This is a genomic window from Janthinobacterium salmonicoloratum (genome assembly GCF_051380845.1).
Lineage (GTDB): Bacteria > Pseudomonadota > Gammaproteobacteria > Burkholderiales > Burkholderiaceae_D > Janthinobacterium > Janthinobacterium lividum_F.
Genome location: NZ_JBNYXV010000003.1, coordinates 228945 through 286266, shown reverse-complemented (window position 1 = coordinate 286266; position 57322 = coordinate 228945). Strand labels below are relative to the sequence as shown.

Here is a 57322-nt window from a genome sequence, read left to right as displayed (position 1 = left end):
TTGCGCGCCATGGTCGCCACGCCGGACGGCGCGCGCATGGCCAGCGCCGACGTCAGTGGCCCGTCTAGCGCGCCGGAACAGCTGGGCGAACAGGTGGCCGAACTGCTGCGCGGCCAGGACGCCGCCGGCATCCTCGCCTCGTGCGCCGTTACGCCCGACAACCATGAAGGCCTGGCGCCGCATGCCTGACACCGTGGTGATCACGCGGCCCGCGGCGCAAGCGGGGCCGCTGGCCGCCAGAATCGCGGCGCTGGGCTGGCCCGTGACCTTGCTGCCGCTGCTGGAAATCCACGCGCTTGACGGCGAGGAGGAATGCGCACAGCTGCAAGCCGTGCTGGCGCGCCTGGCCGATTACGACCTGGTGGCGTTCGTCTCGCCCAACGCCATCGACTGCGTCTTTGCGCACTTGCCCGCCTGGCCGTCCGGCTTGCCGCTGGCCGTGGTGGGCGAGGGCAGCCGCCAGGCATTGGGGGCGCACGGCGTGACGGAGGCCAATGCGACCATCACCAGTCCGCTCGATACGGCGCGCAGCGATTCCGAACATCTGTTGCTGGCGCTGGACTTGCCGGCCCTGCGCGGCAAGCGCGTGCTGATCGTGCGCGGCGATGGCGGACGCGACTACCTGGCCGACGGCTTGCGCGCGGCAGGCGCCGAAGTCGAGTTCGTCACGGCCTACCGCCGCAAGGTACCAAAGCTGACGCCGGCCTTGCGGGCGACCCTGGAAAAGCTGTTGCAGCATAATAATGACTGGATCATCACCAGCTCGGAAGCGCTGCGCGGTTTGCTGGCGCTGCTCGAGGAATTGGATGCCAAAAAGACGGCTGTTGTTAAAATGCAACAGCAGCATCTGATCGTGCCGCACGCCCGCATTGCACAAACGGCGGCGGCCCTGGGTTTTGCCCGTGTCACCTTGACAGGATCAGGCGACGCAGGAGTGCTCGCCGCGTTACAATCACGACCATGAACGAAATGCCTACACTCTCCGAACCGAATGCAACGCCTGGCGGCGCCGTGAAGACGGCGCCGCAGGCGGCCGACCAACCTGCTGGCCGCGCGCCTAGCCTGCTCGAACAGCTGCAAAAGCCCATGAGCATCGCCGTCATCGTGCTGGCCGTGCTGCTGGCTGCGCAAAGCTGGTCGACCAGCAAGCAGATCCGCAACCTGCGCGAAGAGGTGGCCAAGCGCCTGCAAAAGGGCGATGTCAGCAACGCCGAAACGGGCGTGCTGGCGCGCAACGTGCAAGAAGGCACAAAAGAGCTGCAAATCAAGGTGGGCGCACTGGAAAACCGCCAGAGCGAAACGCAAAGCCAGCAGCTGGCCCTGGAACAACTGTATAACGACTTGTCGAAGAACCGCGACGAGTGGGCGCTGACGGAAATCGAGCAAGTGCTGTCGACGGCCAGCCAGCAGTTGCAACTGGCCGGCAACGTGCCCGGCGCGCTGATCGCCCTGCAAAACGCCGACCGCAGCCTGTCGCGTTCCGACAAGCCGCAATTCATCACGATCCGCCGCGCCATCGGCCGCGACATGGAAAAACTCAAGGCCCTGCCCAGCGTCGATTCGACGGGCGTGGCCCTGCGCCTCGATGCCGTGATCGCCCAGGTCGACGCCCTGCCGATGCTGTCCGACGAAACGCCGGCCTTGCCGGCCGCACCGGAAAAACCGGGCAAGGCCAAGCCCGTGCGCGATGCTAGCGGCAAGCTGGTAGGGCCGCCGGCGCCGGAACCGCTGCTGCAAAAAGTGCGCGACGGCTGGAATACCTGGAGCGGCGACATGTGGGCCGACGTGCGTCAATTGATCCGCATCCGCCGTGTCGATACGCCGGAAGCGCTGATGCTGTCACCGACGCAATCGTATTTCTTGCGTGAAAACGTCAAGCTGCGCCTGCTCAATGCCCGCATGGCCTTGTTGTCGCGTAATGAAACCGCCTTCAGGAATGATTTGATCGCCGCCCAGGATGCGCTGGCCAAGTATTTCGACACCCGCGCCAAGAGCACGCAGACGGCGCAAGCCCTGCTGCGCCAGGTGCAGGGCAGCAACCTAGCCATCGAAATGCCAACCTTGTCCGACAGCTTGGCGGCTGTGCGCAACTACAAAGCGAAGTCCTGAGCCCATGCGTCTATTTCTCTGGTTACTCGCCCTGATGGCCGCGGCGATCGGTATCGCCGTGACGGCCCGTTTCAACCCCGGCAACGTGGTGCTGTTCTATCCGCCTTACCGCATCGATTTGTCGCTGAACTTCTTCCTGCTGCTGCAGGTCGTGCTGTTCGTGCTGCTGTACCTGCTGGTGCGCGCCGTGCGCGCCACCGTGCGCATGCCGGCGCAAGTGGCGGCTTACCGCCACCGCAAGCGTGAGCGCGATGGCAACAAGGGTTTGCGTGAAGCGTTGAAAGCCCTGTTCGAAGGCCGTTTCGGTCATGCCGAGAAGGAGGCCTTGCGCGCCGCCGAGCTGGAAGAAAACGCCGGCCTGGCTGCGCTGATCGGCGCGCGCGCCGCGCACCGCATGCGCCAGTCGGAACGCCGCGACAGCTGGCTGGCCCGTGTCGAAGGCGACGCCAGCCTGAAGACGGCTCGTTTGATGACGGTGACGGAATTGCTGGTCGACGACCACCAGCCGGAAGCGGCCCTGGCCGCCGTGCGCGAACTGAACGCCAGCGGCACGCGCCATATCCACGCGCTGCAATGGTCGTTGAAGGCCGAGCAGCAGGCGAAGAACTGGCCCGAAGTGCTGCGCCTCGTGCGTTCGCTCGACAAGCACCGCGCCCTGCATCCGGCCCTGTCGTCGCGCCTGCGCGAACTGGCCTACGACCATTTGCTGTCCGATCCATCGCATGACGCGGAATCCTTGATGCGCGTGTGGTCCACCGTGCCAAGCAGCGACCGGGTCAAGCCGTATATCGCCTGCCGCGCCGCCACGGCCCTGAATGCGCGCGGCTTGCACGACGAAGCGCGCCTCGTGTGCGAAGAGTCGCTGGCCGCCGACTGGGACGAGCGCGTCGTGCGCGCCTACCGCGAAGCGGCGGCCCCGAGTGGCACGCCGGCCCTGCTGCTGCAGATCGAGCATTGCGAGCAATGGATGAAACAGCGTCCGCTGGATGCGGAACTGGCGCTGACTCTGGGTACTTTGTGCCTCAAGCAAAAACTGTGGGGCAAGGCCCAGCGTCACCTGGAGCAGGCTTTGTCCGACGCGAACGAGCCGCAAATGGTGCGCGACGCCCACCTGAAGCTGGCGCAGATGCACGATGCCTTGCAGCAGACGGAACAGGCCGCCGCGCATTACCGGCAGTGCGCGCTGGCGACCATCCTGTAAGCCTTGCAGGCCTTTTCGCCAGACGTAAAAAAGCCGTTCAGTGCAGACTGAACGGCTTTTTTTTGTGCGCGCACTCCAGGGCGGAGTGCGCTGCTGCCTTACTTCTTCGGCCTTTACTTCTTCGGTACGGCAGTGCCTTCCGGCAAGGCATACGCGACCAGAGTGTCGCTCATCTTCGTGCCCAGCGAACCGTGGCCGCCGGCCATGACGACGACGAACTGGCGTCCCGACTTGTTCGACACATAGCTCATCGGCGTAGCCTGGCCGCCGGCTGGCAGGCGGGCTTTCCAGATTACTTTACCGTTGCTGACGTCGTAGCCACGGATGTAGTAGTCGAGCGTGCTGCTGAGGAAGATCACGCCACCGCCGGTGGTGACCATGCCGCCCAGACTGGGCACGCCCAGTGGCAATGGAATCGGCACGGGACCGCTGTCGCGCGTGGTGCCGTTCTTGTGCATCCACACTTTTTTCATGGTGCGCAGGTCGACGGCGGCCACATAGCCCCATGGCGGTGCCTGGCACGGGAAGCCCAGCGGCGACAGGAAGGCTTTGATTTCTACGGCAAACGGGACGCCCGTCTGTGGCTGCAAGCCCATTTCGCCGCCGGTGCCACCCTTGGCCGTCGTTTCCGCGCGCGGCACGAGTTTTTCCAGGAAGCCCATGTAGTCAGGGTTGACGATCAACAACTGGCGCACGGGGTCGATGGCGGCGCCGCCCCATTCGAAGATGCCCAGCGGGCCCGGCGAGATGACGGCGCCCTTGCCAGCCGTTTGCGGCGTGAACGGGCCTTCATAGCGGCGTTCCTTGAAGATGATGCGGCAAGCGAGCTGGTCGAACGGCGTCGTGCCCCACATGTCCGCTTCGCTGATATTGCGCTCAGGCAAGAAGGTCAGGGCCGAGAACGGCTGCGTGGGCGACAGGGTGTCGCCAGCGGCAGGATTGCTCGTTGGCACGGGTTTTTCCGGCGCCGGCACGACCAGGCTGCCATCGCGGCGGTCGATCACGTAGATGTCACCCCGTTTCGTCGTGGCCACGACCGATGGAACTTTGCCTTTGGGCGTATCGATGTCGACCAGCGAAGGTTGTCCGCCGATATCCATGTCCCAGATATCGTGGTGCACGGTCTGGTACACCCAGCGCACTTTACCCGTCGCCAGATCCAGCGCGACGATGGCGCTGTTGAATTTCTCGCCATTCTTGTTGCGGTTGCCGCCCCAGGTATCGGGGGTTTCATTACCCATCGGAATGTAGACCATGCCCAGCTTTTCATCGATGCTGGCCACGCCCCACGAATTGGGCGAGTTGTTGGTGTAGTTCTTGCCTTCAGGGAAGGGCTTGGTATCTTCCGGCGTGGCCGGATCCCAGTTCCACATCAGCTTGCCGGTGACGGGATCGTAACCGCGGATCACGCCCGACGGCTCTTCCGTCGAATGGTTATCCGTCACACTGGCGGCAATCACGGCCATTTTCTGCGAGACGGCCGGCGGCGAGGTCGGCATCAGGAAGCCGCGCTTGATCATGGCCATGTTCTTGTACAGGTTGACGACGCCGTTGTTGCCAAAGCTCTTGCACGACTCGCCCGTATCGGCGTTGACGGCGATCATGGTGCCGTCCATGGTCGGCGCCAGGATGCGGCGCGGGCATTCCATGCTGGCAGCTTGCGGCACAGGATCATTCTTCGCACGGCCCGCGTTGACGTCCCAGTAGGCGACGCCGCGGCAGATCATGTGCTGGTAGCTGGCCGCGTCGCGGTTGATCTTCGGATCGTGGCGCCAGATTTCCTTGCCTGTGTCCGGGTTCAGGGCGATGACGATATTGTGCGGCGTGCACAGGTACAACATGTCATTGACCTTCAGCGGCGTGACTTCGTTGGCGATCTCGCCCGGGTCGTTCGGACCCTTGAAGTCGCCCGTGTGGTAGGTCCAGGCTTCTTTCAGACCAGAAATATTGGCCGGCGTGATCTGCGCGGCCGGGGCGTAGCGGTCGCCATAGCCGGAGCGGCCATACGCGGACCAGTCATTGGGCTCGACGCCGGGAGCCAGGTCGCCGGTGGCGGTGGCTGCCATGTTTGCGGCTGGCACGTCGCCATGCAGGTCATGGTAGTCCTGGAACAGGGCGATGACGCCGGCGATGACGGTCAGGGCCACGGCGGCGCTCAAGGCCGTCTTGCCCGCTTGCGGCTGTTTCTCGGCGGCAGGTGGCGCCAGGCGGCGGCTGACGAAGGGCAGCAGCAGCCAGACGGCGGCGGCAAACCAGATATCGAGGCGCGGCAGCAATTGCCACCAGTCGAATTTCACTTCAATGACGGACCAGATGAGGGTGGCGGTCAGCAGCAGCGCCATGAACGGTTGTGCGCTGCGCTTGCCCTGGAACACCAGCGCGCCGACAACGAGCATGCCGATGCCGGCCAGCAAGTAGTACCACGAGCCGCCGAGCGTGGCCAGCCAGATGCCGCCGCCCAGCAGGGCGAGGCCAAACAGAATGAAAATAACGCCGGTGACCTTTAATAAAGGACCGGGCCGAAAAGAGGGAATCATCATATTCCTTTTTGCAAGGATTTATCGGTGGCGCGTTGATGCGCCATATTGAATTCAGGGAAGGCGTCGATTGCAGAATATACAAAGTTTGGAATCACCAGAATGTGATAGTTTATCAGAATTGATGATTGTCTTCTGGTCGCGCCATTTTTTGGCAGGACTGTCATTTGAATAAAATAAAAACTTCAAATAAGAGAAAATATTATGCTGGATGAGGGCGTTGCGGGGCTGGAAGGCCGCCTGGAGGGTGGCTAACGGGAGGCGCTGAAACGGTCGCGCAATAATACAGACGCATCACGGGATGAATGATGATCAAACAGTTGTTATAAGTGGCTGCAAGAAATGCAATGCGGATTATAATAACCATGTTTGCGGTGTGGTGATATTGAAATGAAAATAAGCCGATATTCCAGCGGCATTAATTCAATATGTCGGTAATATTGCTTAAGTGTTTCTACTTATTATTGTCGACGGTCCCTTTATTTTCGTGATGGCCGGCTGCTGCGGACGGGGAAGGCGAAAGGGCGGCAGGCTGCGGGCGCCGGCGGGCCGCCCATGCCGGTGTTGTTGGCGTGAGGCGCAAAACGCCGGCGGGCCGCTGCTGCATCGCACAAGCTGCCTGTACTTCGCTATAATTGCGCGGTTAAAACACAATCCGCTAATGAGGAACCCCATGAGTTTGAATAACGTCTCTTCCGGCCGCGACCTGCCGAACGATTTCAACGTCGTCATCGAAATCCCGATGAATGCCGATCCGATCAAGTACGAAGTCGACAAGGAAAGCGGCGCGATCTTCGTCGATCGCTTCATGGGTACCGCCATGCATTACCCGTGCAACTACGGCTACGTGCCGAACACCCTGTCGCCGGATGGCGACCCGGTTGACGTGCTGGTCATCACCCCGTTCCCGCTGATCCCAGGCGTGGTCGTGCGCTGCCGTCCTATCGGCGTGCTGAAAATGACCGACGAGTCGGGCGAAGACGCGAAAGTACTGGCCGTGCCAGTCGACAAGGTCCTGTCGATCTACAGCCACTGGCAAAAGCCGGAAGACTTGAACGAACTGCGTTTGCGCCAGATCCAGCATTTCTTCGAGCACTACAAAGATCTGGAAAAAGGCAAATGGGTCAAGATCGACGGCTGGTACGGTCCTGAAGTGGCCAAGGAAGAAATCCTCGGCGGTGTTGCCGCTTACAAGGCCGATGCCGCAAAAGCGTAAGAACACCCAGTAAAAAAACGCTCCCTGCCAGTCACATGGCCGGGAGCGTTTTTTTATGCGCGAAACGGACTGTGCTCGTTCAACTCATCGAGGTAAGCATCGATGCCGCCCCGCTCGCGCTCGAGGAAGCGCTGCACGGCATCGGCAAATGCCGGGTGCGCCAGCCAGTGGGCGGACCAGGTCTTTTGCGGCAGGAAGCCCCGCGCCATCTTGTGTTCGCCTTGCGCGCCCCCTTCGAAGGTGGCGATGCCGTTGGCGATGCAAAACTCCAGCGGCTGGTAATACGCCGTTTCGAAATGCAGACAGGGCACGTGTTCGAGCGCGCCCCAGTAGCGGCCATACAGAGTGTCAGCCGTGTGGATCACCAGCGAGGCGGCAATGGCCCGGCCTTCGCGTTCGGCGATCACCAACAGGATGTTCTGCGGCATGCTGGCGCCGATGCGGCGGAAGAAATCCAGCGACAAATAGGGGGACGAGCGGTGTTCCGCATAGGTATTGCTGTAGCAGCGGTGGAACAGTTGCCAGTCGGCCTCCACAGCATCCACCCCGCACACCTGGCGCATGGTAACGCCAGCCTCCTGCACCTTGCGCCGCTCGGCGCGGATATTCTTGCGCTTCTTGTGTTCCAGGGTGGCGAGGAATTGCTCGAAATCCGTGTAGCCGGGATTGAGCCAGTGAAACTGCACGCCACTACGCATCAGGTAGCCAGCTTGCGCCAGCTGGCGCGCTTCGCTTTCCGGCGGGAACAGGATGTGGCAGGACGACACTTCGGCTGCTTGCTGCTGCGCCTGCAGGAAGGCCAGCAGGGCCGCGCGGGCCTCGCCATCGCGGGCCAGCAAGCGCGTGCCGCTGACAGGCGTAAACGGAATCGCGGACAACAGTTTCGGGTAATATTCAAGGCCATGCTGCTGATAGGCCTCGGCCCAGGCCCAGTCGAACACGTATTCGCCATACGAGTGCATCTTCAGGTACAGGGGCAGGGCGGCGGCCAGCACATCGCCTTGCCACAGCACCAGGTAATTCGGTTGCCAGCCCGTGTCCGCGCTGGCGCAGCCGGACTCGTGCAGCGCGTGCAAAAAGGCGTAGGAAAGGAAGGGAGTGGCGTCCGCCTGGCTGGCCAGCAGTTCAGACCAGGCCGCTTCGCCAATTTCAGCCAGGGTAGAGACGATAGCCGTGCGATAATTCATTGTTGTAGTGTGCATTCATCACTCTCGGGGCGCCGCCGTCGGCCTGCGCGCCCCTGTCTTGTTTAATAGAACGAAATATCCATCATCATCATGACAGTCAAAGTCGCAATTGCTCAAATGAATAGTACGGTCGGCGATCTGGCCGGCAACCGTGCCAAGATCTTCGACCTTTCCCGCCGCGCCTTTGAAGCGGGCGCCGATATCGTGCTCACGCCGGAACTGTCGCTGGTTGGCTATCCACCCGAGGACCTGTTGCTGCGCAATGCATTTTACGCAAAAACGCAGGAAGCGTTTGCGGGGCTGGCTACCGACCTGGCCCAGTTCAAGGATTTGCACGTGGTGGTGGGCTTGCCCCTGCAAGACGAGAAGGGTGTGCGGCACAATGCCGCCTCCGTGCTGCTGAACGGCGAAGTGCTGGGCACCTACCGCAAGCACGATTTGCCGAACACAACCGTGTTCGATGAAAAACGTTACTTTACGTCGTCGGACCAGGCTTTCGTGTTTGGCGTGAAGGGCGTGCGTTTCGGTATCAATATCTGCGAAGACACGTGGTTCGAGCACGCGCCGATGCGCGCCCGCGCGGCCGGTGCGCAAGTGCTGCTGGTGCCGAACGGTTCGCCGTACCACATGAACAAGCAGCATCTGCGCTATGAAACCATGCGCAAGAATGTCAGCGCGCAAGGCATGGCCCTCGTGTATGCCAACCTGGTCGGTGGCCAGGATGAACTGATTTTCGATGGCGACTCGTTTGTCATGGATGCGGCCGGCACGATTTGCGCCCAGTTGCGCCACTTCGAGGAAGACTTGCAGCTGGTCGACTTCGACGGCGCCACGCCCGTGCCGCAGCCGCTGGCTGCGCCGTTGACCACGGAGGCGCAGGTGTACCAGGCGCTGGTGCTGGGCGTGCGCGACTATATAGTCAAGAACGGCTTCCCGGGCGTGCTGATCGGCATGTCGGGCGGCGTCGATTCCGCCCTGACCCTGGCCATCGCCGTCGATGCGCTGGGCGCCGACAAGGTGCGCGCCGTCATGATGCCATCGCAATTTACGGCCGATATCTCGTGGATCGATTCGCGCGACATGGTAAAACGTCTCAATGTGCGCTACGATGAAATTCCGATCAAGCAAACTTTCGATGCCTTCCGCGCCACCCTGGCTGACGAGTTCGCCGGACTGGCGGAAGATGCGACGGAAGAAAACATCCAGGCGCGCATCCGCGGCACCTTGCTGATGGCCTTGTCGAACAAGCATGGCAGCATCGTGCTGACGACGGGCAACAAGAGCGAGATGGCTGTTGGCTATTGCACCCTGTATGGCGACATGGCGGGCGGCTTTGCCGTGATCAAGGATATCGCCAAGACCCTGGTATATCGCCTGTGCGCCTGGCGCAACAGTGTGTCGGACGTGATTCCCGAGCGCATCTTGACGCGCGGACCGTCGGCCGAATTGCGTGCCGACCAGCTGGACCAGGATTCCTTGCCGCCATACGATGTACTCGACGGCATCATGCAGCTGTACATGGAAGAAAACCGGCCGATCGCCGAGATTATCGAGGCTGGCTACCCGCCGGCCGATGTGGCCCGGGTCACGCGCCTGATCAAGATCAATGAATACAAGCGGCGCCAGTCGCCGGTGGGCATCCGCGTCACGCACCGTGGCTTCGGCCGCGACTGGCGCTACCCTATCACGTCGAAGTTTTACGAATAAGCAGCCATCTGTCCACAATCCAACAATTTTAAGGAGTAGCCATGAAACAGATTACCGCCATCATCAAACCATTCAAGCTCGACGAAGTACGCGAAGCCCTGGCCGATGTGAACGTGACGGGCTTGACCGTGACGGAAGTGAAGGGCTTTGGCCGCCAGAAGGGCCATACCGAGCTGTACCGTGGCGCCGAGTACGTGGTCGACTTCTTGCCGAAAGTCAAAGTCGAAGTGGTGGTGGACGACAGCGTGTCGGAACTGGTGGTCGACGCCATCATCAAGGCTGCCCGCACGGGCAAGATCGGCGACGGCAAGATTTTCGTGCGTGACGTGGAACAGGTTATCCGTATCCGCACGGGTGAAACCGGTCCTGACGCAGTGTAAGTGTTTCAGCTTGGGCCGCTGACCTTCAGCGCCCCAAGCGCATGTCGAATTTCCAGCATATCAGGCGCAAGATCGTGATGCCGCTGGCGCTGGTCCATAGAGCAAAGTCGTGCTCGGCGCCGAAGTGCATTTGCAGCAGGTAGGCCCAGCAGCCGAAGAACGCGCAGATGGCGTACGGTTTGCCGTCGCGAAACACCATCGGCACTTCGTTGCAGACAATGTCGCGCATCACGCCGCCAAAAATCCCCGTAATCACGCCCATCATCGAGGCAATAAAAATCGGCATGCCGGCGCGCATGGCTTCGGCCACGCCCGCGATGGCGAACATGCCCAGGCCGATGGCGTCGGCGATGACGATCAGGCGTTCCGAGACGATCTGGCGCAAATGCTGGATCAGGGGCGCGGCCGTCAGGGCCAGCACGAAGATGAGAATCGCGTATTCCTGGTGCGAGACCCAGAACAGGGGCCGCTTGTCGAGCAGGATGTCGCGCAGGGTGCCGCCGCCAAACGCCGTGATGAACGCCACGACGAACACGCCGACGAGGTCCATGCGCTTGCGGCGCGCTTCGATGAAGCCGGAAAACGCGCCCACCAGGATGGCGATGACCTCGATGATCTTGATCAGCGAGCCAGGCGGCAATTGGGGTGGCATCATGGGCGGAGCGCTAGGACAGGAAATAATTGTCACAGGTTAACATGACACGGCCCCGAATGGTGACAAACGGGGCCGGGTGTGAGGGCTAACTTGTTACTGAATTGAAATATCTTGCTGTCAAGGCTAGCGCATGGGCTGCAGGGCCGCTGAAAGTAAAACCACCAGCGCGCCATCGCCTCCCTCGGAACGGCGCGCCTGGCAAAAGGCGACGACTTCATCCTTTTGCACGAGCCAGCTGTGCACCATCGATTTCAAGACCGGTTCCTGGCCTTTCGAGCCAAAACCCTTGCCGTGAATCACGCGCACGCAGCGCAGCTTGCGCCGCGTCGCCTGGTTCAAAAAGGCGCCGATGCCGTCGCGCGCCTCGTCGCGGCGCAAGCCATGCAAGTCCAGCTCATCCTGGATGGGCCAGTGGCCCTTGCGCATCTTCTTGACCACGTCCGGTCCCACGCCGGGGCGGGCGTAGTTCAGGGCCGGATCGTTTTCCAGGTAATGGTCGACCTCAAACAAGTCCGACAGCGACTCGCGCAGCACGGCCGCATGTTCCTCTTCCGGCGTCAGCTTGCGCGCCGGCTGCTGGGTCGCCATGGCCCCCGCCTTGGGCAGGCTGGGTACGTAGCGGTCCGACTCGGGCAGGCGCTTGACGCCGCCGATGCTGGCCTTGAACAGATTGCTCTCCACGGCCTGCACCTTGACCTGCTGGGCGCGCTCAGCCGCGACTTGCGCGCGCGCGTCCGCCTGCTCCTTGAGCTGCTTGCTGACCGCTTTCAGGTCGGCGAAGTCTTTCATCGACGCCATGCGACGCTTACTCCTGGCCTTCCAGGTAGCGCTGGGCGTCCAGTGCTGCCATGCAACCCGTACCGGCGCTGGTGATGGCCTGGCGGTAGATGTGGTCTTGCACGTCGCCGGCGGCAAACACGCCCGGTGCGCTGGTGGCGGTGGCCATGCCTTCCAGGCCCGTTTTCGTCTTGATGTAGCCGTTGTGCATTTCCAGCTGGCCTTCGAAGATGCCTGTGTTCGGCTTGTGGCCGATGGCGATGAACACGCCGTGCACGCTCAACGCTTCGACCTTGCCGTCGATGGTCGACTTGATGTTCAGGCCCGTCACGCCGCCTTCGTTGCCCGTCACTTCGTCCAGGGTGTGGTTATATTTCAACACAATCTTGCCTTCGGCAACCTTGGCGTTCAGGCGGTCGATCAGGATGGCTTCCGCGCGGAACTTGTCGCGGCGGTGGATCAGCGTGACTTTATTGGCGATGTTCGACAGGTACAGCGCTTCTTCGACGGCCGTATTGCCGCCGCCGACGACGGCCACTTCCTGGTTGCGGTAGAAGAAACCATCGCAGGTGGCGCAGGCGGACACGCCCTTGCCCATGAATTCCGATTCCGATGGCAGGCCCAGGTATTGCGCGGACGCGCCCGTGGCGATGATCAGCGTATCGCACGTGTATTCGTGGCTGTCGCCCTTCAGGCGGATCGGTTTTTCATTCAGGAAGGTGGTGTGGATGTGGTCAAAGACGATTTCCGTATTGAAACGCTCGGCGTGCTGCAGCAAGCGCTGCATCAAGTCCGGACCTTGCACGCCCATCGGGTCGCCTGGCCAGTTTTCCACGTCGGTGGTGGTCATCAATTGACCGCCTTGTTCCACGCCGGTGACCAGCATCGGGTTCAGGTTGGCGCGGGCGGCGTAGACGGCAGCGCTGTAGCCGGCTGGGCCGGAGCCGAGGATCAAAACGCGGGCGTGTTTGGTAGTGGTCATGGGAGGCTTCTCTATGAGTGGGGTCTATCCGAATTGGGGGCGTACGCGCGAAGAACAAGGGCGTATTGCGCTTGCGCAAGCAATCCGCGATTATAGACCAAGCCGCCATTAGCGACGAATCGTGGGGCCGTCGGGGGCATATATGGCTTAGAATACTTCCTTATTATGGGAAATTCCCTTTCAGAAACACTTATCACCTTGCAGCGCTTCCCAGAATGACTAAACCAGCCCAGGCCAATCAAAATAGCTACACCCGAAAACCGGTCGAACGCCGTCCTCTGCCCAACCGGCTGGTGCGGCTGCTGTCCGAGGCGCGCTGGTTCGCGCTGGCTGCGTTCGCCCTGTATTTCGTGCTGATACTGGCCAGCTTCAACAAGCTCGACCCCGGCTGGTCGCACGCCACCAACGTCGACAAGGTGGCTAACCTGGGCGGCAAGCTCGGTGCGACCTTCTCTGATTTATTGCTGTACATCTTCGGCTTTTCCGCCTGGTGGTGGTGCGTGTGGCTGCTGCGCACGGTGTGGCATGGCTACCGCCGCCTGAGCAAGCGCTTCCTGCTGGAAGAGGAAGAGGTAGAGCGCGAGCACCATGTCGAGATGCTGATTCGCATCGTCGGCTTCTCCATCATGCTGATCGGCAGCATGGGCCTCGAATACCTGCGCATGGCGAAAAGCCTGCACGTGCAGCTGCCGCGCGAGCCGGGTGGCGTGCTGGGCCAGCTGGTGGGGCACTCGGCCCACGTGGCCTTCGGTTTCACGGGCGCCACCTTGCTGCTGCTATTGTTGTTCGGCCTGGGCTTTTCCCTGTTCTTCCATGTGTCGTGGCTGCAAGTGGCCGAGCGCATAGGCGGCGCCATCGAAGATGCGTTCAACTGGTTCGTGCTGCGCTATCAGGACCGCGAAGACCGCCGCCAGGGTGAAGTAGCCGCCGTGCGCCGCGACGAAGTGGTGGTAATCGAACGGGCCAAGCATGTGGAGAAACATGTGGCAGCGCCGCCCGTCAAGATCGAGCCGCAAGTGGTCACCGTGGTGAAATCGGAGCGCGTGGAAAAGGAGCGCCAGGCCCATCTGTTCGAGGGCTTGGGCGACGGCAAGCTGCCGCCGCTGTCCTTGCTTGACGAAGCGCCGCCCGTGGTGGAAACGGTCTCCGTGGAAACCCTGGAATTCACGAGCCGCCTGATCGAAAAGAAATTGTCCGACTTTGGCGTGGATGCCAAGGTCGTGGCTGCTTACCCCGGCCCTGTCGTGACGCGCTATGAAATCGAGCCGGCTACGGGCGTGAAGGGCAGCCAGATCGTGGGCCTGGCGCGCGACCTGGCCCGTTCGCTGTCCTTGACCTCGATCCGCGTGGTGGAAACCATCCCCGGCAAGAATTACATGGCCCTGGAGCTGCCGAACAGCAAGCGCCAGATCGTGCGCCTGACGGAAATCCTCGGCTCCAAGGTCTACAACGATGGCGTGTCCAGCCTGACGATTGCGCTGGGCAAGGATATTGCCGGCAAGCCCGTCGTGGCGGACCTGGCCAAGATGCCCCACTTGCTGGTGGCCGGTACCACCGGTTCCGGTAAATCGGTCGGCATCAATGCGACGATTCTGTCGCTGCTGTACAAATCCGACCCGCTCGACGTGCGCCTGATCCTTATCGATCCGAAGATGCTGGAAATGTCCGTCTACGAAGGCATTCCGCACTTGCTGGCGCCCGTCGTGACCGATATGCGCCAGGCGGGCCACGCGCTGAACTGGGCCGTGAACGAGATGGAACGCCGCTACAAGCTGATGAGCAAGATGGGCGTGCGTAACCTGGCCGGCTACAACGCGAAGATTGCCGACGCGAAAAAGCGCGAAGAACATATCCCGAATCCGTTCAGCCTGACGCCGGATTCGCCGGAACCGCTCGATAAATTGCCAACCATCGTCATCATCATCGACGAGCTGGCCGATTTGATGATGGTGGTGGGCAAAAAAGTCGAGGAATTGATCGCGCGTATCGCGCAAAAGGCGCGCGCCGCTGGTTTGCACTTGATTCTGGCCACGCAGCGCCCATCTGTAGACGTGATCACGGGCCTGATCAAGGCGAACATTCCGACGCGTATCGCCTTCCAGGTATCGTCGAAGATCGACTCGCGCACCATTCTAGACCAGATGGGCGCGGAAACACTGCTGGGCATGGGCGACATGCTGTACATGCCGCCCGGCACCGGCTTGCCGATGCGCGTGCACGGCGCGTTTGTTTCCGATGAAGAAGTTCACAGGGTCGTCAGCCATTTGAAGTTGCAGGGCGAACCGAATTACATCGAGGGCATCCTCGAAGGCGGCACCCTGGAAGGCGATGGCGCCGAGGGCGGCGCGCCGGGCGAGGGCGGCGGCGAGGCCGATGCTCTGTACGACCAGGCGGTGGCGGTGGTGCTGAAAAACCGCCGCGCTTCGATTTCGCTGGTGCAGCGTCATTTGCGCATCGGCTACAACCGCGCCGCCCGTCTGCTCGAGCAGATGGAGCAGAGCGGGGTGGTATCAACCATGCAATCCAATGGCAACCGGGAAATCCTGGTGCCGGCGGCAAGTAGCGAACAAGGGTAATAGAATGAAAAGCAATACTTTCGCAGCAAAAATGATGATCGGCGCGGCCAGCGTTGCCTGCAGCCTGCTGTTCGCGGCCAGCGCCTCGGCCAGCGCGCTCGAGCAATTCAAGAGCTTTGCGGCCGGCACCAAGTCGGCCAAGGGCGAGTTCGTGCAGCGGCAAGTCAAGAAGGCGGACGCCAGCGGCAAGGCGAAAGTGTCCACGCCGGCCAGCGGCACGTTTGAATTCGCCCGTCCCGGCAAGTTCATCTGGACCTATCTGAAGCCATACGAGCAGCTGCTGCAAGCGGACGGCGACAAGTTGTATATCTACGACAAGGACTTGAGCCAGGTGACGGTGAAGAAACTGGGCGACGCGCTCGGTTCCTCGCCGGCCGCCATCCTGTTCGGCAGCAATGACCTGGAAAAGAATTTCACTCTGGCCGAAGCGGGCACGCGCGATGGCCTGGAATGGCTGAAAGCGACACCGAAGGCCAAGGACACGACGTTTGATGAAATCACGATCGGCCTGCGCAATGGCGTGCCGGAAGCGATGGAATTGCGCGACTCGTTCGGTCAGACCTCGGTGCTGGCGTTCAAGAACTTCCAGAAAAATCCGGCCTTATCTGCCAATCACTTTAAATTTGTCATGCCCAAGGGCGCCGACGTGATTAACAATTGATCGCTGACGTCCTGTTGTTGACCGGCCTCGCAGCGATGCGGGGCTTTTGCATTCTTACCCGGTAAATATTATGGCGGATCTCTTTTCCACCGCACCGCGCCAGCCGCTGGCCGAGGCCTTGCGGCCTGCTACGCTCAACGAAGTCATCGGCCAGACGCATCTGCTGGGTGTCGGCAAGCCGCTGCGCCTGGCGTTCGAGGCGGGCAAGGCCCATTCGATGATCTTGTGGGGGCCGCCCGGCGTGGGCAAGACGACCCTGGCGCGCCTGATGGCCAACGCCTTCGACAGTGAATTCATTGCCCTGTCGGCCGTGTTTGCGGGTGTGAAAGATATCCGCGCAGCCATGGATCAGGCGCGTCACAGCCTGGACCAGTTCGGCAAGCACACTTTATTGTTCGTCGACGAGATCCACCGGTTCAACAAGTCGCAGCAGGATGCCTTGCTGCCTTTTGTCGAATCGGGTCTGGTGACCTTCATCGGCGCCACCACCGAAAACCCCAGCTTCGAAGTCAATTCGGCGCTGTTGTCGCGTGCGCAAGTGTATGTGTTGAAATCGCTCAACGAAGACGAGATGAAGCTGCTGCTGGCCAAGGCGCAAAGCACGGCACTGACGCACCTGACCTTCGACGAGGCGGCCGCCGATACCCTGATCGGCTACGCGGACGGCGATGCGCGCCGCTTTTTGAATTTGCTGGAGCAGGCCGAGACGGCCGCCAGCTCGACGGGCACGACGAAGATCGACGCGGCCTTTGTCGACAATGCGCTGACCCTGAACTCGCGCCGTTTCGACAAGGGGGGCGACAATTTCTATGACCAGATTTCCGCCCTGCATAAATCCGTGCGTGGTTCGAACCCGGACGCGGCCCTGTACTGGTTTTGCCGCATGATCGACGGCGGCGCCGATCCGCGTTACCTGTCGCGGCGCATCGTGCGTATGGCCTGGGAAGATATCGGCCTGGCCGACCCACGTGCCTTGACCATGGTCAACGATGCGGCGGAAACGTATGAACGCCTCGGTTCGCCCGAAGGCGAGCTGGCCTTGGGCCAGGCCGTGATCTATCTGGCGATTGCCGCGAAAAGCAATGCCGGCTACAACGCGTTCAACACGGCCATGGCGTTTGTGAAGAAGGACAAGTCGAAGGAAGTGCCCGTGCACTTGCGCAATGCGCCGACGAAACTGATGAAGGAATTGGGTTACGGCCACGCCTACCGCTACGCGCACGACGAACCCGATGCGTATGCGGCCGGCGAAACCTACTTCCCGGACGGCATGGCCGAACCGGGCTGGTACCAGCCCGTGCCGCGCGGCCTGGAAAGTAAAATTGCCGATAAGCTGGCCTGGCTGCGCGAGCTGGACAGGAAAGCCGGCAAGGGCTGAGGCTACAAGCCCAGCAAGGTAAAACCGTCATCCTGCGGCGCGTAGCCGACCAACTGGCGCGTCGCCGTGATCGACAACCGTTTATAGCGGTTGTCCGACACGCCATGCACGACGTGGTAGCCGGTCGGCACGTCGGCGGCGATGCAGCGGGCCAGCAATTGCACCACGTCGCGCTCGCTGATGAAGGCGGCAATGTCGCGCGCGCTGTGCTGTTGACCTGGCGCAAAGTTGGCCACGTTGGCGATGCGCACGGCAATCGCCGTCATGCCATGCTGGTGCGCGAACGCGGAGGCCACGCCTTCGCCGAACGCCTTGCTGGCGCCATACATGTTGGCTGGCCGGGCCGGCATGTTTTCCTGCACTTGCATATCGAGCGGATAGCCCTCGATGGCTTGCGCGCTGCTGGCAAACACGACTCTTTTCACACCTTGTGCCTGTGCCGCGCGGAAGATGTTGTGCGTGCCGATGATGTTCGGCTGCAACAATTGCGCATCGAAATCGGCGCTGGCGTGCGGCACGCCGGCCAGGTGCAGCACCACGTCGGTGTCGGCGCAGGCGGCCAGGCAGGCGGCATAGTCGCCGACATCGAGTGGCATGGATGGGCAGGGCGCTTCGGCCAGCTTGCCTGTGTGCAGGTCGGCCAGGCGCAAGGAGAATTCCCCGTGCCGGCGCTTCCAGAAAGCGGTGCCGATGATGCCGGCGGCGCCCGTGACGAGGACGCGCAGTGGTTCTTGAATCATGTATTCCTTGTATTCAGTGTGTGAGGCAGTGCCAGGTTCAGCCAGCGCAGCAGGGTGGGCCGGGGTGCGGCGGTCCCGTGCACACGGATGTGTCCGCTACCCACGGCTTCGACCAGCACCAGGCCGTCATTCGGTATCGTGTAGCGTTCGCCGCTGCGCAGTACACAATCCTCGAATTGGGCATAGGCCGTGATCCACGCCGTACCGGACAGGCATTCGATGACCCTGGCGTGCGCCTTTTCCAGGCGTAAAGGCCGTTCGCTGCGTAATTCGTGGTCGGTATGCATGGCATCGCTCCTGTTGTGCTGACAGGAACAGCTTAGGCGCTTGCGGTGAACCATGACAGATGCAGGAAAACGAAATTGTCATGAATACAGTGTCCCTTGTCGTACACTGTGCTTATCAAAAAATTCGGCAACTGTATCTGTGCCGGCCCCGCGCGGCAGCTGCATACTGAAGGGATGAACATGAGCGCGCATTTGAATCTGTACGAGCATCTGGCCAACGAGCTGGGCGCCCTGATCGACTCGCGCGTGTTTGCGCCCGGCGACCGCCTGCCGTCGATCCGCCACCTGGCGCAGCAAAAGCGCATCTCCATTAGTACCGTGATGCAAGCCTTGCGCCTGATGGAAGACCGGGGACAGGTTGATGCGCGGCCCCAGTCCGGCTATTTCGTGCGCCACCGCGCGCCGCGCCGCGCCTGCAGCTTTGATGCCCAGAACTTGAGGGAGCCGGCCTTTGTCGGCATCAATAATCTGTTGATGCGCGTGTTGAAAGACAACGAGACGGCGAATATCGTGCAACTGGGCACGGCCTGGCCGCCCGACGAGATCTTGCCCATCAAGCGCATGCAGCGCACCATCAGCGCCGTGGCGCGGCGCGAACCCGCTTTATTGAGCAAGGTTAGCTGCTACGACATCAGCGAAGGCAATTTCCTGCGCCAGGTCGCGCGCCGCGCGCTGGACTGGGGCAAGCTGGACCCGCACGAGATCGTCGTGACGAATTCCTGCACGGAGGCGATCAGCCTGTGCCTGCGCGCTGTGGCCAAGCCGGGTGACACCATCGCCATCGAGTCGGCCACGTATTTCGTGCTGCTGCAAATGATCGAAAGCCTGGGCATGAAGGCCTTGGAAATCCCCACCGACCCGAAGACGGGGCCGTTGCTCGACGCGCTGGAGCTGGCTCTGCGCGCCGGTCTCGTGCAAGCGTGTTTGTTCGTGCCGAACGCCAACAACCCGCTTGGTTGCGTCATGCCGGAAGAAAACAAGAAGCGCCTGGCGGGGTTGCTGTCGGAATTCAATATTCCGCTGGTGGAAGACGATGTCTATGGCGACCTGTGCTTTGCGCCGCAGCGACCTTGGCCCGTGAAGGCCTACGACACGAGCGGCAACGTCTTGCTGTGCTCCTCGTTTTCCAAGGCCATCACGCCGGCGTCGCGCGTGGGCTATGTGCTGGCCGGGCGTTTCGCGCAGGAAGTGGCCCTGCTGAAAACCGTGTCGAGCGGCGCCACCAGCCATTTCTTCCAGGCCGTGCTGGCCGACTTTCTGGAAGGTAGCAGCTACGACCAGCAATTGCGCAAGATGCGGCGCACCCTGGTGCAGCGCATCGCGCGCATGTCCGACGCGGTGGCGGCCCACTTTCCGGCGGACTGCATGCTGTCCGAGCCGCAAGGCGGTTTCGTGCTGTGGGTGCAGATGCCGCCGCAAATCGATGCGCTGGCCCTGCATGGCCAGGCGATTGCGGACGGCGTGGCGTATATGCCGGGCCAGCTGTTCTCGGCCTCGGGCAAGTTCGGCAATTATCTGCGCCTCAATTGCGGCAATGCCTGGACGCCGCGCATCGAGCAGGCGATCAGCCGTCTGGGGCGCCTCGTCAAGGATTCCTTGTAACTATTCTTTGCGCTTCAGTCCCCGTTTTTCACCGTTCGCTCCCTGTTTTTTGCTGCTGGTCGCAAGCCGGTGGCGTTGTTTGTCGCCGTTGGCTAAAGTACCACCATACCAACAGCAGTCAACGAAACAAACTAACCAGGAGTAACATCATGAACGCACTGAAAAACATGGAAATCACCTTTGTCGCCGCCGCCATCATCGCCATCGGCGCCAGCTTCGCCACCGCCGGTGCGAATACGGTCGAAGTGAGCGCCAGCAGCACGGTGATTGCCCAGGCTGCCGACAGCGCGATGCCTGTCGTTACCGTCAGCGCTCGCCGCCTGAGCGCTGCCGAAAAAGCCGCCTTTATTTAAGCACTAAGCTAAGCAATAAATGTAAAGCGGGCGCGAGTGCCCAGCCATGCTGCCATGACGATGGCCAGCCATGTGCAAAACTCATAAAGAACTGAACGGGTCTTGGTACAATGAGTGCTTTCGATACATCGGCACCGCCATCCACCCATGATAGATATCCAACTTCTCCGTAAAGACATCGCCACCGTCGCAGAACGCCTGGCGACGCGCAAATTCCAGCTCGACGTGGCAGGTTTTACCGCCCTCGAAGCCGAACGCAAGGCGATCCAGACGCGCACCGAAGAGCTGCAGGGCAAGCGCAATGCGCTGTCCAAGCAAATCGGCATGTTGAAAGGCAAGGGGGAAGACACCTCGGCCGTGATGGCGCAAGTGGCCGGCCTGGGCGATGAACTGAAAGCCGATGAAGCGGCGCTGACCTTGGTGCAAACCAAGCTGAGCGATTTCATCATGGCCGTGCCGAACCTGCCGCACGAGTCGTCGCCTTTGGGCACGGACGAGTCGGGCAACGTGGAAGTGCGCAAGGTCGGCACGCCGCGCACTTTTGACTTTGAAGTCAAGGATCACGTCGACGTGGGCGCCCCGCTGGGCCTGGACTTCGAAGTGGCAACCAAGCTGACCGGTTCGCGCTTCTCCGTCATGAAAGGCGGCATCGCTCGCCTGCACCGCGCGCTGGCGCAATTCATGCTCAACACGCACGTGGACGAGCACGGCTACACGGAATGCTATACGCCATACATGGTCAACGCCGATTCGCTGCGCGGCACGGGCCAGTTGCCGAAATTCGAAGCCGATTTGTTCTCGGTGAAAAAAGGCGGCGTGGAAGGCGAGGGCGAGACCTTCTACCTGATCCCTACTTCGGAAGTATCGCTGACCAACATCGCGCGCGACGAAATCCTGGCGCTCGATCAACTGCCCCTGAAAATGACGGCTCACACGCCATGCTTCCGCTCGGAAGCGGGCAGCTACGGCCGCGACACGCGCGGCATGATCCGCCAGCACCAGTTCGACAAGGTGGAAATGGTGCAAGTGGTGCATCCGGACACCTCGTACCAGGTGCTCGATGAAATGGTCGGCCACGCGGAAACGATCTTGCAACGCCTGGGCTTGCCGTACCGCGTGATGTCGCTGTGCACGGGCGACATGGGCTTTACTGCCACCAAGACCTTCGACCTGGAAGTGTGGTTGCCGGCGCAAAATACCTACCGCGAAATTTCGTCCCTGTCGAACTGCGAAGCCTTCCAGGCCCGCCGCATGCAGGCGCGCTTCCGCAACGCCGCCGGCAAGCCGGAACTGGCCCACACCCTGAACGGTTCCGGCCTGGCAGTGGGTCGCACTTTGGTGGCCGTGCTGGAAAACTACCAGCAGGCAGACGGCAGCGTCGAGATCCCGCCAGTGCTGCGTCCATACATGGGTGGCCTGACGCATCTGAAGGCATAAAATAGTCCTTTTCTTTTCGCCGCGGGCTGCTATAATCTTGCCTTCTCGCAGCAATGCGAGGAAAGACCGCAGCAAATGGAGAGGTGGCAGAGTGGTCGAATGTACTTGACTCGAAATCAAGCGTACGTTAAATCGTACCGTGGGTTCGAATCCCACCCTCTCCGCCAGAACAAATAAAAGAAGCTCCCGTAAGGGAGCTTTTTTTATTTGTGCCGGCGAAGAGGAGCAAGGCGCCTGCGCGCCTTGCGCGTGGGATTCGAAGCTCTGCGCATATTTGCGCGGAGCATTCCGAATCGTCAAATTGGTTTTGACGCGTGCGCCAAGGCGGCAGGTTCGAAGACGAGCGCGTACTCGCGCGAGGCTCCCCGAATCGCCCAAATGGGTTTTGCTTTTCAAAAGCAAGATTAGCAATAAACCCCCTACCCAACCCAACAACACCCATGCTAAAATAGCGCCTCATTCAAACCGGCACGCCAGTTTGAATGAATAGACCGCAGTAAACGGAGAGGTGGCAGAGTGGTCGAATGTACTTGACTCGAAATCAAGCGTACGTTAAATCGTACCGTGGGTTCGAATCCCACCCTCTCCGCCAGAATACATAAAAAAAGCTCCCGCAAGGGAGCTTTTTTTATATCCATCACATATACCAGCCACCAACGCATCAAGGCCAGGTAGAAAAACCGCCCAAAGCGCGCAGCGCAAGGCGTTTTTTCCTCCATTCAAGCTCTAATGACCAGCGCCCCCGCCACCTTGATCTCCCTCAGCCATGGTAATCTACCCGATCACCATCCTGCCCCCATACCAAAGTAATGAGCAAAGTAATGAGCAAAGTAATGAGCCGATTCTGGAGCAACATCGTCAGCGAGCTGACCCCCTACATCCCGGGCGAGCAACCGAAACTGCCCGACCTGGTCAAACTCAACACCAACGAAAACCCCTACGGTCCATCGCCCCAGGTGCTGGCCGCGCTGCGCGAAGCAGCCAACGACACCCTGCGCCTCTACCCTGACCCTTCAGCCAGCGAACTGAAGCAAACCCTGGCTGACTACCACGGCTTGAATAGCGCGCAAGTGTTTGTCGGCAACGGTTCCGACGAAGTGCTGGCGCTGGCCTTCATGGCCTTGCTCAAGCACGATGCGCCGCTGCTGTTTCCGGACATCAGCTACAGCTTCTATCCCGTATATTGCAAGCTGTACGGCATCGACTATCGCACGGTGGCGCTCGACGAGACCATGCGCATCCGCCCGGAGGACTACCAGGGGCCGTGCGGCGCCATCATCTTCCCGAATCCCAATGCGCCCACTGGCGTGGACTTGCCGCTGGCCGGCGTGGAAGCGCTGCTGCATGCGCATCCCGATGCCGTGGTGGTGGTCGATGAAGCGTATGTGGATTTCGGCGGGGAAAGTGCTGTGGCCCTGGTCGACCGTTATCCGAACTTGCTGGTGGTGCAGACGTTCTCGAAATCGCGCTCGCTGGCCGGCTTGCGCGTGGGCTGTGCCTTCGGGCATCCGGACCTGATCGAGGCGCTGGAAAGAGTGAAGAACAGTTTCAATTCGTATCCGCTGGACCGGCTGGCGCTGGCCGGCGCCGTGGCCTCGCTGCACGACGAAGCGTATTTCCAGCAGACGCGCCAGGCCGTCATCGCCAGCCGCGATCAGCTGACGGCAGACTTGACGGCGCTGGGCTTCGACGTGCTGCCTTCGGTGGCCAATTTCGTCTTTGCCCGCCACCCGCAGCATGACGCGGCGCAACTGGCGGCAGGCTTGCGCGCCCGTTCCGTGATCGTGCGTCATTTCAATGTACCACGCATCAGCCAGTATTTGCGCATCAGCATCGGTAACGTGGACGAATGCGCAGCCCTGATGGCGGCGTTGCGCGCAGTGCTGTGACGCCATGCTGACTTTCGTGCCTGCCAGCCTGGCCGATGGCGAAGCGCTGGCCAGCCTGCGCGTGGCCGCCATGCGTGAAAGCCTGGAGCGCATCGGCCGCTATGATCCGCAGCGTGCGCGCCAGCGTTTCCTGGCCACGTTCGACCCCGATTGCACCTGGCAGCTGCGCCATGGCGACGCGCTGGCCGGCTTCTATGTGTTGCGCCCGCAAGCGGATTATTTACTGCTCGACCACCTCTATCTGGCGCCGGCATGCCAACGGCAAGGCATGGGCGCAGCCGTGTTGGCGCGCGTGTTTGCCGAGGCCGATGCGGCCCGCAAGAGCGTGCGCGTGGGGGCCTTGCGCGGCAGCGAGGCGAACCGCTTCTACGTGCGTCACGGCTTCGTGCCGGATGGCGAGGAGGAGTTCGACCTGTATTATCGGCGCGCCCCCGCAGCTTGATGCTGCCGGCGGCGACTGTTTGTGCAACAATAATCGGATTCATTCATCGACAGGACGGACATTATGGCAAAAGTGGCATTCATCGGTTTGGGCGTCATGGGTTTCCCCATGGCAGGTCACCTGGCGGCGGGCGGGCACGACGTCACCGTGTACAACCGCAACCCGGCCCGCGCGGCCGCCTGGCTGGAGCAGCATAAAGGCAGCAGCGCCGCCACGCCGGCCGCTGCTGCTGCGGGCGCCGAGTTCGTCTTCACCTGCATCGGCAACGATAATGATTTGTACCAAGTCATCCTGGAAGAGGGCGGCTTGCTGTCCGCCATGGTGCCGGGTAGCATCCTGATCGACCACACGACGGCTTCCGCCGAAGCGGCGCGCACCATCCACGCGGCGGCGCAAAAAAAAGGCGTGTTCTTCCTCGACGCGCCCGTGTCCGGCGGCCAGGCGGGCGCGGAAAACGGCAAGCTGACGGTGATGGTGGGCGGCGATGCGGAAGCGTATGCACGCGCCGAGCCTGTCATCGCCTTGTTCTCGCGCGCCGTCACCTACATGGGGGCGTCCGGTTCCGGCCAGCTGACGAAAATGGTCAACCAGATCTGCATCGCGGGCCTGGTGCAAGCGCTCAGCGAAGGTATCGCCTTCGCGGAAAACGCGGGCCTCGATGCGGCCCTGGTGGTCGACGTGATTTCCAAGGGCGCGGCGCAGTCGTGGCAGCTGGAAAACCGGGGCAAGACCATGATCGAACGCAAGTTCGACTTCGGTTTCGCCGTCGACCTGATGCGCAAGGACCTGGGCATCTGCCTCGCCGAAGCCAAGCGCAACGGCAGCGACTTGCCCGTGACGACCTTGACGGACCAGTTCTATGGCGAAGTGCAGCAGGCGGGTGGCAACCGTTATGACACGTCCAGCCTGATTACCCGTTTGAACAAAAAGTAATCTTTCAAGTACTGGCAACGGCGGCGCGTCCCTGCAAAGGGCCGCGCCGCTTGTCGTTTACGCCAGCATTAACCTCAAAACGTCAGTTTCCGGAACATCCGGTTTCGATTTTCATGGAAAAGCATGGACTTCGCTAGCTCATCGTGTATTATTAAAAAACGAGATGAAATGTCCCAATTTTTAAAACATTATGAGCGGACCCGCATGAAAACCAACTCCTCAGCGATAACACGCGTTGTCGACAAGAACATTCCCTACCTGTCTTCCGCCGTTGCCATCTGGCGCCCCCGCGCCGTGCTGCGCAGCTGGCCCGGCGTGGCCATCGCGCTGGTGATCGCGCTGTCGGCCACCTTTATTTCCAGCAATTACGGCGGCCCCCAACTGCTGTACGCGCTGTTCTTCGGCCTGGCCTTCCACTTCCTGGCGTCCGATCCCACCTGCAAGCCCGGCATCGAATTTTGCAGCAAGGTGCTGCTGCGCACGGGCGTGGCCCTGCTGGGCGCGCGCATCACCTTCAACCAGATCGCCTCGGTCGGCGTGACGCCCCTGCTGATCGTCGTCGGCGGCCTGGTGGCGACTTTGGGCTTCGGCTACCTGCTGGCCAGGTGGCTCAAGCGTCCCATCACGGAAGGCATTTTGTCGGGCGGCTCGGTAGCCATCTGCGGCGCGTCGGCCGCGCTGGCCATCTCGGCCGTGCTGCCGCAAACCAAGGAAAACGAAAAGTTCACCCTGCTGACGGTGGTGGGCGTGACCTCGCTGTCGACCCTGGCCATGATCGTCTATCCGCTGCTGGTCAAGGTGCTGGGCTTTGACCCGACGGAAGCAGGCGTGTTCATCGGCGGCACCATCCATGACGTGGCGCAAGTGGTGGGCGCCGGCTATCTGGTCAGCAACCATACGGGCGACGTGGCCACCTTCGTCAAATTGACGCGCGTGGCTTGCCTCGTGCCTGTCGTGCTGGGCCTGTCGATCATGTTCAAGCGCAAGGATGGCAAGAGCGAGGTCGACGCGCCGCCGCTCGTGCCCTTCTTCCTGATCGGCTTTGTCTGGCTCGTCATTACCAACAGCCTGGGCCTGATTCCGCAGGAAGTGAATGGCTGGATCAACAATGCCTCGCGCGCCTGTCTCGTCATCGCCATCGCCGCGCTGGGCGTGAAAACGTCGTTCCAGTCGCTGGCCTCGCTGGGCTGGCGTCCCGTGATCATGCTGGTGATGGAAACGGTGTGGATCGCCGCCTTTGTCGCCATCGCCGTGCTGCTGACGCGCTAAGCGAGTCGAGCCCGCCATGAAGATCCTTGTCCTCGGCGCCGGCGTGGTCGGCACGGCATCGGCCTGGTACTTGCGCCAGGCGGGTCACGACGTGCGCGTGCTCGAGCGCCAGGCGGGCGCCGCGCAGGAAACGAGCTTCGGTAACGGCGGGCAGATTTCCGTTTCGCACGCCGAACCGTGGGCGAATCCCGCCACCCTGCGCAAGGTGCTCACGTGGCTGGGCAAGGACGATGCGCCGCTGCTGTTCCGTCCACGTCTCGATGCGCTGCAATGGCAGTGGGTGCTGCACTACTTGCGCGAGTGTTTGCCGTCGAGGGTGTCGCGCAATATGCGTCAGATCGTCGCCCTGGCCGAGTACAGCCGGCAGAGCCTGCAAGCCTTGCGCCGCGAGACGGGCATAGCCTACGACCACCTGGAGCGGGGCATCTTGCATTTCTATACGGACCAGCAGGAATTTGATAAATCGCAAGCGGGCGCCGCGCTCTTGCGCGAGCTGGGCTGCCCGCGCAACACCGTCAGCGCCGACGAAGTGGTTCGCATCGAGCCGGCCCTGCGTCACGCGCGCAGCCAGATCGTGGGCGGCGATTTTACGGCCAGCGACGAGTCGGGTGACGTGCATCTGTTTGCCACGGCCTTGGCTGCGCGCGCGGCCGCTGCCGGCGTGGATTTCCAGTACGGCACGACGGTGACGCGCCTGCTGACGGATGGCGAACGCCTCACGGGCGTGGAAAGCATCGACGCGCAAGGGGGCCACCGCCTGGAGCATGCGGACGCCGTGGTGGTCGCCATGGGCAGCTTTTCCGCACCGCTGCTGCAGCCGCTGGGCATCCGCCTGATGCTGTATCCGGGCAAGGGTTACTCGGCCACTTATCCGATCGTCGACCCCGTCAGCGCGCCTTCCGTGTCGCTGACGGACGACGGCCATAAACTGGTGTTTTCGCGCCTGGGCGAGCGCCTGCGCGTGGCCGGCACATGCGAGTTGAACGGCTATACGCGGGAACTGAACCCCGTGCGCTGCGCCGCTATCACGCGCCGCGTGCAGGCCCTGTTTCCCCACGCCTGCGATTACAGCGACCCCGTCTACTGGGCCGGCCTGCGCCCCCTGACACCCTCGAACGTGCCGTATATCGGCGCCACGCGCTACCGCCAGCTCTTCCTCAATACGGGCCACGGCACCCTGGGCTGGACCATGGGCTGTGGCGCGGGCAGGGCGATCGCCGACCTCGTGTCGGGACGGCGGCCCGACGTCGATTTTGCGTTCTGCGGCGTAGCCCTTCGCGAGGGACCGCAGTTACATCACGCAGTTACACCAACTTAGGAGAGCACCGCGATGAGAGACGACCTTACCCCTGCACCGACCGGCCTGACTCTGGCCGGCACCACCTATCAGTCGCGCCTGCTGGTAGGGACCGGGAAATACAAGGATTTCGAGGAAACGCGCCTGGCCATCGAAGCGAGCGGCGCCGAGATCGTCACGGTCACCATTCGCCGCGTGAATATCGGCCAGGAGAAGGGCGAACCGAACCTGCTCGATTTCATTCCGCCGTCGAAATACACGATTTTGCCCAACACGGGCGGCTGCTACAACGCGCGCGACGCCGTCTACACCCTGCAACTGGCGCGCGAGCTGCTGGGCGGGCACCAGCTATGCAAGCTGGAAGTGCTCGGCGATGAAAAGACCCTGTTCCCGAACATGCCGGAAACGTTAAAAGCGGCTGGGGAGCTGGTGCGCGACGGCTTCCAGGTGATGGTGTATTGCAGCGACGACCCGATCCAGGCGCGCATGCTGGAAGACCTCGGCTGCATCGCCGTCATGCCGCTGGCGTCCCTGATCGGCTCGGGCATGGGCATTCTGAATCCGTGGAATCTGTCGCTGATCATCGAGCAAGCCACGGTACCCGTGCTGGTCGATGCCGGTGTCGGCACGGCGTCGGACGCGGCCATCGCCATGGAGCTCGGCTGCGACGGCATCCTGATGAATACCGCCATCGCGGCGGCGCGCGAACCGATACGCATGGCGCGCGCCATGAAACTGGCAGTGCAGGGCGGACGCGAGGCTTACCTTGCCGGACGCATGCCCCGGAGAGCGGGCGCCATGAGCGCCTCGCCCTCGTCGCCGATGGCCGGGCTGATCGCCTGAGCCGCCGCATTTACCCGCAATTTGCAGCACCGTAGTTGATTATCGTTTCAAGCGTTTATAAAAACCACAATACCTGGAGATGACATGAAACACACACTCGTAGCGGCGGCCGTCCTGGCCACACTCTTCGCCGGTAGCGCCAGCGCCCAATCGTCCGTCACTGTATACGGCTTGCTCGACGCGGGCCTGACGTCCGAACACGGTGGCGCGGACGGTTCCGTCACCAAGCTGGCCACCGGAGTACAGTCGGGCAGCCGCATCGGCTTCAAGGGCACGGAAGACCTGGGCAACAACCTGAAGGCCAATTTCTTGCTGGAAAATGGCCTCGATGTGGACACGGGCGCCAACCGCCAGGGCGCCCTGTTCGGGCGCAAGGCCTACGTGGGCCTGTCGGGCGGCTTCGGCGCCGTGAACCTGGGCTTGCAACACAATCCGCTGTTCACCGCGCTGGACAATATCGACCCCTTCGAAACGGGCATGACGGGCGCCTCGATCAACCTGATGAGCGTGGCCAGCCTGCGCACGAAAAACTCCATCATGTACGAGACGCCGAAGGTGAACGGCTTGTCGGCTGCCGTCATGGTTGGCCTCGGTGAAAAGCCGGACAGCAACACCCTGGGCCGCACCATCGATTTTTCCATCGATTACGCCAACGGCCCGCTGGTGCTGACCCTGGCGCATGACAACCGCAAGGACACGCCGCTGAACACGGCGAAAGTGACCTTGCTGGGCGGCACCTACGACTTCGGCCCCGCCAAGCTGCACGCCGCCTATGAGACGGACAAGGATGATGCGGGCACGGACTTCCGCAACTACATGCTGGGTGCGTCAGCTCCCGTGGGCGCGGCCGGCAGCGTGATGGCGTCGTATATCCGCAAGGATGACCGCACGAACGCGCGCCGCGGCGGGCGCCAGCTGGCCATCGGCTACACCTATGCCTTGTCCAAGCGCACCAATCTGTACACCTCGTACGGGCGCATCAACAACGATGGCGCGGGCACCAACTTCGTCGGTGACGCTTCCAGCGGTGGCAGCGTGCCCTTGCCAGGACATAACTCGAGCGCCTTCACGGCCGGCATGCGCCTGAAGTTCTAGGACGCAGCGCAGGAGGTATCGATGGCGGGCTGTCTGTTGCGGATAGCCCGCCATTGTTGTTTCAGGAGTGGCGCAAAGTCACGGATTCCGGATTCAGGAATGAAACAGTCCGAATTTTCATGAATTTTCATTGACAGCGCATTTCGCAACCGTTAAATTGAACACGTATTTCAAATATCGGAACAAAATATACCGATTTCTCATAAAACCGTAAGGAGACTGAGCCATGACCGATTTGTCCGACCAAAAAGCCGCCGCCGCAGCTGTGATACCTGTAGGCCCGCAAAAGATGACGCCTTCCGAAGCGTTCGTGGAAACCCTGGCCGCCAATGGCGTGACCGACATGTTCGGCATCATGGGCTCGGCCTTCATGGACCCGATGGATATCTTCGCCCCCGCCGGCATCCGATTGATCCCCGTCGTGCACGAGCAGGGCGCCGGCCACATGGCTGACGGCTATGCCCGCGTCTCGGGCCGTCATGGCGTCGTTATCGGCCAGAACGGCCCCGGCATCAGCAATTGCGTCACCGCCATCGCCGCCGCCTACTGGGCGCACACCCCGGTCGTGATCATTACCCCGGAAACGGGCACGATGAGCATGGGCCTGGGCGGCTTCCAGGAAGCGAACCAGTTGCCGATGTTCGAGGAATTTACCAAATATCAAGGCCACGTGACGAACCCGGCCCGCATGGCGGAATTCACGGGCCGCTGCTTTGACCGTGCCATGTCGGAAATGGGCCCGACGCAACTGAACATCCCGCGCGACTATTTTTATGGCGAAATCAAGGCCGAGATTCCACAACCGAACCGCCTGGACCGTGGCGCCGGCGGCGAGCAAAGCCTCAATGATGCGGCGGAACTGCTGGCGAAAGCCAAGTTCCCCGTGATCATCTCGGGCGGCGGCGTCGTCATGGGCGAAGCGATTGAAGAGTGCAAGGCGCTGGCCGAGCGCCTGGGCGCGCCCGTCGTCAACAGCTATCTGCATAACGATTCCTTCCCCGCCAGCCACCCGCTGTGGTGCGGTCCGCTTGGTTATCAAGGATCAAAAGCGGCCATGAAACTGATCGCCAAGGCCGACGTTGTCGTGGCCCTCGGTTCGCGCCTGGGCCCGTTCGGCACCTTGCCGCAGCATGGCATGGATTACTGGCCAAAGAACGCCAAGATCATCCAGATCGACGCGGACAACAAGATGCTGGGCCTGGTCAAGAAAATCTCGGTGGGCATCTGCGGCGACGCCAAGGCGGCCGCGAAAGCCATCCTGGCCCACCTGGACGGCAAGAGCCTCGATTGCGACGCCACGCGCGACGAGCGCTATGCCACCGTGCAGGCGGAAAAGGCCGCGTGGGAAGAGGAATTGACCAACTGGACGCACGAGAAAGATGCGTACAGCCTGGACATGATCGAAGAGCAAAAGAAAGAGCCGGGCAATTACCTGCACCCGCGCCAGGTCTTGCGCGAGCTGGAAAAAGCCATGCCGGAAGACGTGATGGTGTCGACCGACATCGGCAACATTAACTCGGTGGCGAACAGCTATTTGCGCTTTGAAAAGCCGCGCAGCTTCTTTGCGGCGATGAGCTTTGGCAACTGCGGCTATGCGTTTCCAACCATCATCGGCGCCAAAGTTGCCGCACCGCACCGTCCGGCCGTGTCGTATGCGGGCGACGGCGCCTGGGGCATGAGCCTGATGGAAACGATGACCTGCGTGCGCCACAACATTCCCGTGACGGCCGTGGTGTTCCACAACCGCCAGTGGGGCGCGGAAAAGAAAAACCAGGTCGATTTCTACAACCGCCGTTTCGTCGCCGGTGAACTCGACAACCAGAGCTTCGCGGAAATCGCGCGGGCCATGGGCGCCGAAGGCATCACGGTCGACAAGCTGGAAGACGTGGGTCCCGCGCTGAAAAAGGCGATCGACATGCAGATGAATGAAGGCAAGACGACCATCATCGAAATCATGTGCACGCGCGAGCTGGGCGACCCGTTCCGCCGCGATGCGCTGAGCAAACCGATCCGTCACCTGGACAAGTACAAAGACTACGTCTAAGCAGTCTGCCCGATCCTTGTATGACCCCGGCAATCGCGCCGGGTTTTATGTGCCGGAACCATCTGCTTGCTTCCGTGGTTCCGGTACTTTTTTTACCGAATTGGAGTACTCATGAAAGCCCTGCACCGCATCATCGAGCAAGCCCGCGCCGTGCCGAAAAACATCGTCTTGTGCGAGGGCGACGATGCACGCGTGCTGCAGGCAGCAGCGCGGGCGGCAAGCGAAGGCCTGGCGCACATCACCATCGTCGGCAAGCCGGCCGCCATCCTGGCGCTGGCGCGCGAACATGCGCTGGACCTGGACGCCGTGCGCCTGGTCGACCCGGCAATTTCCGATGAGTCGGAACACTATGCCCAGCAATTGTTTGTGCTGCGCCAGGCCAAAGGCATGACGGTGGAGCAGGCCAGGATCGCCGTGCAAGATCCGCTGTGCTACGCCAACCTGATGGTGCGCCTGGGCGACGCCGACGGTTGCGTGGCGGGGGCCGTGCACACGACGGCCGACGTGGTGCGCAGCGCCATCCAGATCATCGGCGTCGACCCAGCCTTCAAGCTGGTGTCCAGTTTTTTCCTGATGATGCTGTGCGAACCTTTCCACAGCCTCAAGGGCGGTTTCATCTTTTCCGATTGCGCCCTCGTCGTCGATCCGAAAGCGGAGGAATTGGCCGACATTGCCATGGCCGCCGCCGACAGCGCGCAAGCGTTGCTGATGGAAGAGCCACGGGTCGCCATGCTGTCGTTTTCCACCAGCGGCAGCGCCCACCACGCGGCCGTCGACAAGGTGCATGCGGCCACGGACCGGGTCAAGGCCCAGCGTCCGCTGCTGGCCATCGATGGCGACGTGCAGCTCGATGCGGCCATCGTGGCCGAGATTTCGCAGAGAAAAGTCAAGGATTCCGTGGTGAACGGCCGCGCGAATGTGCTGGTGTTCCCGAACCTGGACGCGGGCAATATCGGCTACAAGCTGGCCGAGCGCATGGGCGGCGCCGTCGCCATCGGCCCCTTGCTGCAAGGCTTGAACAAGCCCGCCAACGATTTGTCGCGCGGTTGCAGCGCCGACGACGTCTACAACGTCATTGCGGTCACGGCCGTGCAGGCCCAGGGTGGACGCTGACTTCCTGTTCAGCCTGCCCGTGCTGGCGCTGCTGGGCGTGGTGGCGGCGGGCACGTATTTCCAGACCGTCACGGGCTTTGGCCTGGGCATGATCGTCATGGGCGTGGCCAGCGGACTGGGCCTGGCGCCCGTGCCCGCGCTGGCAGCCCTCGTCAGTTTATTGTCGCTGGCCAATTGCCTGGTGGCCTTGCCGGGCGCCTTGCATCACCTGGACTGGCGCGCCATCCGCGCCGCCAGCATCGGCTTGCTGCCGGCCATGGCGGCCGGCGTATTGTTGTTGGGATATCTGGACCAGGCATATGCGCCCTTGCTGAAGCTGCTGCTGGGCGCGGCCATCGTGTATGGCGGCGTCAGCATCTTGCTGCAGGCGCCGCCCGGACCGGGCGCGGCCGACAAGCGAAGCTTTTTCATCAGCGGTGTGTGCGGCGGCCTGTTTTCCGGCCTGTTTTCGCTGGCCGGGCCACCGCTCGTGTACCAGTTTTACCGCCAGGAAATGAGCTTGACCACCATCCGCTACAGCCTGATTTTCCTGTTCGCCATCAGCGCGGGCGGGCGCTCGCTGATGGCGGGCAGCCAGGGCCAGCTCGATGCAAAAGTACTGCTGCTGTGCGCGCTGGCCTTGCCCGTGGGCGTGCTGGCCACGATGGCCGGCAAGCGCTACCCGCCACCGATTGCCCAGCGCGGCATGCGCCGCATCGCGTTTGCCGTGCTGACCGCCATCGGTATCTCATTGATGGCGGCCGCCGTGCCGCAATTGCTGCGCTAAGCCTTGAATGTCAGCAAAGGCTTGAGGCGCGCCACCGATTGCAGCAAGCCCGCTTCCTCCTGCGCGGCGATGACGGGACCGATCTTCTTGTACGCCATCGGCGCTTCCTCGACGCGGCGTTCCTCGCGCAGGGTCACGCACTGGAAGGCCATCTCGTCGCCGCCCACCGTGGGCCGCATGGCGCGCATGGCCTGGCGGCGGATGCTGCGCCCCGCGCCATGCGAGCACGACCACAGCCAGTCGGGATTGCCCATGCCCGTTGCCACATAGGAATAGTCGCCCATGGAACCGGGGATCAGCGCCAGGTCGCCCTCGCGCGCCGGCGTGGCGCCCTTGCGGTGAATGTTCATGCCGTGCTCGCGCAAGATGACGTTGTGCGGCACGTCCACCACCAGGCGCGAGGTATCGTGCGCATACACCTGCGACAGGCTGTCGCGCACCAGCTCGGCCAGGACCATGCGGTTGACCCAGGCATAGCGCGACGCCACGCCCATGGCGTCCATGTATTCGCCAGCCAGTTCGCCCGTCAAGCCGTACAGGCCCGATTGCGGGTGGCGCACGCCTGTCGGCCACGCTTCTTTGGCGCGGTCCATCCAGCGGCTGCCGACGAAAAAGCCCACGTCGCGGCTGCCGCTGTGGATCATGACGACCACTTCGCCCGGCACCAGCCCGTGCCGGTACGCGGCGTGGCGGTCCATGACAGTATCGACCAGCTGGATTTCCACGAAATGGTTACCCGATCCCGTGGTGCCCAGGCTGGGGTCGCGTATCACTTCGCGCGTGCCCACCAGCGCTTCGGGCGCATGGCGCAAGCCGCCGCCCAGTTCGCGCAGGGCGATGCAATCGTCGAGCTCGCGCAGCAAGCGCGCCTTGTCGACCCGTGGCCACAAGCCGCACATGCCATCCTTGTGCAGGCTGTCGATGAACGCTTCCGGCCCCACGTCGAAGAGGGCGGCAAAGGCCTTCGAGCGCAGCGGCACGTTGCGGCCGTCTTCCAGCAGCACATGTTTGAGCTTGCTCAACAGCTGCGGCTTGCGCGCCTCGAACTGCGCCAAGGTCAGGCCCGTCGTGATCAGGCGCATGCCGCAGGCGATGTCCGTGCCGGGGATGGCGGGAATCACCATGTCGGGACTGGTGGCGACGATGCTGCCCACGGGCGCGATGCTGCCAGGGTGAAAGTCGGGCGTGGCGCAGGCCTTGCACACATGGCCATCCTGGCCGGGCACGGCGACGGCGGCAAACTCCATCAGTTGGCGCACGGCTTTTTCCTCGAGGGGAAAGTTGTGGGGCAGCAGCACGGACGCCTGGGCGTGCGGATTGCTGAGTGTATAAATGCCGTCGGCATAGGCGACAGCGATGCCCTGGCGGCGCAGGGCTTTTTGTAATCTGGATATGGGAAACACGATTCTGCTCCGGAAATAACGAATGCACGGCTCTTTTTAAAGGGCCATGTTTGTTTTCCACGCAGCAGCGACAGGAAGTGCCGCCAGCTTAGCAAATTTTGTGCAGATTGCAAAGTGAGGGGCGCACAAGGGTGCGCACGATACGGATGAGCCACTTGCAAAATATGCAAACAGCCTATATATTCCCCGTTCTTTCTCGAACCTCTTCCTTATTGGAGCCAAAAGTGCCTCGCTACTTCGCCATCACCTGCTAACGCTGACGAAATGCTCTCTGCAGCATCGTTCGGCGCGTTGACGCCCCCGATTGCTGCGGCACTGTTTTTGCTTCCTCCGCACACGTATCCGTGACCCTAGTCTCGATCGTCCACGCCCGAACACGTCGTCAGCACCCCTGACCCTGTATGGACACGCCCCGGTGAACGCGGCGTGGGACGCTATGTTTTTACAATCTTTACCCTTATTCAAATACCCGCGCACGCCGCATCTGGAAGGCTCGCGCCTGCAGGATGGCGACGACGGCTCCGATCAGATGCCCTTGAAAAAGCTGGCCGGCCAGTACGTCGTCATCGAGGAAAAAATCGATGGCGCCAACTCTGCCGTGTCGTTCAGCGATGCGGGCGAGGTGCTGCTGCAGTCGCGCGGCCACTACCTGGCGGGCGGCGGCAGCGAACGCCAGTTCAACCTGCTCAAACCGTGGGCCCATGTGCATGAACACGCCTTGCTGCATCTGCTGGAAGATCAATTTGTGCTGTTTGGCGAATGGTCTTACAGCAAGCATTCCGTGTTTTACGACCGCCTGCCCCATTATTTCAACGAGTTCGACGTGTATTGCCGCCGTACCCAAATGTTCCTGTCGACGGCGCGCCGCCACGCCATGCTGGCCGGCTCGCCCGTGCTGTCCGTCCCCGTGCTGTATGCGGGCAAGATGCCCACGTCGCCCAAGCAGTTGTGGCAGCTGCTGCGCCATTCGCTGGCCAAGTCCCGCCTGTGGCGCGATGCGTTTGACAACGTGGTGGCGCGCGAGCGCCTGCCGCTGGACCTGTGCTGGAAACAGACGGACAAGTCCGACCACGCGGAAGGCCTGTACCTGAAAGTGGAAGACGACGAGCAAGTGCTGGCCCGCTACAAGCTGGTGCGGCACGACTTTACGCAAACCATCCTCGACAGCGGCTCGCACCACAGCACGCGTCCCCTGATCCCGAATCTGCTGGCCGAGGGCGTGGACCTGTACGCGCCGCAGCCACTGGTGACGTGGGAGAGCCTGGGCTTGCACACCTGCCAGTCGCTAGACGAACTGGCTGCCTTCTCAAGGAGTACAAAATGATGAACTGGAAAACCCTGCAACAACTGGTGCCGGCAGCTGGCCAGTCGCCCGACTTTAGCGCCTGCCTGGCTGCTTTCCCGCAGCTGGAACTGGCGAAGACGACGCCGCAAAATCCCGTCTACCACGCGGAAGGCGACGTGTGGACGCATACCATGATGGTGGTGGAATCGCTGCTGGGCATGCTTGAATATCAGCAAGCCACGCGGGCGGAACAGGAAATCTTGTTCCTGGCCGCCTTGCTGCACGACGTGGCCAAGTGCAGCACCACGGTGATCGACCCGGCAACGGGCGCCATCGGCCAGCCCGGCCACTCGCGCAAGGGCGCCCTCGATGCGCGCATCGCCCTGTGGGACTGCGACGTGCCGTTTGCCGCGCGCGAGGAAATCTGTCGCCTGATCAATGTGCACCAGGTGCCGTTCTTCGCGCTGGAAACCTCGCGGCGCGGCGTGACGCCCGAGTTCACCGTGCGCGAACTGTCGTGGCAGGTCGATATCCGCCTGCTGGCCATGCTGGCCGAGGCGGATATTCGCGGCAGGATTTGCCCGGACCCGCAGCGCATACTCGACGCCATCGAGCTGTTCCGTGAGCTGGCGCGCGAGGAAGGCTGCTATGGCCAGCGGCGGGTCTTTGTCGATGATCACACGCGCGTCAAATATTTTCGCGGCGCCGAGGCGCATCCCGACTATTCCCTGTTCCAGGAGCCGGGTTCGCATGTGATCGTCATGTCGGGCTTGCCCGCGTCGGGCAAGAATACGTGGGTGGACAAGCACCATCCGCGCCTGCCCGTCGTGTCCTTCGATGATGCGCGCATCGCCCTGGGCTTGAAGCATGGCAAGAACGAAGGGCAGGTGGGCGATTATGCGGAAGAGCGGGCACGCGAACTGTTGCGCAAGGGCGAACCGTTCGTGTGGAACGCCACGCATCTGTCAAAACTGATGCGCGAAAAGACGCTCAACCTGCTCTATAAATACCACGCGCAGGTGGAACTCGTGTACCTGGAGCAGCCGCGCAAGGAATTACTGCGGCGCAATGGCCAGCGCGACACCTCGCTCAGTAACAAGAAGCTGCAAGCGATGCTGTGGAATTGGGAAATCCCGTTGCCGATGGAAGCGCACACGGTACGCTACGAGGTAGCTTGAGGCATTATCGCCTCATGCCCCCGAGCAACTGCGCGATCTCGCTGAACAGCGCATTGTTCAGCGAGGCGGGCAGGGTGGTGGCCAGGCTGCTGCTGTAATAGGCGCCCAGGTCCAGGCCCAGTCCCAGCCCGCATATCTCGACGGCGCCCTGCGCTTCGCGGCGCGCCACCACTTGTTTTAAATGTTGCGCCAGGTAAAACTCGTCATTGGCCAGATTCGTGGCTGTATCCATCGGGCAACCGTCAGACACGACGAGCAGGATGCGCCGCCGTTCCTGGCGCGCCAGCATGCGCTTGCACGCCCAATCCACGGCTTCGCCATCGACGCCTTCGCGGTACAAATCAGCCTTTAACAGGGCCGCGATGTCGGGCCGTGCGCGGCGCCAGCTGGTATCGCCATCCTTGAAGACCATGTGCACGAGTTCGTTCAAGCGGCCCGGGGTGGCGGGCGAGCGGGCGCGCATCCAGTCGCGTTTGACTCGTCCCCCGTTCCAGGCGCCCGTCGTAAAACCCAGCAATTCAGTGGCGACGCCGGCCTGGTCCAGTGCGCGCAGCACAATGTCGAGCAGTACGGCGACGGATTCCGCATGCGTCTTCATGGAGCCGGAGCAATCGACGAGAAAGGTGACGAGGCAATCGGCTTGCGGCAAAAATTGTTCCTTGCGGAACAAGCGGCGCTCTGAGGGCGAGCTGATCAGCTGCGCCAGGCGCCGGCCATCGATATAACCTTCCTCTTCACCGAACGACCAGCCGTCGCGCCGGGGCACGGCCAGCAATTGCGTGAAGCGCCGCGCCAGGCGGGCCGTGTTGATGCCCAGGCTGGCGATGCGCGCATCCATTCGCTCGCGGTATTCGAGCAGCAGGGCGCGGCGCACCAGTTCGCCCGCGTTTTCCTCACGGTCGTACGCCGTGGAGTAGGCGCGGTAGGCGCCATCGCCATCGCTGAAGGCGCGGCTTTCGCCCAAGGGAGCCGCATCGGGAAGGTTGTCGTTGTCGCTGTCGAAATCGAGCAGCAGCTTGAAGGCCGCCTGCGCCTTGGCGTCGCCTCCGTCGTCCTGGCTGCCATCGCGCGCCTCCTGCGCCTCTTTCAGCATGGCATCGACGGCATGGGCAATGGCCAGCGCGTGGCGGGCAAAGGCAGACTGGTCCAATCGGTGGCGGCGCAAGCCCGCCAGGTCGCCACTTAGTTGCGAAGAAACGGACCAGCGCGTGGCCTCGATGAAATCTTCCGTCTTTTCCAGCACGGGCCGGGCCGTCAGGCGCGACCAGCACATCTGGAATACCGTGTACAGCAGCAAGCCCGAAGCGCCTTCGGCCAGGCCGGAATCGTAAAACGCGTGCGACCAGGCAGTAAAACGGTGGCGCAGGTTGCTGATCACACCGGCATGTTGATCTGGCGCAAGCGTTTCCACTCTTAACTGCTCCAGCAGCTCGAACACCAGACGCGCCACGGGTTCTGGCGGGCAGAAGGACTTGTGCAAGGCCGCGTCCGTGTGCAGCAGGCGCAGGGCCACGCTGTCGGCCGCGCCGCGCAGCGAGGGAAAATCCTGCAGCGCCGCATCGGGCTGCAGATGGGCCGCATGGATGGGTAGGGGGCGGTGGCCGTCGTGCAGGCGCCGGCCCCGGTAGCGGATGGCGGAAACTCCGCTCAGCGCGCGGATGGTGCCCGCGCACAGTTCATCCGTTTCCTGCTGTTCGCGCGTGTAGGGGGCTGGTGCGGTCGCTTCCGTACTCATGCCTGGCTCGCCAGCAATTCCTCGTTGAAACAGCGCTGGTAATACTCGGCCACCATGGGCCGTTCGGCCTCGTCGCATTTGTTGAGGAAGGACAGACGGAAGGCCAGCGCCGGGTCGCGGAAGATCTGGCAATTTTCCGCCCAGGTAATGACCGTGCGCGGCGACATCAAACAGGCCAGGTCGCCCGCCGCATAACCGTGGCGCGTGAGGCTGGCCACGGCCACCATGCTGCTTGCCAGCTGGCGGCCCACCTCGTCATTCATGGCGGGGACACGCGCCAGCACGATCTCCGTTTCTTCCGCCTGCGGCAGATAGTTCAAGGTGGCAACGATGTTCCAGCGGTCGATCTGCGCGTGATTGAGCACTTGCGTGCCATGGTACATGCCGTTCAAGTTGCCGAGTCCCACCGTGTTCGAGGTGGCGAACAAACGGAAGTGGGGATGCGGCGTGATGACCCGGTTCTGGTCCAGCAGGGTGAACTTGCCGTCGCGCTCGAGGATGCGCTGGATGACGAACATCACGTCGGGGCGGCCCGCGTCGTACTCGTCGAAGATCAGTGCCACGGGGCGCTGCAATGACCAGGGCACGATGCCTTCCTGGAATTCCGTCACCTGCTGCTGCTCGCGCAGCACGATGGCGTCCTTGCCGACAAGATCCAGGCGGCTGATGTGGCCGTCGAGGTTGACGCGCACGCAAGGCCAGTTCAGGCGCGCCGCCACCTGCTCGATATGCGTGGACTTGCCCGTGCCGTGCAAGCCTTGCACCATCACGCGGCGGTTGTGGCTGAAGCCGGCCAAAATCGCCAGGGTCACATCCTTGTTGAAGCGGTAGGCGGGGTCGATGTCGGGCACGTGCGGGTCGCGCTCCGTGAAGACGGGCACGAGCAGGTCGCTGTCGATATTGAACAGGCTGCGCACGGACTGTAAGGTTTGCGCCGCTGCGGCGGGGGGATGTTGGCGTGAATCTGGCACCTTGTTCTCCTGGTCTAGCCGCAGCATGGATGCCGCAGCGGTTATGAATTGCCAGCCGAATGAGCGGCTTGTAATGCGGCGTCGTCGTCCCCGCCCGTCGTCGGCATGGTTTCCGATTCGATGGCGGCCAGGGCTTGCGCGGCGCGCTGCAATGCTGGCAAGAAATGTAAAGCCTTGTCATGCGTCAAACGGATGATGGGCGCCTGGATCGCCACGGCCAGGTTCGAGCGGCCGTTCGGGTTGGGCACCAGCACGGCCACGCACAGCAGGCCGGGCAGGAATTCCTCGTCGTCCAGCGCATAGCCGTTGCGGCGCACCAGTTCCAGTTCGCGTTCCAGTTTGACGGGGTCCGTTTCCGTCTTGTCCGTAAAGCGCGTCAATTCCATATGGCCCAGCAGGCGGCGCCGTTGCACGGGCGTCATTTGCGCCAGGAACAGCTTGCCGCTCGACGAGCAGTGGGCCGGTACCCTCGAACCGGGGTGCAGATAGAAGCGCAGCGGGGCCGCCGTTTCCACCCGGTCCAGGTAAACCACTTCGCTGCCGCTGAAGGCCGTCAGGTTGCAGCTTTCGCCCACTTCCTCGACCAGCTGGCGCAAGACCATGCGGCGGGCGCCATGGAAAGTATTGTTAATCAGCAGGTTTGAGGCCAGGCGGCGCAGGCGCACGCCCGTGCTGTAGTGGCGGCCATCGCTTTCGCGCTGCAGCACGCCTACGCTTTCCAGTTGTTGCAGCATGCGGTGCAGGGTGGGCTTCGGCAGGCCCGTTTCTTCCACCAGCGCTTGCAGCGACAGCAACTGGTCTTTCTCGGCAATCACTTCCAGCAAGGCAAACAAACGCATCGTGGGCGTGTCGCCTTCCAGTTTTTCCGGCTCAAGTTTTGGGGATGAAATCATGTCCATGGTGGCCTCGGTGTGGTATCGGTGTGTTATTTCATTTTCGAACTCAAATTGTACCGTTTCCTTGAAATTCTGTTTGACTTTTGAATGCTGAACGCTTAAATTGAATTGTATATCAAATTTCGGAACAAAAAATACCGATTTTTGATAAATTAGTTGATCATTTCAACAGCCTCAATCACTACAGACCAGGAGACACCCATGAATGACATGACCGACCAAAAAGCCGCCGCCGCTGTGATACCTGTAGGCCCGCAAAAGATGACGCCTTCCGAAGCGTTCGTGGAAACCCTGGCCGCTAATGGCGTGACCGACATGTTCGGCATCATGGGCTCGGCCTTCATGGACCCGATGGATATCTTCGCCCCCGCCGGCATCCGCTTGATTCCCGTCGTGCACGAGCAGGGCGCCGGCCACATGGCCGACGGCTATGCCCGCGTCTCGGGCCGCCACGGCGTCGTTATCGGTCAGAACGGCCCTGGCATCAGCAATTGCGTCACCGCCATCGCCGCCGCCTACTGGGCGCACACCCCGGTCGTGATCATTACCCCTGAGACGGGCACGATGAGCATGGGCCTGGGCGGTTTCCAGGAAGCGAACCAGTTGCCGATGTTCGAGGAATTCACCAAATACCAGGGCCACGTGACGAACCCGGCCCGCATGGCGGAATTCACGGGCCGCTGCTTTGACCGCGCCATGTCGGAAATGGGCCCGACGCAACTGAACATCCCGCGCGACTATTTTTATGGCGAAATCAAGGCCGAGATTCCACAACCGAACCGCCTGGACCGTGGCGCCGGCGGCGAGCAAAGCCTCAATGATGCGGCGGAGCTCCTGGCGAAAGCCAAGTTCCCCGTCATCATCTCGGGCGGCGGTGTCGTCATGGGCGAAGCGATTGAAGAGTGCAAGGCGCTGGCCGAGCGCCTCGGTGCGCCCGTCGTCAACAGCTATCTGCATAACGACTCGTTCCCCGCCAGCCACCCGCTGTGGTGCGGTCCATTGGGCTATCAAGGTTCGAAAGCGGCCATGAAACTGATCGCCAAGGCCGACGTCGTCGTGGCCCTCGGTTCGCGCCTGGGACCATTCGGCACCTTGCCGCAGCACGGCATGGATTACTGGCCGAAAAACGCCAAGATCATCCAGATCGATGCGGACAACAAGATGCTGGGTCTGGTCAAGAAAATCTCGGTGGGCATCTGCGGCGACGCCAAGGCGGCCGCGAAAGCCATCCTGGCCCGCCTGGACGGCAAGAGCCTCGATTGCGACGCGACGCGCGACGAGCGCTATGCCACCGTGCAAGCGGAAAAGGCCGCGTGGGAAGAGGAGCTGACCAACTGGACGCACGAGAAGGATGCGTACAGCCTGGACATGATCGAAGAGCAAAAGAAAGAGCCGGGCAGCTACCTGCACCCGCGCCAGGTCTTGCGCGAGCTGGAAAAAGCCATGCCGGAAGACGTAATGGTGTCGACCGACATCGGCAACATCAACTCGGTGGCGAACAGCTATCTGCGCTTTGAAAAGCCGCGCAGCTTCTTTGCGGCGATGAGCTTTGGCAACTGCGGCTATGCGTTTCCAACCATCATCGGCGCCAAGGTTGCCGCACCGCACCGTCCGGCCGTGTCGTATGCGGGCGATGGCGCCTGGGGCATGAGTTTGATGGAAACGATGACCTGCGTGCGCCACAACATTCCCGTGACGGCCGTGGTGTTCCACAACCGCCAGTGGGGCGCGGAAAAGAAAAACCAGGTCGATTTCTATAACCGCCGTTTCGTCGCCGGCGAGCTGGACAACCAGAGCTTCGCGGAAATTGCGCGGGCCATGGGCGCCGAAGGCATCACGGTCGACAAGCTGGAAGACGTGGGGCCGGCCTTGAAGAAAGCCATCGATATGCAGATGAATGAAGGCAAGACCACCATCATCGAAATCATGTGCACGCGCGAGCTGGGCGACCCGTTCCGCCGCGATGCGCTGAGCAAACCGATCCGTCACCTGGACAAGTACAAAGACTACGTATAAGTCAGCCAGCCTGTGAGGGTGGCCTGTGACCAAATTCTCACAGATTGTCACGAAAGTATCATAATTTCATTAAAGAATACGAGGCGTCCCGTTTTTTGAATTATTTGATTTGACAAGGCCATGCTTAAGGCTTAAATTCAATAAAAGACAAAAAACGGAACGTAGCGTATCAAAAACGATTTACGGAGACAACCATGAACCACCCTGTACCGCACACCGACGCCGTTACTACTGATTTCCTGCAAGCGTTCGGCGATGCCTGGAACCGCCACGATATCGAGGCCCTGATGGGCGCCATGGCGGACGACTGCGAATTCCATGCCGTGGCCGGCCCTGACTTGCTGGGCAAGAGTTTTATTGGCCGCGACGCCGTGCGCGCCGGCTTCGAGCTGGCCTGGCAAACCTTCCCCGACGCCGCCTGGCTCAACCCCGTGCATTTTGTCAGCGGCGAACGGGGCGTGACGGAGTCGACCTTTGCCGGCACCAAGGCGGATGGCACGCGCATCGAAGCGCGCATGGTCGACATCTTCACTTTCCGCGACGGCAAGATCGCCGTGAAGAATGCCTTCCGCAAGGATCGCCCACCCGTCGCTACCGCCAACAGAGCCGCCTAAGCCAGCACGTTCACCAGGAATGACCATGAACAAACCTGTCGACACCCCGCCTGGCGTAATGGGCAGCAACAGCACCGCCGCCCGCACGCCGTACGATCCCGCCTTCGATCCGCTGGTGGCCCAGCGTCCCGGCCACGGCAATGCCTACGCGCCCACCTACTGGATCGGCACGGCCGGCGAGCCGCCTGCCGACGATGGCCCCATCACGCATGACATCGACGTCGATGTGGCCATCATCGGCTCGGGTTTTACCGGTCTCTCCTGCGCCATCTTTCTGGCCCAGGAACACGGCATCAAGGCCACCGTGCTGGAAGCAAACCGCGTCAGCTGGGGCTGCAGCACGCGCAATGGCGGCCAGGCCCAATGCACGACGGGCCGCCTGAAGCGCTCGCAGTGGATAGACCGCTATGGGCTGGACACGGCCCTGAAACTGCACGCGGAAGTGTGCGACGCGATGGAAACGTTCAAGAAGATCACGGCCGACATCGATTGCGACCCGCAGCCGGGCGGCCACCTGTACATCGCCCACAAGGCGAAAGCCATGCCTGCGCTGGAAAAAGAAGCCAAGATCATGCGCGAGATCTTCAAGTACGATGCCCGCATCCTCGACGCCGACACCGTCAAGCGCGAATTCGTCGATGACAAGGAAGCGGCCGGCGCGCTGCACGAGCCGGAAGGCATCGGCATCCACGCGGGCAAGCTGGCTTTCGGCTACCTGCGCAAGGCGCGCGCGCTGGGCGCCAAGGTGCATCCATCGAGCCCCGTGATGGGCTGGGAAACGCGCAACGGCGTGCATTATCTGCAAACGCCGGGCGGCGTGGTGCGCGCCCGATCCGTGGCCGTGGCCACGGGCGGCTACACCTCGCCCCATCTGCATCCGCAAGTGAAGAACCGCCTGCTGCCGATTTTGTCGAACTCGCTCGTCACGCGTCCATTGACCACGGCGGAAATCGAGGCGTGCAACTTCCGCACCCACCAGGTGATCACCGATACGCGTATCTTGCGCCACTATTACCGCTTGATGCCGGATAACCGCGTGCAGATCGGCAGCCGCAGCGCCATCACGGGCGCCGACGCGCCGGACGACAAGTACAAACAGTTTTTGATCAACGATCTGTACCGCAAGTTCCCCGCACTGACGGGCATCGCCATCGATTATTCGTGGTGGGGCTGGGTCGACGTCAGTCACGACATGATGCCGCGCATCGTGCAACCGGACCCGAAGCAATCGATCTTCTATTCGCTCGGTTACGGCGGCAACGGCGTCATGTATTCGGCGCAGGCAGGCCGGCGTATGGCCGAACGCATCGCCGGCAAGGCCAGCGACACGGGTTTGCCGATCTTCAATTCGAAACTGCCGTATCCCAACATGATGGAACTGGTCGAGTCGCAAGCGTTCGCCCCGTTCCGCCGCCTGGGCCAGCGCTTCCTGTACCGCTGGTATCACTTGAAGGATGAAGTTTTCTAAAAGTAGCACTGTAGTTCAAGTCGCCGCATGAGCTGGCATCAGACCGGCCAGCGGTGCCTCCCGCAATGGATGAGATTGCCCGCACGTTCACACATAACAATAAATCTTGGAGTGAGACATGAACACGAATACGAGCAAAACCCCGAGCAAAAACACGGTTTTTTCAACGATGCGCCGCGCCGTCCTCGGCACCCTGGTGCTGGGCGTTACCCTTGCCTCCGGCGGTACCGCCTTTGCGCAAGGCAAGGAAGTGACGATTGCCTACCAGGAAATCAACGGTCCCTTCCTGGTGGCGATCGCCAGCGGCGAAGTGGAGAAAACCACCGGCTATAAAATCAACTGGCGCAAGTTCGACTCGGGCGCCAAGGTGGCCACCGGCATGGCTTCCGGCGACGTGCAGATCGGCGTCATCGGTTCCAGCCCCCTGACGGCGGCCGTCAGCCGCGGCGTCGATCTGCAACTGTTCTGGATCATCGACGACATCAATGAAGCCGAAGCGATGGTGGCTCGCAATGGCGCCGGCATCACCAAGCCCACGGATTTACGCGGCAAGAAGATCGCCGTGCCGTTTGTTTCCACCACGCACTTCCACACCATGTTCGCGCTGGAAACGTGGGGCATCAAGCCCACGGAAGTGAAATTGCTCAACATGCAGCCGAACCAGATCGCCGCCGCCTGGGAACGGGGCGACATCGACGCCGCCTTCGTGTGGGATCCAGCCTTGAGCAAACTCAAGCAAAACGGCAAGGTACTCGTCACGTCCGGTGAGCTGAGCAAGAAGGGCAAGGCCACGTTTGACGGCATGGCCGTCGAGCGCGCCTGGGGCGAAGCGAACGCCGATTTCATGGCCAAGTTCGTCAAGGTAATGGCCGTCGCCGACGCCGACTACCGCGCCAATCCGAAGGCGTGGACCATCGATTCGCCGCAAGTGAAAGCCAACGTCAAGCATTCTGGCGCGGCCGCCAAGGACGTAGCCGCTTCCGTGGCCCTGTACGCTTACCCATCGCTGCAGGAACAGGCTTCGCCGGCCTGGCTCGGTGGCGGCGCGAAGGGCGGCGTGGCGCAAGCCTTGCTGGCCACGGCGCAATTCCTGAAGGGCGAAGGCAAGATCGACACCCTGGCAAGCGATTACGCCAAATATGTGACACCCAAATATGCACAGGCCGCCGGCCTGCTGAAGTAAACGTTGTGCGATGGCGCGCCTGCGGGCGCGCTGACTGAACAGAATGCGTTGAACTGAAGTGAATACACCTATGCGGGGCACATGATGGAAAATCTCTACGTCAAGGATGTCAGCGTAATTTATCCGGGCAAAACGGCCGGTGAACGCGTACATGCCTTAAATAATATCAATCTCACCATCAACAGCGGCGACTTCGTCGTCGCGCTGGGCGCCTCGGGCTGCGGCAAGACGACCTTGCTGAGCCTGATGGCGGGCTTTATCGCTCCGTCCAAGGGCGAGATCATGTTGGGCGACAATAAAGTGGAAGGGCCGGGCGCCGACCGTGGCGTGGTGTTCCAGAAACATGCCTTGTTGCCGTGGCTGAACGTGATGGAAAACGTGGAATTCGGCTTGAAACTGCAAGGCGTGCCGAAAGCCGTGCGGCGCGAACAGGCAGCGAAAAACCTGGCGCTGGTCGGCTTGAAGGACTTTCACGACAATATGATTTATCAATTGTCGGGCGGCATGCAGCAGCGGGTGGGCATCGCCCGCGCCCTGACCAGCAATCCCGCCATGCTGCTGATGGATGAACCGATGGCGGCGCTCGATGCGCTGACCCGCGAAACCATCCAGGAATTGCTGCTCGATATCTGGGCCAAGTCCAGCACCATGTTCTTCTTCATTACCCATAGCGTCGACGAGGCGCTGTTCCTGGCGAACCGGCTGATCGTCATGTCGCCCCGTCCGGGCCGCATCACGCACACGTATGAACTCGATTTCAACAAGCGCTTCCTCGAGTGCCGCGATGCGCGCGCCGTGAAATCGAGCCCGGACTTCATCAAGATGCGTGAAACAGTGCTCAACATCATTTATGGTGACGAGCGCGCAGTCAATAAAGAGCTGGAGGTGTCCCATGCATAGCCCATCCGTCGTGGGATTTCCTCCCACCACCGCCAAGCGCGCCGGCTTTTTTTCGCGCCTGTTCGCTCCCCGCTGCGCCATGCCCGGCGAAGCGTTCGGCGCGCCGGGGCAGGGCAATTCCAGCCGCATCGCCACCGTCACCGTCATCGCCGTGCTGTTGCTGTGGTTCGCCGTGACGGCCAGCGGCATGGTGAAACCCCTGTTCCTGCCGTCGCCGCAAGCCGTCTACGAAAAATTCATCATGGCGGCCACCACCGGTTTCGGCGGAGCCACCCTGTGGGAACACACGGTCGCCAGCCTGGTGCGCGTGTTCGGCGCCTTTGGCCTGGCGTGCCTGTTCGCCATTCCCGTCGGCGTGATGATGGGCGTCAACCGTGTAGCGCGCGGCATCTTCGATCCCTTGATCGAGTTCTACCGTCCGCTGCCACCGCTCGCTTACTTGCCACTGGTCATCATCTGGTTCGGCATCGGCGAGTTTTCGAAGGTCTACCTGATCTTCCTGGCCATCTTTGCGCCGATGGCGATCGCGGCCCGCGCCGGCGTCAGCTCTGTGTCGCTGGAGCAAATCCACGCGGCGTACTCGATGGGCGCCACCCGCTTCCAGGTGATCGTGCACGTGATCCTGCGTGCCGCGATTCCGGAAATCCTCACCGGCATGCGCATCGGCATCGGCGTGGGCTGGACCACCCTGGTGGCTGGCGAAATGGTGGCGGCCACGCGCGGCCTCGGCTACATGGTGCTGAGCGCGTCCGAGTTCCTGGCCAGCGACGTGGTGATCATGGGCATCATCGTGATCGGTTTCTTCGCTTTCCTGTTTGATTTGATGATGCGTTACCTCGAACGTACCCTCGTGCCATGGAAGGGCAAGGTGTAAGACGTTCCCGGGAGTGGCGCTGGCGCCATAAGTGTTGCCGCCACTCTCTTTTTTAACTCGCCATACCCCGTACGTATTCTCCAGCGCGCTTGCCCCCTGGCTGCCGCGCCGGGCCGCTGCATTTCCAGATTGACTTATGGGATGCAGCCAACCAGACTGATTTGATGATGTATCGATGCTGCTTGACGGTGTTGCCTAAATAAAACAAAGCCGCGCGGCAGAAAACAGCCGCAGCAGGCCAGGGCGCACCGAGCTTCAGATATTACTAGGAGACACACATGATTAGCGACAACCACAATAATACCGGCTTGCAGCACTCGCTGAAGCAACGCCACATGAGCATGATCGCCATCGGCGGCGTGATCGGCGCCGGCCTCTTTGTCGGCAGCGGCGTCATCGCCAAGGCAGCCGGCCCGGCCGCCATCCTTTCCTTCCTGCTTACGGGCGGCCTGGTCGTCCTGATCATGCGCATGCTGGGCGAGCTGTCCTCGTCCCTGCCCGTGGTCGGCTCCTTCTACGAATACGCGCGCCTGGCCTTCGACGACAAGCCGAAAGTATCGAAATTCCTCGGCTTCATGAGCGGCTGGATGTACTGGTATTTCTGGGTCGTCGTCGTCGCCCTGGAAGCCATCGCCGGCGCCAAGCTGGTCAACTTCTGGCTGCCCGATGTGCCCTCGTGGTCGATCAGCCTGGTGCTGCTGGTATCGATGACCATCCTGAACCTGTTCTCCGTGAAGGCGTTTGGTGAATTCGAGTTCTGGTTCGCCTCGATCAAGGTGGTCGCCATCGTCGTCTTCCTGTTTGTGGGCGCCCTGTTCATCACGGGCAGCTTGCCCAACAGCATCCCGACCCTGGGCTTTTTGACCAGCAACGGCGGCTTCATGCCGCACGGCTGGGGACCGGTACTCAGTGGCGCCGTCGCGGCCACGGCCTTTTATTCGGGCGCCGAAATCGTCACCATCGCCGCCGCCGAAACGTCGGACCCGGCCAAGGCCATCGCCCGCGCCACCAACTCCGTCATCACGCGCGTGCTGATGTTTTATGTCGGTTCCATGTTTGTCGTCGTCTGCATCGTGCCCTGGGATTCGCCGGCCATCGCCACGCCTTTCGTCAGCGCCCTGACCGTGATGAACATCCCATATGCGGCCCACATCATGAACGCCATCATTTTGACGGCCGTGCTGTCGGCCTTGAATTCCAGCCTGTACGCCTCGTCGCGCATGATCTTTGCGCTGACGCGCCGCGGCGACGCCCCCACGGGCCTGGTCAAGCTGAGCAAGAACGGCGTGCCGATTCGCGCCATCCTGTTCAGCACCTTGTTCGCCTATTTCGCCATTGCCGTATCGTATGTGTCGGCCGACCTGGTATTCCCCTTCATCGTCAATTCCTACGGCATCCTGATCCTGTTTGTCTACTTGCTCATTGCGATATCTCAATTGCGTTTGCGCCGCCGCCTGGAACGCGAATGTCCGGAACGCATCAAGGTGCGCATGTGGCTGTTTCCCTACCTGACGTATTTCACCATCATCGCCATGCTGCTGATCTTGGGCGCCATGAGCGTGTCGTCCGATACGGAGCAGCGCGTGTCGTTCTGGTTCGGCCTGTTGAGCGTGGTCATCATGAGCGTCATGTACTACATCAAGAAGCTCGTCAACGATGACCGCAACGGCGGTGAAACGGCCGAGACCAAAGTGGAGCTCAAACATGTCTGACACGACCTTGTTGCCCGCCGGCCGGCGCCACTTCCTGCGCACCACGGCCGCCCTGGGGGCCGCCGCAGTGGCGGGGCCTGGGTCATCCTTGGCTGCTTCCATCACCTTGCCGTTTGAAAATGGCGAGCGCGAACTGGTGGCCTTCCCGCAAAAGCGCCCGCTGATCCTGCTGACCAGCCGCCCGCCCCAGCTGGAAACGCCGTTCAGCGTCTTCAGCGAAGGCGCGATTACCCCCAACGACGCGTTTTTCGTGCGCTACCACTGGAGCGGCTTGCCCACCAGCATAGACGGAGACAGCTACCGCCTGCATATCGGTGGCCTCGTCAACACGCCTTTGGAATTGTCGCTGGCCGAACTGAAACAGCTGGCCGAGCCCGTCGACGTCGTGGCCGTGACCCAATGCTCGGGCAACAGCCGCGGCTTCTTTGCCCCGCGCGCAAATGGCGGGCAGCTGGGCAATGGCGCCATGGGCAATGCCCACTGGACGGGGATTCCCCTGAAAACCGTGCTGGAAAAGGCCGGCATCGGGGCCAGCGCCGTGCAAGTGGCCTTCAATGGCCTGGAAACGCCGCCCGTGGGCGACGGCCCCGACTTTCAAAAAGCCTTGTCTGTCGAGCACATCATGGCCGGTGACGTCATGCTGGCCTGGGCCATGAATGGCGAGGACATCCCTTTCCTCAACGGCTATCCGCTGCGCCTGATCGTGCCCGGCTATTACGGCACCTACTGGGTCAAGCACCTGAGCGATATTACCGTGCTCGACAAGCCATTCGACGGTTTCTGGATGAGCACGGGCTACCGCATTCCCGACAATGGCTCCGGTTTCATCGAGCCGGGCGCGCCCGTGGGCAAGACGACGCCGATCAGCCGCCTCAACGTGCGCTCTTTCATTACCAGCGTGCAGGACGGCGCGCAAGTCAAGGCGGGGCGCGACCTGACCTTGCGCGGCATCGCCTTCGACAGCGGCCATGGCATCAGCGAGGTAGCCGTGTCGTCTGACGGCGGTCAGAGCTGGCAGGAAGCCACCCTGGGCAAGGACCTGGGACGCTTCTCGTTCCGCGAGTGGACGATGACCCTGAAAGCGCCGCGCAAGGGCAAGCATGTGCTGATGGTGCGTGCCGTCAACCGCATCGGCCAGAGCCAGCCGATGAAAGCCCTGTGGAATCCCATGGGTTATATGCGCAACGTGGTGGAAACCACGCGCATCCAGGCAGTCTGAGGAGATTCACATGCGAATGAAAATATTGATTGCCGCGCTGGCACTGGCGGCGGTGGGCGGTGCGTGCGCGCTGGAAATCCATTTGCCGCCGGAAACGGCGACCTATAAACCCAGCGAATTGCCCGGCTACCTGCTGGTGCAGCGCAACTGCATGACGTGCCACGCGGCCCAGTATGCATCGAGCCAGCCGCCTGCCTCGCCGCGCGCCTACTGGGAAGCGACCGTCAAGAAGATGAAAAAACCGTTCGGCGCGCAGTTTGACGACGCGGACATGCCGGCCATGGTCGATTATCTGGTGAAAACCTATGGCGTGGAGCGGGGCGCCGCAGTACCTGTCGCCGCCATCGCCAAACCCGTGGCAGCCGCTGTCCCGGCCGCCAGCGGCAAGGATGTCAAAACCTTGCTGGCGGCGAATGGCTGCATGGCATGCCACGCCCTCGACCAGAAGGTGGTCGGCCCCGGCTTTGCGGAAGTGGCAGCCAGATACAAGGGCAAGGACGGTGTCTCTGCCGTGGCGGCCAACATCCGCAGCGGCGGCGCTGGCAAATGGGGGCCCGTGCCCATGCCGCCCTACAGTCAGCTCAGTGTAGCCGAGGCGGCGAGCCTGGCGAAGTATGTGCTGAACAGATAAGTTCGTCCTTATCGCCGGTTTGCCGCGCGAAGGCGCACCTTTGCGTGACCGACGCGCGGCAAACCTGTAATACCACTTGCTGCCACGCATACTGCGCGGTATTGCCCGCTGCCCTCATGCAGCGGGCTTTTTTTTACCTTCCCCATTCGCCGCCGCATCGCTTGGCTATGTAGTGATCGCCAGCACTGGTACTGTAAAAAACACCGTTATATAAAACCACTTGACTACCAATTTTGGGCGTCGCATTCTCTGTGCAGAAAGCCGACGCTTCGCTGTGCTTTCTTTACGTACAACATAAAAAGCTACTTCGATAGTTTTCGTATAACGTTCAGGAGACATTGTGAAGACACGGCAAATTAGCCGGCTGGCCTCGCCTTTGATGGCTGGCCTGCTGGGCAGCGCGCTGCTCGCTTGCGGCGGCAACTCCACCACCGAACCCCCATCGACCCTGCTGGCCGCCTCGGCCGCCAGCGATAATTGCGCGGCCTGGAGCGCCGCTGCCGTCTACACGGCGGGGCAGTGCGCCGTGTATGACGGCAAGGTGTATCGGGCCAAATGGTGGGTGCAGGGCACGGCGCCGAACAACGACCAGTGGGGACCGTGGAGCCTCGATACGACCACGCCCACTCCAACGCCGACACCGACACCCACGCCAACGCCAACGCCCGGCATTCCCACCAAGGCCCAGGCCGAGGCGAACGAGGCGGCGCTGACGAATAACGATTTCTTCCGCAAGGTCAAGGCCTCGATCCGCACCCTGGGTAATACGGCCGTCGAGGCCGTGCAGCCTGGCCTGGCCGGCAATCCGCTCAACGTCAAGCGCGTCGAACGCCTGCTGCCGGCGGCGAAGTGGGATTACTATTTTGCTGCGCGCGACGCCAGCTACACCTACCAGCGCTTCCTGCAGGCCGTGGCCAAGTTCCCCGCCGTGTGCGATGACTACAGCGACGGGCGCAATGCGGACGCCATCTGCCGCCACAGCCTGGCCACCATGTTCGCCCACTTCGGACAGGAAACGGGCGACCATAACGCCAGCAGCCCGCTGCCGCAATGGCGCCAGGGCTTGAAGTATTTGCGCGAACTGGGCTGCGACGAGACGGGCGCCGGCTGCGGCTACAACATCGAGTGCGCCGACCCCGTCTTCAATAAGGTGTGGACCTGCGGCAAGAATGCGGATGGCAGCTTCAAGAAGTATTTCGGCCGCGGCGCCAAGCAGCTGTCGTACAACTACAACTACGGTCCCTTCTCGCAAGCCATGCATGACGGCGATCAATCCATCCTGCTGAAGAACCCGGACCTGGTGGCATCGACCTGGCTGAACCTGGCGTCGGCCACGTTCTTCTTTGTCTATCCGCAACCGCCGAAGCCGTCGATGCTGCATGTGCTCGACGGCACGTGGGTGCCGAACGCGGCCGATACGACGGCGGGCGCGGGCAATAACTTTGCCACCACCATCATGATCATCAATGCCGAATGCGGGCAGGGCACGGAAAAACAGGCTGCGCAAAACCGCATCGATTACTACAAGCAGTTTGCCGCCGACATGGGCTGGGATTATTCCGGCGAACAATTGTCTTGCGCCAACATGCAGCGCTTCACCCCGGCCAGTTCCGCGTCCTACAACATCTATTGGGAAAAGAACTGGAGCGCTGGTGGCGACAATCAATGCCAGCTGGTCAGCTATCAAACCCCGTACAGCGCCTTGCTGGCCGGGAACTACGTGAAATGCGTGGAAGCCAACTGGAATGTGAAGTTGCAGTAGCAGTAAATGCAGGAATAGCCGGCCAGGGATAACAGTTGACAAGAGCCCCTCGAGGGGCCTGCAACAAGCTCGCGATGTATAACCATAACGGAGACAGACACGACATGAAATCGAATGCATTATTGATGGCCCTGCTCAGCGGCGTGCTCGTCGCTTGCGGCGGCGGCCAGGAAGGCACGACCGCCACGCCAAACACCTTGCTCGCCGCCGTGGAAGCGTGCGCCGTCTGGGATGCCGCCACCGTCTACACGGGCGGCCAGTGCGTGCTTTACCAGGGCGTTACCTACAAGGCCAAGTGGTGGACGCAGGGCAATGTCCCCAGCGCTACCGACCAGTGGGGCCCGTGGGCCGTGACGGATACGCCAACACCGACGCCAACACCGACCCCGACACCAACGCCGACACCGACACCGACACCGACGCCAACGCCAACGCCAACCCCGACACCAACGCCAACCCCGACGCCGACGCCGACGCCGCCCCCCACGGCTTGCCGTCCCGATGGCTTGATCTCGGCCGTGCCGAATGTGCCGTATTGCAAGGTTTACGACGCGAATGGCCGCGAAGTGCTGGGCAATGGCTTGAACCGGCGCATCGTCGGCTATTTCGCCAGCTGGCGTACGGGCGTCGATGGCAGTCCTACCTATCTGGTGAACAACCTGCCGTGGGACAAGATCACCCACCTGAACTATGCGTTTGCTTCCGTCGATCCGGCCACCTCGAAAATCGCCATCGGCAGCGGCGCTGCCAATCCCGATACGGGCCTCACGTGGCCCAACGTGCCGGCGGCGGCCATGGACCCGTCCTTGCCGTACAAGGGGCACTTCAACTTGCTGTCGCAATACAAGAAGAAGTATCCGGGCGTCAAACTGATGATTTCCGTGGGCGGCTGGGCCGGCAGCGGCGGCTTTTACACGGCCACGACGAACGCGGACGGCAGCATCAACACGGCCGGCATCAACACCCTGGCCGACTCCATGGTGGCGTTCGTGCGCCAGTACAACTTCTTCGACGGCGTCGATGTCGATTACGAACACCCGACCACCAACAATGAAGCGGGCAATCCGAACGACTTCGCCGCCTCGAAACCGCGCCTCGCCGGCCTGATGACGAGCTACAACGTGCTGCTGAAAGTGCTGCGCCAGAAGCTCGACGAAGCGGCCGTGCAGGATAATAAATACTATCTGCTCACCATCGCCGGTTCCGCCTCGGGCTGGGTCTTGCGTGGCGAGGAAAACATGTCGGGATTGAAATATCTCGATTACGCCAGCCTGATGAGTTACGACTTGCACGGCGCGTGGAACCAGTATGTGGGACCGAACGCGGCGCTGTTTGACGACGGCAACGACGGTGAATTGCGTGCCGGCAATGCCTACCAGTACCAGAACATCGGCTACCTGAACACGGACTGGGCCTACCGCTATTACCGGGGCGCCATGCAGGCGGGACGCATCAATATCGGCGTGCCGTTCTACACGCGGGGTTGGAAGGATGTCACGGGTGGCACCAACGGCTTGTGGGGCACGACGCCACTGATCAGTTCCACGGTCACCTGCGCCGGTACCAAGACGTGCGGCACGGGCGCCACCGGCATCGACAACGTATGGTATGACCTCGATACGCAAGGCAAGCCGACGCCAGGCGGCGGCAACCCCATCTGGCATGCGCTGAACTTGCAGAACGGTATCGTGCCGAGCTACCTGGACGCCTATAAAGTCACGGACAAGGCGTTGGTGGGCACGTATGTGCCGTACTACAGCAGCACCATGGTGGCGCCGTGGCTATGGAATGCGACCAAGAAAGTGTTCATTTCCACGGAAACCACGCAGTCGATCGCGGCCAAGGCCCAGTACATCGTCAACAACAATATCGGCGGCGTGATGATCTGGGAAATGGCGGGCGACTATGCCTGGGATGCCACGCGCAACGGCGGCAAGGGCGAGTATTTCATGGGCACCACCCTGACGGACGTGCTGTACCAGGCCTTCCGCACGGCGGGCGTGTATGGAAACAAGCGCGCCGAAATCGCCATGCCGGGCACGGCGGCCAACGTCAGCATCACCCTCGGTGGCTGGAAGCTGGGCGACAACAACTTCCCCATCAATCCCGTGATGACGGTGAAGAACAACACCACGTCGACCCTGCCGGGCGGCACCGTGGTGGAGTTCGACTATCCCGTCTCGGCGCCATCGGACATGAGCGACCAGTCCGGCTTCGGCTTGACGGTGATTAATGCCGGCTACACGGGGCCCAACAATATCGGCGGCTTCACGAAGAACTACAACCGGGCCCGCTTTGCGATTCCCGCCTGGCAATCGCTGGCGCCGGGCGGTTCCGTGGCGCTGACCCTGAACTACCGCCTGCCGATCTCGGGGCCGGCCAACTACACGGTCACCGTGGGCGGCACCAAGTACGCATTGACGCAGGAGTATCCGGAATTGCCGGTGGCCTTGCCGTAAGTTGGTGATGCCGTAAAGTAAAAGGGCGGAACCGAGGTTCCGCCCTTTTTAGTTTTTACCGCTGATCTGTTTAGAACCAGGTTTCTACCTGGAATCCATATGACGTGCCGCTGGTATTGTTGTTGTAGATCGGGCCGCCGTTGTTCGACGCGTTGACCGAGGCGGTAGCCGCATCGTTCCATTTGCCGTAGGTCACGAAAGCGCGCAATTCAGGACGCGACCACAGGCCAGGGCCGGCGGAGATCGTCGGGGCGATGGTCAGCTTGGTCAAACGCTTGGCTGGCAGGCCACCCGCTTGCGTCACGCGGTCCGTACCCAGTTCGCCCACCAGCTTGAAGTTGTCGGTGAATGCGTACACAGGACGCACGCCGACCGAGGTCCAGGTCGACGAACCGTTGGCGTTCGACTCGTCTTTTTGCCACAGGGCGACGAATTCCATGCCGAAGTTGGCCATCGGCTGAATCGCCATGTCATTGAAGACGCGCGTGCGTTTGCGGTCCGAACCAAAGCCGGTGTCGCCCGAGGCGCCGAACTGGCCGTTGCCCGCACCACCGACACCAGGACCGACGCCGTACTGCACGCCGAAGGTGTTGCCGCCGCCAAACACTTTACCTTGCCGGTGGAAGGCCGACAGCTGCCAGCCGTTATTGCGCTTGCCCAGGATGGCGTCATCCTTGCCTTCGCCGATGATGTAGGTCGCGGCCAGGTCCAGGGTGCCGTTTTCATTGACGGGAATTTCACCGTAGATGAAGTTCTGGCGCACGGCCGATTTGGTGCCCAGGTAAGCACCCGGTACGCCGCTGCGCGTGCCTTTGTCGTCATCGCGCTCGGTGATGTCGTGGTCCTTGAAGAAGGCATACGAGAATTTACCCGGGCCGGCAGGAATGCGGTCCAGGCCGGCGCCCGTGCCGTTCATGTTGATGTATTGCAGATCCAGCATGTGGATGTCAGGACGGTAGTAGAAGCGTTTACCGATCCAGGCCGTGCCGCCGTTCAGGAAGTCGAGTCCCTGCGCTTCGACATAGGCCTTGACGATGCCCAGCTTGTTGTCGCCGAAATCCGAATTCGGCGCGTAGGCGTTGACCCAGATGGTGGCCAGGTAGTTCACGCCGCCGGACTTGGCAACGGACTTGGTGTAGCCGAATTCCGTGTAGGCGTCGCACTCATTGCCCAGACGGTATTTCATGGTATTGCCACCCAGGCCGAAGCAGCCTTGCGAACCGCCGCCGCCCGAAGTATTGCTGCCGGCGCCTGCGCGCAGGTAGCCGTGGAAGCCTTCGGCATCACCTGGGTACATGGGGTCGGCAAGGGCGGAAGCGCTGGCGATGGCCAGGAGCAGGGCAGGTAAGGTTTTCAGTGCAGTACGATTCATGCGGTCTCCAGAAAGATGTAGGTGGTAGCGGCGGCGCCCCGGGAGGCGACTACCGCACACGGTCTAATGCCGAAAACCAAGTCTAGCAGCGCTTTTTTAACCACCCTGATACAAATCGAACAAGTAGCGATACTTTCTTTCAAAGTGTTGTTTTTACTTAATATCGAT

Annotated in this window: 48 protein-coding genes and 2 tRNA genes (1 of these 50 running past the window's edge); 38 read left to right on the top strand and 12 right to left on the bottom strand. The window is 61.8% G+C overall.

Translation table 11 applies throughout. The features are described 5' to 3' along the window. The 4 genes in view from hemC to ACQ4WY_RS17985 are tightly spaced (at most 4 nt apart) and all read left to right on the top strand, a layout consistent with a single transcriptional unit that may run on beyond the window. Positions 1-189, top strand: partial view of a hydroxymethylbilane synthase gene (gene hemC, locus ACQ4WY_RS18000; protein ID WP_436505447.1) — the final stretch only. The gene continues 792 nt to the left of window position 1, outside the view; the window shows 189 of its 981 coding nt (coding positions 793-981); its start codon lies off the left edge, out of view; its stop codon occupies positions 187-189. After that, positions 182-964 (top strand): uroporphyrinogen-III synthase, encoded by a 783-nt coding sequence (locus tag ACQ4WY_RS17995; protein WP_436505182.1) that lies wholly within the window; start codon positions 182-184, stop codon positions 962-964. The genes hemC and ACQ4WY_RS17995 overlap by 8 nt, the downstream gene beginning before the upstream one ends. Further along, positions 961-2109 (top strand): uroporphyrinogen-III C-methyltransferase, encoded by a 1149-nt coding sequence (locus ACQ4WY_RS17990; RefSeq protein ID WP_436505181.1) that lies wholly within the window; start codon positions 961-963, stop codon positions 2107-2109. The genes ACQ4WY_RS17995 and ACQ4WY_RS17990 overlap by 4 nt, the downstream gene beginning before the upstream one ends. 4 nt (positions 2110-2113) lie before the next feature. Then, positions 2114-3310, top strand: coding sequence for a heme biosynthesis protein HemY (locus ACQ4WY_RS17985; protein WP_436505180.1), 1197 nt, complete (start codon positions 2114-2116; stop codon positions 3308-3310). Positions 3311-3423: 113 nt separating this feature from the next. Here ACQ4WY_RS17985 and ACQ4WY_RS17980 read toward each other — a convergent pair whose 3' ends face one another. Continuing rightward, a complete protein-coding gene (locus ACQ4WY_RS17980; protein WP_436505179.1) occupies positions 3424-5847 on the bottom strand; it encodes a membrane-bound PQQ-dependent dehydrogenase, glucose/quinate/shikimate family in 2424 nt (807 codons plus the stop codon). A 673-nt stretch (positions 5848-6520) separates the two neighbouring features. On the opposite strand from ACQ4WY_RS17980, the gene ppa reads away from it, so the two are divergent. Beyond that, positions 6521-7063: an inorganic diphosphatase gene (ppa, locus tag ACQ4WY_RS17975; protein WP_086139428.1), complete on the top strand. Its 543-nt coding sequence runs from the start codon at positions 6521-6523 to the stop codon at positions 7061-7063. A 53-nt stretch (positions 7064-7116) separates the two neighbouring features. Here ppa and ACQ4WY_RS17970 read toward each other — a convergent pair whose 3' ends face one another. After that, on the bottom strand, positions 7117-8250 hold the full coding sequence (locus ACQ4WY_RS17970; RefSeq protein ID WP_436505446.1) for a GNAT family N-acetyltransferase: 1134 nt from the start codon (positions 8248-8250) through the stop codon (positions 7117-7119). A 90-nt stretch (positions 8251-8340) separates the two neighbouring features. Here ACQ4WY_RS17970 and ACQ4WY_RS17965 point away from each other — a divergent pair, with 90 nt between their 5' ends. Together ACQ4WY_RS17965 and ACQ4WY_RS17960 are read left to right on the top strand one after the other, a co-directional pair. Further along, complete coding sequence (locus tag ACQ4WY_RS17965; RefSeq protein WP_436505178.1) at positions 8341-9957, top strand: NAD+ synthase; 1617 nt, start codon at positions 8341-8343, stop codon at positions 9955-9957. A gap of 41 nt (positions 9958-9998) precedes the next feature. Next, entirely contained in the window at positions 9999-10337 is a 339-nt protein-coding gene (locus tag ACQ4WY_RS17960) for a P-II family nitrogen regulator (protein WP_034758685.1), read from the top strand. Positions 10338-10362: 25 nt separating this feature from the next. On the opposite strand, the gene ACQ4WY_RS17955 is transcribed toward ACQ4WY_RS17960, so the two are convergent. The 3 genes from ACQ4WY_RS17955 to trxB form a co-directional block, all read right to left on the bottom strand. Next, a complete protein-coding gene (locus ACQ4WY_RS17955) occupies positions 10363-10992 on the bottom strand; it encodes a trimeric intracellular cation channel family protein (protein ID WP_034786156.1) in 630 nt (209 codons plus the stop codon). A 123-nt stretch (positions 10993-11115) separates the two neighbouring features. Then, positions 11116-11790 (bottom strand): Smr/MutS family protein, encoded by a 675-nt coding sequence (locus ACQ4WY_RS17950; protein ID WP_436505176.1) that lies wholly within the window; start codon positions 11788-11790, stop codon positions 11116-11118. A 7-nt stretch (positions 11791-11797) separates the two neighbouring features. Then, positions 11798-12751: a thioredoxin-disulfide reductase gene (gene trxB / locus ACQ4WY_RS17945; protein WP_353658082.1), complete on the bottom strand. Its 954-nt coding sequence runs from the start codon at positions 12749-12751 to the stop codon at positions 11798-11800. A 215-nt stretch (positions 12752-12966) separates the two neighbouring features. On the opposite strand from trxB, the gene ACQ4WY_RS17940 reads away from it, so the two are divergent. From ACQ4WY_RS17940 to ACQ4WY_RS17930, 3 genes are all read left to right on the top strand, one after another. Beyond that, entirely contained in the window at positions 12967-15327 is a 2361-nt protein-coding gene (locus ACQ4WY_RS17940) for a DNA translocase FtsK (RefSeq protein ID WP_436505175.1), read from the top strand. 4 nt (positions 15328-15331) lie between these two features. Further along, positions 15332-15988: an outer membrane lipoprotein chaperone LolA gene (lolA, locus tag ACQ4WY_RS17935; RefSeq protein WP_035826475.1), complete on the top strand. Its 657-nt coding sequence runs from the start codon at positions 15332-15334 to the stop codon at positions 15986-15988. Positions 15989-16058: 70 nt separating this feature from the next. After that, positions 16059-17366: a replication-associated recombination protein A gene (locus ACQ4WY_RS17930; RefSeq protein ID WP_353658079.1), complete on the top strand. Its 1308-nt coding sequence runs from the start codon at positions 16059-16061 to the stop codon at positions 17364-17366. A 2-nt stretch (positions 17367-17368) separates the two neighbouring features. Here the strand turns inward: ACQ4WY_RS17930 and ACQ4WY_RS17925 are convergent, their stop codons facing one another. Next, complete coding sequence (locus tag ACQ4WY_RS17925; protein WP_436505174.1) at positions 17369-18106, bottom strand: NAD-dependent epimerase/dehydratase family protein; 738 nt, start codon at positions 18104-18106, stop codon at positions 17369-17371. Continuing rightward, positions 18103-18393: a DUF2917 domain-containing protein gene (locus ACQ4WY_RS17920; protein WP_436505173.1), complete on the bottom strand. Its 291-nt coding sequence runs from the start codon at positions 18391-18393 to the stop codon at positions 18103-18105. The genes ACQ4WY_RS17925 and ACQ4WY_RS17920 overlap by 4 nt, the downstream gene beginning before the upstream one ends. Before the next feature lie 180 nt (positions 18394-18573). Here ACQ4WY_RS17920 and ACQ4WY_RS17915 point away from each other — a divergent pair, with 180 nt between their 5' ends. The 15 genes from ACQ4WY_RS17915 to ACQ4WY_RS17845 all read left to right on the top strand — a co-directional run bounded on the left by ACQ4WY_RS17915 (position 18574) and on the right by ACQ4WY_RS17845 (position 33476). Further along, a complete protein-coding gene (locus ACQ4WY_RS17915; RefSeq protein ID WP_436505172.1) occupies positions 18574-19995 on the top strand; it encodes an aminotransferase-like domain-containing protein in 1422 nt (473 codons plus the stop codon). A gap of 149 nt (positions 19996-20144) precedes the next feature. Then, a complete protein-coding gene (locus ACQ4WY_RS17910; protein ID WP_436505171.1) occupies positions 20145-20348 on the top strand; it encodes a hypothetical protein in 204 nt (67 codons plus the stop codon). 147 nt (positions 20349-20495) lie between these two features. Next, positions 20496-21785 (top strand): serine--tRNA ligase, encoded by a 1290-nt coding sequence (serS, locus tag ACQ4WY_RS17905; protein WP_436505170.1) that lies wholly within the window; start codon positions 20496-20498, stop codon positions 21783-21785. A gap of 77 nt (positions 21786-21862) precedes the next feature. Beyond that, positions 21863-21952, top strand: a tRNA-Ser gene (locus ACQ4WY_RS17900). Positions 21953-22287: 335 nt separating this feature from the next. Further along, positions 22288-22377, top strand: a tRNA-Ser gene (locus ACQ4WY_RS17895). Positions 22378-22618: 241 nt separating this feature from the next. Then, complete coding sequence (gene hisC, locus ACQ4WY_RS17890; RefSeq protein WP_436505169.1) at positions 22619-23674, top strand: histidinol-phosphate transaminase; 1056 nt, start codon at positions 22619-22621, stop codon at positions 23672-23674. A 4-nt stretch (positions 23675-23678) separates the two neighbouring features. Beyond that, complete coding sequence (locus ACQ4WY_RS17885) at positions 23679-24116, top strand: GNAT family N-acetyltransferase (RefSeq protein WP_436505167.1); 438 nt, start codon at positions 23679-23681, stop codon at positions 24114-24116. Between the two features lie 63 nt (positions 24117-24179). Continuing rightward, on the top strand, positions 24180-25049 hold the full coding sequence (locus ACQ4WY_RS17880) for an NAD(P)-dependent oxidoreductase (RefSeq protein WP_436505166.1): 870 nt from the start codon (positions 24180-24182) through the stop codon (positions 25047-25049). 204 nt (positions 25050-25253) lie between these two features. Continuing rightward, complete coding sequence (locus tag ACQ4WY_RS17875; protein WP_436505165.1) at positions 25254-26318, top strand: YeiH family protein; 1065 nt, start codon at positions 25254-25256, stop codon at positions 26316-26318. A 16-nt stretch (positions 26319-26334) separates the two neighbouring features. After that, the gene (locus tag ACQ4WY_RS17870; RefSeq protein ID WP_436505164.1) at positions 26335-27636 is read left to right on the top strand and encodes a D-amino acid dehydrogenase; all 1302 of its coding nucleotides are present in this window, start codon (positions 26335-26337) and stop codon (positions 27634-27636) included. A gap of 12 nt (positions 27637-27648) precedes the next feature. After that, complete coding sequence (locus tag ACQ4WY_RS17865) at positions 27649-28458, top strand: thiazole synthase (RefSeq protein WP_436505163.1); 810 nt, start codon at positions 27649-27651, stop codon at positions 28456-28458. A gap of 84 nt (positions 28459-28542) precedes the next feature. Next, a complete protein-coding gene (locus ACQ4WY_RS17860; protein WP_436505162.1) occupies positions 28543-29553 on the top strand; it encodes a porin in 1011 nt (336 codons plus the stop codon). Between the two features lie 226 nt (positions 29554-29779). Next, complete coding sequence (gene xsc / locus ACQ4WY_RS17855; RefSeq protein WP_436505161.1) at positions 29780-31597, top strand: sulfoacetaldehyde acetyltransferase; 1818 nt, start codon at positions 29780-29782, stop codon at positions 31595-31597. Positions 31598-31708: 111 nt separating this feature from the next. Continuing rightward, positions 31709-32710 carry a phosphate acetyltransferase gene (gene pta, locus ACQ4WY_RS17850; protein WP_436505160.1) on the top strand — a complete coding sequence of 334 codons (1002 nt, stop codon included), beginning with the start codon at positions 31709-31711 and terminating at the stop codon, positions 32708-32710. Beyond that, on the top strand, positions 32700-33476 hold the full coding sequence (locus tag ACQ4WY_RS17845) for a sulfite exporter TauE/SafE family protein (RefSeq protein ID WP_353658065.1): 777 nt from the start codon (positions 32700-32702) through the stop codon (positions 33474-33476). The genes pta and ACQ4WY_RS17845 overlap by 11 nt, the downstream gene beginning before the upstream one ends. On the opposite strand, the gene ACQ4WY_RS17840 is transcribed toward ACQ4WY_RS17845, so the two are convergent. After that, complete coding sequence (locus ACQ4WY_RS17840) at positions 33473-34879, bottom strand: RtcB family protein (RefSeq protein ID WP_436505159.1); 1407 nt, start codon at positions 34877-34879, stop codon at positions 33473-33475. The genes ACQ4WY_RS17845 and ACQ4WY_RS17840 overlap by 4 nt on opposite strands. 436 nt (positions 34880-35315) lie before the next feature. On the opposite strand from ACQ4WY_RS17840, the gene ACQ4WY_RS17835 reads away from it, so the two are divergent. Both ACQ4WY_RS17835 and ACQ4WY_RS17830 read left to right on the top strand, forming a co-directional pair. Next, positions 35316-36203 carry an RNA ligase family protein gene (locus ACQ4WY_RS17835; RefSeq protein WP_436505158.1) on the top strand — a complete coding sequence of 296 codons (888 nt, stop codon included), beginning with the start codon at positions 35316-35318 and terminating at the stop codon, positions 36201-36203. Continuing rightward, positions 36200-37342 (top strand): AAA family ATPase, encoded by a 1143-nt coding sequence (locus ACQ4WY_RS17830; RefSeq protein WP_436505157.1) that lies wholly within the window; start codon positions 36200-36202, stop codon positions 37340-37342. The genes ACQ4WY_RS17835 and ACQ4WY_RS17830 overlap by 4 nt, the downstream gene beginning before the upstream one ends. 4 nt (positions 37343-37346) lie before the next feature. Here the strand turns inward: ACQ4WY_RS17830 and ACQ4WY_RS17825 are convergent, their stop codons facing one another. The 3 genes from ACQ4WY_RS17825 to ACQ4WY_RS17815 are packed head-to-tail and all read right to left on the bottom strand — an operon-like array spanning position 37347 to position 40941. Then, positions 37347-39077, bottom strand: a complete 1731-nt coding sequence (locus ACQ4WY_RS17825) for a cobaltochelatase CobT-related protein (protein ID WP_436505156.1) — start codon at positions 39075-39077, stop codon at positions 37347-37349. Next, positions 39074-40048, bottom strand: a complete 975-nt coding sequence (locus ACQ4WY_RS17820; RefSeq protein ID WP_436505155.1) for an AAA family ATPase — start codon at positions 40046-40048, stop codon at positions 39074-39076. Before ACQ4WY_RS17820 ends, ACQ4WY_RS17825 begins: the two co-directional genes overlap by 4 nt. A gap of 41 nt (positions 40049-40089) precedes the next feature. Beyond that, positions 40090-40941, bottom strand: a complete 852-nt coding sequence (locus ACQ4WY_RS17815) for an IclR family transcriptional regulator (protein ID WP_436505154.1) — start codon at positions 40939-40941, stop codon at positions 40090-40092. 213 nt (positions 40942-41154) lie between these two features. Here ACQ4WY_RS17815 and xsc (ACQ4WY_RS17810) point away from each other — a divergent pair, with 213 nt between their 5' ends. The 11 genes from xsc (ACQ4WY_RS17810) to ACQ4WY_RS17760 all read left to right on the top strand — a co-directional run bounded on the left by xsc (ACQ4WY_RS17810) (position 41155) and on the right by ACQ4WY_RS17760 (position 55782). Continuing rightward, entirely contained in the window at positions 41155-42960 is a 1806-nt protein-coding gene (xsc, locus tag ACQ4WY_RS17810) for a sulfoacetaldehyde acetyltransferase (RefSeq protein WP_436505445.1), read from the top strand. Between the two features lie 194 nt (positions 42961-43154). Further along, positions 43155-43574, top strand: a complete 420-nt coding sequence (locus ACQ4WY_RS17805) for a nuclear transport factor 2 family protein (protein ID WP_436505153.1) — start codon at positions 43155-43157, stop codon at positions 43572-43574. A 58-nt stretch (positions 43575-43632) separates the two neighbouring features. Then, complete coding sequence (locus ACQ4WY_RS17800) at positions 43633-45042, top strand: NAD(P)/FAD-dependent oxidoreductase (protein ID WP_436505444.1); 1410 nt, start codon at positions 43633-43635, stop codon at positions 45040-45042. Between the two features lie 118 nt (positions 45043-45160). Then, a complete protein-coding gene (tauA, locus tag ACQ4WY_RS17795) occupies positions 45161-46225 on the top strand; it encodes a taurine ABC transporter substrate-binding protein (protein ID WP_436505152.1) in 1065 nt (354 codons plus the stop codon). A gap of 84 nt (positions 46226-46309) precedes the next feature. Then, positions 46310-47125 carry a taurine ABC transporter ATP-binding protein gene (locus tag ACQ4WY_RS17790; RefSeq protein ID WP_070219220.1) on the top strand — a complete coding sequence of 272 codons (816 nt, stop codon included), beginning with the start codon at positions 46310-46312 and terminating at the stop codon, positions 47123-47125. A gap of 79 nt (positions 47126-47204) precedes the next feature. Beyond that, complete coding sequence (locus ACQ4WY_RS17785; protein ID WP_353661072.1) at positions 47205-47999, top strand: ABC transporter permease subunit; 795 nt, start codon at positions 47205-47207, stop codon at positions 47997-47999. 278 nt (positions 48000-48277) lie between these two features. Then, a complete protein-coding gene (locus ACQ4WY_RS17780; protein WP_436505150.1) occupies positions 48278-49711 on the top strand; it encodes an amino acid permease in 1434 nt (477 codons plus the stop codon). Continuing rightward, complete coding sequence (gene sorA, locus ACQ4WY_RS17775; protein WP_436505149.1) at positions 49704-50930, top strand: SorA family sulfite dehydrogenase catalytic subunit; 1227 nt, start codon at positions 49704-49706, stop codon at positions 50928-50930. Before ACQ4WY_RS17780 ends, sorA begins: the two co-directional genes overlap by 8 nt. 10 nt (positions 50931-50940) lie before the next feature. Further along, on the top strand, positions 50941-51561 hold the full coding sequence (gene sorB, locus ACQ4WY_RS17770) for a SorB family sulfite dehydrogenase c-type cytochrome subunit (RefSeq protein ID WP_436505148.1): 621 nt from the start codon (positions 50941-50943) through the stop codon (positions 51559-51561). A 340-nt stretch (positions 51562-51901) separates the two neighbouring features. Beyond that, on the top strand, positions 51902-53323 hold the full coding sequence (locus ACQ4WY_RS17765) for a glycoside hydrolase family 19 protein (RefSeq protein WP_436505147.1): 1422 nt from the start codon (positions 51902-51904) through the stop codon (positions 53321-53323). Positions 53324-53427: 104 nt separating this feature from the next. After that, positions 53428-55782 (top strand): chitinase C-terminal domain-containing protein, encoded by a 2355-nt coding sequence (locus ACQ4WY_RS17760; protein WP_436505146.1) that lies wholly within the window; start codon positions 53428-53430, stop codon positions 55780-55782. Positions 55783-55852: 70 nt separating this feature from the next. On the opposite strand, the gene ACQ4WY_RS17755 is transcribed toward ACQ4WY_RS17760, so the two are convergent. Further along, positions 55853-57154, bottom strand: coding sequence for a maltoporin (locus ACQ4WY_RS17755; RefSeq protein WP_436505145.1), 1302 nt, complete (start codon positions 57152-57154; stop codon positions 55853-55855). Positions 57155-57322 lie beyond the last annotated feature (168 nt).

Excerpts from the sequence above, each read along its gene's own strand:
- ACQ4WY_RS17995 (WP_436505182.1), top strand. The coding sequence starts at position 182 with ATGCCTGACACCGTGGTGATCACGCGGCCCGCGGCGCAAGCGGGGCCG.
- ACQ4WY_RS17990 (WP_436505181.1), top strand. The coding sequence starts at position 961 with ATGAACGAAATGCCTACACTCTCCGAACCGAATGCAACGCCTGGCGGC.
- ACQ4WY_RS17985 (WP_436505180.1), top strand. The coding sequence starts at position 2,114 with ATGCGTCTATTTCTCTGGTTACTCGCCCTGATGGCCGCGGCGATCGGT.
- ACQ4WY_RS17980 (WP_436505179.1), bottom strand. The coding sequence starts at position 5,847 with ATGATTCCCTCTTTTCGGCCCGGTCCTTTATTAAAGGTCACCGGCGTT.
- ppa (WP_086139428.1), top strand. The coding sequence starts at position 6,521 with ATGAGTTTGAATAACGTCTCTTCCGGCCGCGACCTGCCGAACGATTTC.
- ACQ4WY_RS17970 (WP_436505446.1), bottom strand. The coding sequence starts at position 8,250 with ATGAATTATCGCACGGCTATCGTCTCTACCCTGGCTGAAATTGGCGAA.
- ACQ4WY_RS17965 (WP_436505178.1), top strand. The coding sequence starts at position 8,341 with ATGACAGTCAAAGTCGCAATTGCTCAAATGAATAGTACGGTCGGCGAT.
- ACQ4WY_RS17960 (WP_034758685.1), top strand. The coding sequence starts at position 9,999 with ATGAAACAGATTACCGCCATCATCAAACCATTCAAGCTCGACGAAGTA.
- ACQ4WY_RS17955 (WP_034786156.1), bottom strand. The coding sequence starts at position 10,992 with ATGATGCCACCCCAATTGCCGCCTGGCTCGCTGATCAAGATCATCGAG.
- ACQ4WY_RS17950 (WP_436505176.1), bottom strand. The coding sequence starts at position 11,790 with ATGGCGTCGATGAAAGACTTCGCCGACCTGAAAGCGGTCAGCAAGCAG.
- trxB (WP_353658082.1), bottom strand. The coding sequence starts at position 12,751 with ATGACCACTACCAAACACGCCCGCGTTTTGATCCTCGGCTCCGGCCCA.
- ACQ4WY_RS17940 (WP_436505175.1), top strand. The coding sequence starts at position 12,967 with ATGACTAAACCAGCCCAGGCCAATCAAAATAGCTACACCCGAAAACCG.
- lolA (WP_035826475.1), top strand. The coding sequence starts at position 15,332 with ATGAAAAGCAATACTTTCGCAGCAAAAATGATGATCGGCGCGGCCAGC.
- ACQ4WY_RS17930 (WP_353658079.1), top strand. The coding sequence starts at position 16,059 with ATGGCGGATCTCTTTTCCACCGCACCGCGCCAGCCGCTGGCCGAGGCC.
- ACQ4WY_RS17925 (WP_436505174.1), bottom strand. The coding sequence starts at position 18,106 with ATGATTCAAGAACCACTGCGCGTCCTCGTCACGGGCGCCGCCGGCATC.
- ACQ4WY_RS17920 (WP_436505173.1), bottom strand. The coding sequence starts at position 18,393 with ATGCATACCGACCACGAATTACGCAGCGAACGGCCTTTACGCCTGGAA.
- ACQ4WY_RS17915 (WP_436505172.1), top strand. The coding sequence starts at position 18,574 with ATGAGCGCGCATTTGAATCTGTACGAGCATCTGGCCAACGAGCTGGGC.
- ACQ4WY_RS17910 (WP_436505171.1), top strand. The coding sequence starts at position 20,145 with ATGAACGCACTGAAAAACATGGAAATCACCTTTGTCGCCGCCGCCATC.
- serS (WP_436505170.1), top strand. The coding sequence starts at position 20,496 with ATGATAGATATCCAACTTCTCCGTAAAGACATCGCCACCGTCGCAGAA.
- hisC (WP_436505169.1), top strand. The coding sequence starts at position 22,619 with ATGAGCCGATTCTGGAGCAACATCGTCAGCGAGCTGACCCCCTACATC.
- ACQ4WY_RS17885 (WP_436505167.1), top strand. The coding sequence starts at position 23,679 with ATGCTGACTTTCGTGCCTGCCAGCCTGGCCGATGGCGAAGCGCTGGCC.
- ACQ4WY_RS17880 (WP_436505166.1), top strand. The coding sequence starts at position 24,180 with ATGGCAAAAGTGGCATTCATCGGTTTGGGCGTCATGGGTTTCCCCATG.
- ACQ4WY_RS17875 (WP_436505165.1), top strand. The coding sequence starts at position 25,254 with ATGAAAACCAACTCCTCAGCGATAACACGCGTTGTCGACAAGAACATT.
- ACQ4WY_RS17870 (WP_436505164.1), top strand. The coding sequence starts at position 26,335 with ATGAAGATCCTTGTCCTCGGCGCCGGCGTGGTCGGCACGGCATCGGCC.
- ACQ4WY_RS17865 (WP_436505163.1), top strand. The coding sequence starts at position 27,649 with ATGAGAGACGACCTTACCCCTGCACCGACCGGCCTGACTCTGGCCGGC.
- ACQ4WY_RS17860 (WP_436505162.1), top strand. The coding sequence starts at position 28,543 with ATGAAACACACACTCGTAGCGGCGGCCGTCCTGGCCACACTCTTCGCC.
- xsc (WP_436505161.1), top strand. The coding sequence starts at position 29,780 with ATGACCGATTTGTCCGACCAAAAAGCCGCCGCCGCAGCTGTGATACCT.
- pta (WP_436505160.1), top strand. The coding sequence starts at position 31,709 with ATGAAAGCCCTGCACCGCATCATCGAGCAAGCCCGCGCCGTGCCGAAA.
- ACQ4WY_RS17835 (WP_436505158.1), top strand. The coding sequence starts at position 35,316 with ATGTTTTTACAATCTTTACCCTTATTCAAATACCCGCGCACGCCGCAT.
- ACQ4WY_RS17830 (WP_436505157.1), top strand. The coding sequence starts at position 36,200 with ATGATGAACTGGAAAACCCTGCAACAACTGGTGCCGGCAGCTGGCCAG.
- ACQ4WY_RS17825 (WP_436505156.1), bottom strand. The coding sequence starts at position 39,077 with ATGAGTACGGAAGCGACCGCACCAGCCCCCTACACGCGCGAACAGCAG.
- ACQ4WY_RS17815 (WP_436505154.1), bottom strand. The coding sequence starts at position 40,941 with ATGATTTCATCCCCAAAACTTGAGCCGGAAAAACTGGAAGGCGACACG.
- xsc (WP_436505445.1), top strand. The coding sequence starts at position 41,155 with ATGACCGACCAAAAAGCCGCCGCCGCTGTGATACCTGTAGGCCCGCAA.
- ACQ4WY_RS17805 (WP_436505153.1), top strand. The coding sequence starts at position 43,155 with ATGAACCACCCTGTACCGCACACCGACGCCGTTACTACTGATTTCCTG.
- ACQ4WY_RS17800 (WP_436505444.1), top strand. The coding sequence starts at position 43,633 with ATGGGCAGCAACAGCACCGCCGCCCGCACGCCGTACGATCCCGCCTTC.
- tauA (WP_436505152.1), top strand. The coding sequence starts at position 45,161 with ATGAACACGAATACGAGCAAAACCCCGAGCAAAAACACGGTTTTTTCA.
- ACQ4WY_RS17790 (WP_070219220.1), top strand. The coding sequence starts at position 46,310 with ATGGAAAATCTCTACGTCAAGGATGTCAGCGTAATTTATCCGGGCAAA.
- ACQ4WY_RS17785 (WP_353661072.1), top strand. The coding sequence starts at position 47,205 with ATGCCCGGCGAAGCGTTCGGCGCGCCGGGGCAGGGCAATTCCAGCCGC.
- ACQ4WY_RS17780 (WP_436505150.1), top strand. The coding sequence starts at position 48,278 with ATGATTAGCGACAACCACAATAATACCGGCTTGCAGCACTCGCTGAAG.
- sorA (WP_436505149.1), top strand. The coding sequence starts at position 49,704 with ATGTCTGACACGACCTTGTTGCCCGCCGGCCGGCGCCACTTCCTGCGC.
- sorB (WP_436505148.1), top strand. The coding sequence starts at position 50,941 with ATGCGAATGAAAATATTGATTGCCGCGCTGGCACTGGCGGCGGTGGGC.
- ACQ4WY_RS17760 (WP_436505146.1), top strand. The coding sequence starts at position 53,428 with ATGAAATCGAATGCATTATTGATGGCCCTGCTCAGCGGCGTGCTCGTC.
- ACQ4WY_RS17755 (WP_436505145.1), bottom strand. The coding sequence starts at position 57,154 with ATGAATCGTACTGCACTGAAAACCTTACCTGCCCTGCTCCTGGCCATC.